Here is a 45775-nt window from a genome sequence, read left to right as displayed (position 1 = left end):
TTTTCCCGACTCGGAGCCGCCGCCGAGCAAAAAAGGGGACAGGTTGGAACATGTCCTGGCAGGGAAATCCGCTTGCCGGGGTTAGGATTCCTACGCCCAGAGTTGATTTCAGTCAAATCCGGGCCGGTTCTGCAAAGATTTTCACGTCTTTTGTATTGCAATCTTTACAAATCCGAGTTATATTTTGCTTATCGTTGGCGGAAACTTTCGCAGAAGCGCACTTCTGCGAAATTCACCGTTGGGCCGGCTTGCGCCCGGAACCTCCCGATTTTCCAAAATTTTCGTTCCAATAATCACTATTTCTTTGCGGAGCAGGATCTTGCGCCCACTTCGGGTTCTTCACGAACTCCCAGAACGCTTCCTGCACGCGCCGCTTGCTCTCAAATGTCGGGTGCACGTAAAGGTCAAGAGTCGTATGGGTGCTGGCGTGACCGAGAAGCACCGAGAGCGTTTTCAGGTCCTTGTTAGAAGTCAGCGCATGGGTAGCGAAGCTGTGCCGCAGGGTGTGGATGTGGGCATCCACTTCAATTCCCGCCGCCTTCAAAAACTTCTTGAAATGGTTCTGCAAAGTCCGCTGGTCGTGCTTCACCAAAAAACTGTCCGGCGGATTTTCCCTCGCCGTCTTTTTCAGCCATTGGAGCAGATTTTCCGGGATGGGGATTTCCCGATGGCCGCTTTCGCTTTTCGGCGGGCAGAGTTTGCGGATGGTTTTCGGGAACTTGGCGATTTCCGTTTCGGCGGCGAGATTTTCGTCTGCGCCTTTTGTGTCCGCGTCATTTGCCGTTTCGCCCTTTTCATTCGGTAGCCGTTCCAGCGTCCCGTGAATTTTGATGGTGTTCCGCACAAAGTCAAAGTCCGAAAATTTCAATGCGCAGGCTTCGCCCAGGCGCATCCCGGTGAAAGCGATCAGCAAAAGGCTCCGGGCTGAGTTCTCCAGTTTTGGATTTTCGTTCTTTTCCAGCGCACGAATCAGCGCGGCAATTTCCTCAGGCGAGAGGGGAACCGCTTCCCCCTTTCGAGGCGTCCCAGCATGGGGAAAATCCAGCGCGCCAAAATCCTCCGGCGAAAGCGCCGATTTCAAAATCTGCTGCAAGGTCGCCAGCACGAAACGCCGCGTGGAATCCGCAAGCTCTCCGAGTGCGCTTTCCGCAAAATTTCGTACGAGAGCCGAATCAAAACCGACCAGCTCCACTTCGCCAAAATACGGCAACAGATGCTTTTGCAAAATATTCGCGTATTTCGCCCGGGAACTCTCGCTCCAAAGCACCGCCTTCTTTTCAAACCACCTTTCCGCCGCTTCCTTGAACTGCATGGAATCTCCTTTATTACATTACGGTGCAAAGTTTGCAAAAAATTCTCGAAAAAGAAACAGATTGCCACGCCGCTACGCGGCTCGCAATGACGTGCCGCTGGCTTGGATTGCCACGTCGCTACGCGGCTCGCAATGACGGAATGCTGGTTCGGGTTGCTCCGTCATTGTGCGCTCGCCAAGGAGAAAATCAGTCACATTTGAAAGCGACCGTCATTGCGAACTCCGCAGGGGTTATACGACACTTGTCAATTTATTGACTTAGTGGAGTTATCCTCTATGTGGATATACGACACTTGGTAACTTTGTTACCTTAGTGGAGTTATACTCGAAGTGTAGAAGCAATCCTTTTTCCGCAGATAGGATTGCCACGTCGCTATCGCGGCTCGCAATGACGTGCCGCTGGTGTGGATTCCCACGGCTTTGCATCCCTGAAACTAGGAATCTCCGATTCCGTAGTTGAAGTATCCCTGCAAGGGACAATTCGCCTAAAGGAAGCGAAGCTTCCAAGGCTCATGGGTAGGCGAGCACCTCGCGACCCGCGGGAAAATTCACCTTATGAAGAGTCATTCCACTTTGAAAAGAAGTTCACCTTGTGAAAGAAAATCCTCCGTCTGAAAAAGAGTTCCCCCTTTATAAAAAGAAATTCCCGCTAAAATAAATGACCTGCCTTCGTCACGACGAGAAGACCGCAAAGCGGCAAGAAACCGATTCTTCCAACTTCCCTCTGCCCACTAATCACTCATCGCTAGTTATGGTTCGACAACCGGTTGCTGAGCCTGTCGAAGCACACCAACCGTGGTTCGACTAGTTCGACTGGTTCGGCAGGCTCACCAACCAGCGGTTACCGAGCTTACCGAGGTGCACCAAGCAGCGGTCCCTGAGCCTGCCGAAGGGCACTCGCCGCTAATCGCTAATCCCTAATCTTGTGATCGTACACTCCAAGCGCATTCAACCGGTGTATTTTCCCTCCATAAAACAAGAAAGACTCCGATTTCTCGAAGTCTTTCTAGCTGCTTCAACTGGACTCGAACCAGTGACAACCTGATTAACAGTCAGGGGCTCTACCAACTGAGCTATGAAGCAATTGGTGTGCAGCAAATATATAAATGCAAAAAAAACTTGTCAAGGGGTATTTGGCGATTTTTTTTGTCTTTCTTTGGCTTTTTGGCGAGCGGTTTTGCCGATAAGGTTGATGTTTTTCCAGCGGATAAGCTTGACTTTGTTGCCGCTGGAGTCATAAAGGGCAATCCCTTTGGTATTGATGGATTGAATAAATTCGTTCAGCTTTTGGTGGAGGGCGTTCACGCTTTGGACGGTTTCTTGGGTTTCCAGCAGATTTTGCAGGGTGGGATTCTCTTGCGCTGCCCGTGTAATGGCTTCGATTTTTTCCAATTCTGTAGAAAGTTTTACAAAGGCCTTTTGAGTAGAAGAAATGGCGTTTTTCGCCAGAACAGTGGCTTGCCCGATGCTGGAATCGGCGGTGTTCGCCGTTTGGTCAAGGGTTTGGGCGGCGGCTTCCGCTTGTGCGAGAATTTCTTGAATTTTGAATCCGGCGGTGGAGGCGGTCTTGTCGAATTGATTCAATAGATTTTCCACATTTTGCATGGTTTCGTTGTATTTTTGAACGACGCCCGGGTCGGATTCGGAGCCTTCGAGAATGGCTAGAATGGCATCCCGGGAAACTTTTGCCTGTTCGTGGATGACAGAAATAAACTGCAGCGATTCGGTGATTCCGGGGACAAATTCCCCGCGAAAAACGTGGTCGGGCGGCAAGATTTCCCCTTCGTGAGTCCTGACCAATTCAATGCGGCGTCCTCCCATTAACGCGAAAGAAGCGTTCCGAAAATAGGAGCCTTCCCGAAGGGTGATAGGATTGTCGAAAATCACGGTGACTCGGGAACGGTCTCCGAGCCATTCCACCGAAGCGACTTTTCCGATTTCGTAGCCATTCTCCGTCATCGGGTCTTCTGGAGAAAGCGCGCCCAGTTCGTCAAAGTCGATGATGGCTGTGGTGGAGCTTCCTTTGTGGGCGTTCCACATTCCCAAAGAAACGCCGACGATAATCAGAACGATGGCGACGAAAGAAATATAGCCGATGGCTTTGTCCGAAATTTTCATAGGCGGTTAGGGAACATTAGCGAATGCAAGTGCGGTTGCGTCCGGATTTTTTGGCGTCGTAAAGCGCTTTGTCCAAACGGATAAAGAGGCTTTCTGGCGTTTCGTTGATGCGGGCTGCGGTAATGCCCAGGCTGATGGTGACTTTGGGAACTGGCGAAAAATCGGTGCTTTCCACTTTTTCCCGGATGCGTTCGGCCAAAATTTTCGCCCCGTTCAGCGGAGTATTTGTCAAAACGCACACAAATTCTTCGCCGCCCCATCGCCCTAGAACGTCGCAGGCGCGAATGGATTCGGCAACCAAATTGGAAAGCTTTACCAAAACGCGGTCGCCTTCGCTATGCCCGTAAGAGTCGTTGACGTTTTTAAAGAAATCGATGTCGTACATCAAAATGGAAAGTTCGTCTTCCCGACGGCGTTTGCCCAATTCGTATAGAAGAATTTTGTCGAGCTTGTGCCGATTGAAAAGGCCCGTCAGCTGGTCGTGTTCCGCCAAGTTGGCAAGCTGGTTGATGGTGTGCCGAAGTTCGTCGGAAGTCGCTTCCAAAAAGGAAACCAGCCTGTCGGCAAGGGAAAGATTGTTCTGCGCATGGCGAATGCTTTCATCGTCGATGGGAACAAAGCGTTTTTTTGACTTCGCGCTTTCTCGAAAACCGACGGCGACCAGCGAGGAATTCAAAACGCCACCGCCTTCGTTGGTCTGTAGAATTTCCCCGAAGCCGTAGCCCCAGCAGAGTTCCGAAACCGAATGCCGGTAAAACTCGAATTCCTTCTCCGCCCTTTCGTTGCCCAAAAAGACGCGCCGGTTGATACAGGGGAAAAGGACGGTCGCTTCGGGGTGAAAACGCAGCATATTGTTCGCCGCCACGAGAGTTTCGGAAAGCAGGTATTCGGGCTTGGAATAGGCGAGATAGATCTTGGTGCCGTTTTGAAAATCCGTCGGAAAGCACAGATTGCCGTCGTCGGTGAGGCGCAAAGGCACTTTGGCGATGGAAGTCGAGCCGCTGGGAACCAGAATTGGAAAAGCGATGGCCTGCTTGGAAAAGTCCGCGTCGGGTTTGAATTGTAGATATTTTTGATACAAGTCAAAAGCCGGCTTGCCGTCAATTTCGCTGACGATTCCCTTTTGGCATTCCGTAATGACGTGCTCCCGTCCGAGGGCACGCCAGCCTAGATTGAAATCGGTCTGGATCTCCAGGGACTTCCCGCAGAACGCGACGAAAGAGATGCCGTTCTCCAGAATGCCGTTTTCGGAAAAGATTTTGGATTCGTCTTGAGTGATGAAGCGGGAGCCGGCTTGCGCCCCGAATATAGGGATGTTCTCGCTCCCGACCTGGGCGATGTCGATGATTTTGTCCGGGGAGTTGTGGGTGCAACTCGATAAGCAGAGGATTCCTTTGACGTCTTCGAGCTTTCGGAGCTTTTGCCGGAAGGAGTCTCCGATTTTGTACGAATCTTGTTTGCTTTTGTCCGCTTCGAAAACGGCAAGCGTCGATTTGGAAAATAGAAGAATCGAAATCACCGTGTTTTGGGGAACTTCTGTTTCGGTGCTGAGCGGCCCAAGGGTCGTCATGCCGGCGATTTTTGCTTCGGGCAGTTCTTTTCGGATGACGTCGAGTTCCTTTTCGATAAATTCCCGTTCGCATTGGGGTTCGAATACGATGAGCAGGCGGTCTTTTGCTGTCTTGTATTCTTCCATTCCGGCGATGAATTTTAAGATCCGTTTTAAAGAGGCTGGTTTGGTGATTTCAAAAGAACGTTGCAGCATTGTTAAAAAACTACATTCAAATTCGATGAAAAATGCGGGCAAGCATGAAAAATGGGACGTTTTTTGTGCAAAAAAAAAGAAATAGTTCTATATTATGATTGTCAATTTTCAAAGGACAAAAAAATGGCAAAATCTGCTAAAAATTCCAAGAAAAAGGTCGTCCTCGCTTATAGCGGCGGACTGGACACTTCCGTAATTATTCCGTGGCTCAAAGACAATTACGATTGCGAAGTGATCGCTTTCGCTGCGGATCTTGGCCAGAATGATTTTCCGAACGAAAAGGCTCTGGAAAAGAAAGCGCTTGCGACGGGAGCTTCCAAGTGCTACGTTCTCGACTTGAAAAAGGAATTCCTTGAAGATTATGTTTGGCCGACGGTTCGCTCTGGCGCTAAGTATGAAGGCACTTACCTTCTCGGAACTTCTTTTGCCCGCCCGCTGATTGCGAAATACCAGGTGAAAATCGCCCAGATGGAAGGCGCTTACGCCGTCGCTCACGGCGCTACCGGAAAGGGAAACGACCAGGTTCGCTTTGAACTGACTTATGCTGCGCTCGATCCGTCCCTCGAAGTGATTGCTCCCTGGAAAGATCCCAAATGGGAATTCAACGATCGCGAAAGCATGATCGACTATCTGGATGCGCACAAGATTCCGCATACCGGCATTTCCAAAACCAAGATCTATTCCGAAGACGGCAACCTTTGGCACCTTTCCCATGAAGGCGGCATTCTGGAAGAACCGGACAAGGAACACCAGTATGATATGCTCAAGCACACGAGCACATACGAAAAAGCGCCGAATACGCCGGGCTATGTCACGATTTCCTTTGACAAGGGAACGCCGGTCGCTCTCGACGGCAAAAAAATGGGAGCGGTCGAGCTTCTGGAAAAGCTGAACGCCATTGCGGGCAAGCATGCCTGCGGACTTATCGACATCGTCGAAGACCGCTTGGTGGGTCTCAAGAGCCGCGGTGTTTATGAAACTCCGGGTGGAACCCTCCTTTACAAGGCGCACGAGTGCCTGGAACAGCTGGTTCTCGACAAGGAAACGATGTTCGAAAAGCAGAAAATGGCGATGACTTACGCCAATCTGGTTTACAACGGACAGTGGTTCACCCCGCTTCGTCAGGCGATGGACGCTTTCATTACCGAAACGCAAAAAGTGGTAACGGGCGATGTCCGCTTGAAGCTTTACAAGGGCAACGTCATCCCGGCTGGCATGAAGAGCCCGTATAGCCTTTATGACATGGAACTCGGCGGATTCTCCAACGTGGAAATGTACGACCAGAAAGACGCTTCCGGATTTATCCGTTGCTTCGGTCTGCCGCTGAAAACCCGCGCGCTTCTGCTCGGCAAGAAGACGAATGTGGAATTTGGCAAAACGAACGTGAAGAAAAAATAACTTCGCCTAAGGTTTCAAAAACGCGGCTCGGTAAAATCGGGCTGCGTTTTTTTATGCCGAAAGTTTTTGATTTCAGGCTTTTTCCTTTTGGAGGAATTTTGGGCTTTTTCCGTGATTTGCCAAATTGGAATATATTTTGTGCTCCAGAAAGAAAAATTTTCTGTATATTAAAATCCAGCAAATTCTAACGGAGGCTTTTTATGGAATCCACCTCTCAAATATCTATTAGACATGTCATTAAAATAACGATGGCCGCTGCTTTGGGCGGTTTCTTGTTTGGCTTTGATTCGTCCGTCATCAACGGGGCGAACGGGGCTTTGAAAGTTCACTTTTCCATGACGGATTCGCAGCTGGGGCTTGCTGTGGCGCTTTCGCTTATCGGGGCGGCAGTCGGCGCTTATTTTGCCGGACGACTGGCAGACGCTTTTGGCCGCGTGAAGTGCATGCTGGCGGCGGCGATACTGTTTACGGTCAGTGCTGTGGGTTCCGGGTTGCCGTTTGGCGTTGCGGATTTTATTGTCTGGCGTGTCATCGGCGGCATTGGCGTTGGTATGGCGAGCATCATCGCTCCGATTTATATCGCGGAAACGGCTCCGGCCCATTTGCGCGGGCGTTTGGGTTCCATGCAGCAGATGGCGATTGTGGTGGGCATTTTTACGTCGCTTCTGTCAAACTATGTGATTTTGCGGATTGCGGGTAGCGCGAATAATTGCATTTTTGGAGGAATCAAAGCGTGGCAATTGATGTTCTGGATTGAAATCATTCCCTCGCTGATGTACGGAGTCGCCGCATTAAAACTCCCGGAATCGCCGCGCTATCTGGTTTCGCAGGGTAAGCTGGAAGAAGCAAAAAGTGTGATTAGCAAAATTCAGGCGGATCAGTTGGACGAACAGGTCGCCGAAATTCAAAAATCTTTTGGCGAAGAAAAACGCCACAGCCTTTCGGATTTGCTGGAAATGCTGCCTTCGGGGAAAAAGCGTATCGCTCCGATTTTATGGGCGGGTTTGGGCATTGCCGTTTTACAGCAGTTTGTCGGCATCAACGTGATTTTCTACTACGGATCCATGCTTTGGCAGAGCGTGGGATTTGGGGAAAGCGACGCCTTTCTTTCGAGCCTCATCAACAGCACCATCAATATGGTGATGACCGTTTTTGCCATTCTTCTGGTGGATAAAATAGGGCGCAAACCGCTGCTCCTTATAGGCAGTATCGGCATGACATTCACGTTAGGTACTCTCGCCCTGTGTTTCTTGAATGCGGGAGCGGACGGCTCTTTGGGCGGAGGCGCCGTGGTCGCACTGATTGCCGCGAATCTCTATGTGGCATTCTTTGCGATGACCTGGGGACCTGTCATGTGGGTGATGCTCGGGGAAATGTTCAACAACCGTATTCGTGCGGTCGCGATTTCGGTCTGTGGGCTTGCGCAATGGTTTGCGAATTTTCTGGTCAGCTGGTCGTTTCCGATTCTTACTGGGAAATCGGGAATTGGCGTCGGGCAGACTTACTTGCTTTATACGGCGTTCGCGCTGATCAGCATTTTCTTTGTCGTGAAATTTGTTCGGGAGACCAAGGGCAAGCAGCTGGAAGAAATGTAAATCGGATGGCGAGAATTTCATGGGCGCTCCGAAAGGGGGCGCCTTTTTGCATTTTGTATGGGGAAAACGGCGAAGAAAAAGAGGACTCCTCGTCATATACGACAGAAAACTCGCCTGAAAAATGAATTTCTTTTCCATTTTAAAAAGTTCCCGCCGGACGACGGGAACTTTTAGGTGGATGTGTTTGTGTAATGAAAGTGTCTGCAATGAAAATAGGATTTCATTGATGCATGAGAATGTCGCCGGATAAAATTCCGTTGTAGAGAATTAAACGCTTCCTTTTTGTAAATTTGCACCCATGCCGGCTTATACGACTTATCGAGAATTTTTGGCGAAAATTTTTCCTTCCTGGAAACGCGTGCGAAAGTTGCCGTTGAACGGGGGAATGTCCTGCCCGAATTTGGATGGAACGCGAGGTTTTGGCGGTTGCTGTTATTGCAATAACAAATCTTTCAGCCCGGTTTGGGACAAGGCGGGACAAAGTGTGCAAGAACAGATGGCGGAATATCTGCCGCGGATTCGCCGCAAATATAAAGATGCGGGAATTCTCGCTTATTTTCAGCCTTACACGAATACCTACGCGCCTGTGGAGCGTCTGCGGGAAATTTATGAACCGGCATTTGCTTCGGACGAGGTCGTCGGGGTTTCGATAGGAACGCGCCCGGATTGCCTCCCACCTGATGTGATGGAACTTTTGGAGTACGAAAATTCCCGAAAGCCGGTCATTTTGGAATTGGGTTTGCAGACAGCGAACGATGAAACGTTAAAGGCGATAGGCCGTGGGCACTCCGTTGCGGAATTTGAAGATGCGGTGAAGCGGGCGCATTCCGCAGGCCTTTGGGTGACTTCGCATGTGATTCTTGGATTGCCGGGCGAAACTTTGAAGGACTTTGAAAAAACGGCGGAAGTGATTCGGGATTTGGAAATTTCGGCAGTGAAAATTCATCCGCTTCATATTGTCCGAGACACGCGTCTGGCAGAATCCTATCGTCGCGGGGAATTTGAACTGCTTTCGTTTGAAGCTTATTGCGAAGCCGTGGCGCGCTTTATTCGGATTGTCGGAAAGGATGTCGCGATAGAACGCTTTAGCGGCGAGGCGCAGAACGAGACTCTTGTCGCTCCGGATTGGACGGGGGACAGAAATAGGATTGTGTCGCAAGTTGAACGACTTTTACTTGCCCAAAATATCGGCTGAAATTGTTTTGTCGAAAGAGAAAAATCAGATGACCGTTGCCGCTTTCCAGCGTCCGCTTTTCCAACGCCATAAGTTTGCGCAGGAACGGTAAAATTCGTCGCTCGCCATTCCCAGCCAAAGGCCGATTAAGCCGAGGTCTAAAACAAAAGCGAGAAAAAGGGCGGTGCCCGCGCCTAAAGTCCACATCATCAGGCTTCCGACTATCGCCGGAAATTTGGAATCACCCGCGGCGCGAAGGGAACCGGTTAAAATCACATTGGCCGATTTAAAGGGCTGCAAAATGACATCGCACCAGAGGCATGCCGAGCCGAGAGCGATGACATCGGGATTGTCCGTATAAAGGCGCATGAGATGTGGACCGCAAAGGGCGACAATCAAGGCGATGACAAATCCTGCGGAGCTGCTGGCGAAGAGGGACTGGAAGGTGCGACGGTTCGATTTTTTATAATCGTGTGCGCCGACGAGATGGGCGACTAAAATCTGGTTGCCGTTGCCTAGCCCGACTCCCAGAATAATAGCGAACATCGCGAAGTTTGCGCTGAAGACTTTGGCGGTCACCGCAAGAGTTCCCAGATGGACTGTCATCGCTGTAATGAAAACTTGGAACAACTGGAAACTGACCGGTTCCGCGGCGGCGGGAAGGCCTATGCGAATCCAGTCGCCGAGAATGGCGCGGGATCTTTTCACTTCGGTCATTTTGGTCTTGTGGCGAATCTTGTAGCGCAAAACGAGCCAGAGAACCAAGCTGGAAAAGGCCCAAGAGAGGGCGGTGGCCAGCGCGACGCCTTTGACGTGCATTTGGGGAATGCCAAAAAGACCTTCCAAAAAAACGATGTTCAAAAGGATATTGAATACGATGGTGATGGCGTTGCCGATTAAATTCCAAATAGTGAGCCCGTGGGTGGCGATGAGTGCCGTAAGCGTAGTTTGCGATGCGCGAAAAAGAAAGCCGAAGCAGACGACCTGTAAAAATTCAACGCCGAATTTTGCCGTGTCGCCGGAGAGTCCCATGGCTTCGACAATCCAATGGGACGAGGGCAAAACGAGCAGCGTCATGGAAAATCCCAAGAGAATGCTGCCTAGAATGACCATGGTGATTGTGGTGCGGGCGTGGCTGTTCGCATTGGCTCCCATAAATTGCGATGCGATACTGGCTCCGGCTTGTGAAAATGCTTGAATCGCCATGAAAATCGTGCCGAGAATCGGCATCAGGGCACCGACTCCGGCGGCAGCGCTTTCGCTTGTGCGGGAAAGGAACCAGCTGTCCATCATCGGCTGGAATACGCCGATTCCGAAAGTGATGATGAGGGGCCAGGATAGACTTAGAATTCCGCGGTCTTTGACAAGATCTGCCATACGAGATTCCTTTTGGATGCAAGATAGAAAAATGCGAGGGGTTTATGCGGATTTGAAAATTTTTGTGTTTACAGGAAAAAACATATTCCTTTTTGTTGAATTACGCAGCTTCAAATATGTCTTTGGAAAATCGTTTTTTGGGGAAAATCGCATTTTTTCGGTTCTAAACCGTTGTTTTGATTTTGGTGCGCAAAAATACTTTCTCTTCTATAAACGTTATAACGAGATTCACCACCATTCCAAAGCCGAACATCATGATGATTGTGTCCATTGTAAACGTGATTTTCCCGGCTTTATACAGCGCAAAGAAAATTCCGTAATACACAAAGTTCACAATCAGCGACGTGATGAAATTGAAATGCGTTTTTCCCAGTCCGTTGAAAATGCTTGAAATAATGGAACACACCGCGTAGGCAATCTAAAACGGCGCAAGTTTGAGCGTAATCGAAAATACCGCATCCGCCCGTCCATCCGGCAGTTTTTCAAGAACGGAATAATACGGCTTCCACAGCGGAACGCTCGCCGCGCACAGAACAATCACCGCAAGCGAAATAACGTAATACGCTTTTTGGTTGAGTTTTGCATAACCGTCCTTGCAATCGTGCTTAATCATTTCGGCAAGCGCCATAACAGGAATCAAAAGAACGCTCCAGATAAAATTGTTCGCCATCCAATAATTTCCCTGCTCCGCCACCATATTCACCATTTTGCAAATCATGACGGCGTAAATAAAATTGTTGATGAACTGCTGAACGCCCGAAAATCCTCCGATTCTGCCCCAGTCTTTCAAAACGGAAATATCCTTCTTTTGAAACCAGGACGGCTTTATACAATTTTGCCGGGATAAAAGAACAAAGCAGACCGCCGCAAGAACTGCGTTTACGGTGATGTTTGAAACGGCAATTCCGTAAATTCCCATCCGCGGAATCAGAATAAAATCCGCAATGACAGACAGAACGCATTTTGCCGCAAGGAACAAATAAAAGTTCACGTCCTTTCCCACGACAACAAACACAACCTGAAAAAATGACGTTGCAATTCCAACGACGAATGCAACCGTCTCAAGGCGGAAATAATTCTTTACCGCGTCAACATTCATTCCGTCAGGATTCATTGCGCGGATAAGCGAACCGCCGTAAACAAAAACGCCGATCGAAAACAACGCATACAGCGCAAAGACAAACAGCAGCGATTTAAAAACCATCTGCGCAAAATCATCTTTTCGTTTAAAGGCTTCGTTCAAAATGGCATACAGCGGAACAATCAAAAACGCGCGAAGCGTTTCGTCAATCAAATCGAACCATTCCATTTGCCCGATGACATCGAACACTTCTGCGCTGCTGTTCACGGAAATAATCAGCGTCTTTACTGTCTGATACATCGCCGGAACAAGCAAAAATGCAAACACGGATAAAAACAAACGCCAGTCAAAGCATTTGAGATTTGAAAAACATTTTATTTGTAAAAAATGAAACTTTATTCTTTTCACTGCAAACTCAACGTCACTTTCACTTCTCCCTTGCCTGCGCCTAAAAGAGAGCAAAGTTCATCGGCGGAATATCCTTCGATTTTTCCAATCCGCGTAAAGTTCCAACTATTCGTGCCGTAATACAGACAAATGCTGTTGCCTTGATATAAAATGACATCGCCCGCTTGCGTTGTAATGCTTTCGTCATTTCGAGGCAGGCTGTGTCCGATATTTCCCACTTTTTCAAAATCGCCGTAATCATCCGCTGTGTAGGTGATGTCGTCCGTTTTCAAAATGGCAACGAGTGCTTCCACCGACGAATTGTGCGCAGGCGTGATTTTTAGTTTGTTGCCGTTTATGGTGACAAACATCTCGCTGATTTCCTCCGAGGTTGAGTTTGGATTGTTCGTTCCAGAGTTTTCTGCACATCCGGCAGATACGCTAAAGATAGTCAGAGACGCAAGAAACAGGATGATTTTCAATTTGTTTTTCATTTTTCACCTCAATTTATTCGATAGATTCCATTTCGGGTTTTACTTTTTTCATTTCTAGCTTGTTTTGAAATGTATTTAATAAACGGATTGATTCAGACCTAACGGTCTTCACGTTTTTTTTGGCGAGCAACGTTAGTTGCGCATAAATCCGTATGATCTTTTTCATTTTTCACCTCAATTTTTTGGATTACCTTTGCGGGAACTCCGGCGACGACTGTATTTTCGGGTACATCTTTCGTCACAACCGCGCCCGCCGCAACAACTGCATTGTCACCGACGGTCACGCCGGGAAGAATCGTCGCGTGCGCGCCAATCCAAACGTTCTTTCCGATTTTCACCGGAGAAGGAATCATATTCCCACGTTTGTCAGGCGTTAAGTCGTGGTTCAATGAGGCAATGACAACCTGCTGTCCAATGAGTGAACCGTCTCCGATTTCAATTCCGCCGTGGTCTTGAAAACAGCACCCCGAATAGATGAAGACATTTTTGCCCACTGTGATGTTCTGCCCGTAGCCCGCGTAGAACGGCGGAAACAGCGCGAACGTTTTGTCCGCCGGCTGCCCGGTCAGAGTGAAAAACAGTTCCCGCAACTCGTCCGCCGTGTGGAAGCCGCCGTTGATTTCAGCCGTAATCCGTCTTGAACGCTCCGCCGCCTCGTGCATGTGGATGTGCATTTCAGAAGCGGATTCGATGTAGGCCCGCTTTTTAATGGCGTTTTTAAATTCTGAAAAGTTCATTCGAAAGCCTTTTGATACAGGTTGATAAAAGGAGAATGATAAAAAGATACATACCCAAAGTTCCCATAACAAATGCTTTATTTTCATGGGGGGGATATGCTTGGAAGGCATATCTTGTTACGCACAACGTAAAAAATTAAGAGGACTTTGAAGTAAAAGGAAGTTGCAGTTGTTCGAAGTTCCGAAAAAAAGAAGAGTATCTTTTTTCTTGCTTCAATTTTTCGGCTACTTGAAAAAGGTCGATGGAATTTAAAATTTCCGTTTTTACCGGGCGTTTGGAATCCCATGAAATTCGCGCATTTAGATATTCCGCAACAAGCGGACTGTTCAGCAAACTTAAGATAAATTCCGCTTCCTCTTTTGTTTCGAACGAAATGAAATTGCACGTGTCGTCAAGCAAAATTGGTTTTCCGTTATGCGGCTCAATCAGCCGGAAATTTAGATTTTTATACAAGCCCGAAATGGCGATTTTATACAGTTTGAAAGAATACTCTCCAACTGAAAAAATGGCGAAGCGGCTTTTGTTCTTGTAGATGACGCTTTTGCGCTTTTCAAAGTCAATAGAATGAGCCAGAAGATATTTCCATACCGCTGGGTATTTTGATTCGATAAATGAAGTAGGCTCACCTATGCACTTCTGTGTGACAAGGATTTTCTTTTTCGGCGTCGTTTGTCCGTTTGCAATATCGGAACTTTTGAGATACGGAAAAACAAGGTCTTCTTCAATCTGCACATTTTCGTGGTAGCCGTTGAAAAGTTTTCCGTTAGCAACAGAAAATTCCATGACTTTCGCACAGTCGTGCTTTATTCCATTGCGCCACACAAATGCGCTTTTTCCGTATATTTCTAGACAATCTCGCTTTGAAACGTCTTCCAAGTACACACCGGAAATCCAGCCGCTTTTGCATTTCGGAATTCCATTTTCAATGGAATCGTACGCTGTCATTTCAGCCGCCGCATTCTTTTCTGAAAAGTCGAGAATGAAAAAACTGGCGTCAACTGCAGCGTTGAAATATTTCTTTGAATCGATGGGGAAAAGTTCCGCGCTTTTATACAGACGATTTTGCTTCCAGATTTTTGCCATGATTTTCTTGGCGACACTCGTTTTGCAGAGAAACGCATAGACCGACTTTTTGTGCGAAAACTCGTCTGTTAATTTTTGGATGATATATTCCGAAATGTCGAAATTGCTTTTTCCTGTAATTGCTTCAATTCCGCGAAAGTTGTCGCAGTTCGATTTTTCCGGCAGATTGTTCGATTGATGCGCCGATAATTCGGAATTGGTTACCCACGGCGGATTTCCGATGAACAAAAGATTTTCTTTGTCGCCGATGAATTCTTTTATCGCTTCGCTGCTGGTAAAAATATCCGCATGAAGAACCATTGTTGTTTTCCTGGCAATCGTCGAAAGTGTGTCCGCATATTCTTTTTGGATTTCAATGCCAAGCGATTTTTTCGGAGAAAGAATTTTATCCGCTTCAAGAAGAATGCTTCCCTTGCCGCACGTCGGTTCAATGATGACATCAGGCGAGATATTTTTTGCTTTGAGAATCTGCACCATTTTTTTTGCAAGGACAGTGGGCGTCTGGAAGTCCCCGAATTCTTTCTTCTTTTCCATTTTAAACCAACCTATGTATTCCTGGAACTGCGTCCGCTTCAGAAATGATGCGACTGTATTGAAGTCGCCATTGCAGCGCGTTTGATATAGTCAGGTAGCCTTGCTTCGGGGGATTTGCGAGAACTTCTTCCGCTAATTTTTCCGCCGTTATGTCATCGACTGGAAGATTTTTATCACTGAACAATGCGACGATGTCGTCCTTGTTTGCATTATTTTCAAGAATATGACGAATGCTCAATGTCAGCTGATAATCCGCTGTTCTGTCTGCTTCCACAAAAATGGTATGAAGAATATTCAGCCTGCTTGTTTTGTTCTGCGTGTCGTCTTCTTTCTGATAAACGAATACCAAAAGCGCGTAGTCGAGGCCAAATAATTTCTGGCGTGCGGATTTGAACGGGCATGAAGACTGCGGCTGCGTGATGCTCGTTGTTTTTATATCCACCAGAAGACCGGGAAAATCTATGCCGCTCGCAGAATTACCGGAATCGAACGTGTAGTTTTGCGCAAGAAAATTCTTGAAACGGTGTTCGAGGTACGTTCCCACAGCCATTCCGTCTGTCGCGCCGAACAGTGACGGATCGTCATGATTTGATACCTGCTTTGAAAAATGCCTTGCCTCTTTCTGTAAACGTTCTATGGTCAAATCTTTCTTCATATCTGCATTATACATATTTTGTTTTTTTTGTCTCCATGGATTTTATAATAAAAAGTTCTATGAAAGATGCAAAAATATGCAGAAATATCCTTTTGATTTTTATGAAGCCAAGCGAAACAATGATAAATGAGATGGAAAAAAATTCCACAAAAAAAGCCCCGCTCAAGCGGAGCTTTCCGAAAAAATGCAGAGACTATTCTCTGTAAAATGCTTTCACTTTTTCAACGACATCCGAAAGATTGACCATTGTCATTTCTTTTTCTGCGCGCGGTTTCCATTCGACTTGTCCGTTTTCAAGTCCCTTCTTGCCGAGGGCGATGCGGAGCGGAATTCCCCACAAGTCGGCGTCCTTGAATTTGACTCCAGCGCGTTCATCCCGATCATCGACAAGGACTTCAAAACCGGCATCTTCCAATTCCTTTTCCAGTTTGTCGGCGACTTCGGAATCTTTGGTGATGTTCACGATTTCCACTTGGAAAGGCGCAATGGATTTCGGCCAGATTGGTCCGAAATCGTCGTGGCTGTTTTCGACGACGCTCGCCATTAGACGCCCGACGCCGATTCCGTAACAACCCATGACGATCGGTTCGGCTTTGCTTTCCGGAGTTAAGAAAGTTGCATTCATGCTAACAGAAAATTTGGTGCCGAGCTTGAAAATGTTGCCGAGTTCGATGCCTCGGGTTTCGGAGAGCGGCTTGCCGCACTTTGGGCATTTGCAACCTTCTTCGGCTTCGGCGATGTCCGCTATTTGATAATTCGCCATGTCCCGCTTGGGATTGCAGTGAATGTAGTGGAAACCTTTTTCGTTGGCCCCGACGACCAGATCGTAGGAATTTTCCAGCGCCGTATCGATAACGACAATGGAATCGTGTGCGCCGATAGGACTGGCAAATCCGGGAACCATGCCGCATTTTTCAATGAGCGCATCTTCGGCGGGGTAAAGTTCCTTGGCTTTGAGCAGGTTGTGCAGCTTGATTTCGGAAACATCCAGATTTCCCGGAACGACGCAGGTGACGAGCTTTCCGTTGAAGTCGAAGAATACGCACTTGGCGGTGGCTTCGGGTTTGACGTTCAGGAACTGGCACAGGTCTTCGATGGTGGAGGCGTGTGGGGTCGCGACTTTTTCGAGTGCGGCGTTGGCGTCGCCTTGGTATGGCGTACGTTCAAATGTGGCGATTTCACGGTTCGCCTGGTATCCGCAGTGTTTGCAGAGAATCAGGTAGTCTTCGCCGTTTGGCGTGTCGAGCATAAATTCGTGAGCGACTTTCCCGCCCATGATTCCCGTGTCGGATTGGACGATAACGGGTTCAATGCCGACTTTGCGGAAAATGTTCTGATAAGCTTTGTATTCCAGTTCGTAGTGGGCGTCTAAATCTTCCTGAGACGTGTGGAAACTGTAAGCGTCTTTCATCAGAAATTCACGAACGCGGATAAGTCCGCCGCGGGCTCTTGCTTCGTCGCGATATTTCGTTTTGAACTGGTAGAGCATAAAGGGGAGCTGCTTGTAGCTCGAAACCACATAGCGCACAAGGTCCGTCATCGCTTCTTCGTGAGTCATGGCGAGTACCATGCTGTGCTCGTTCCGGTCTTTAAAACGGAGCAGCTCTTCGCCGATGGCGGTATAGCGTCCGGATTCATTCCAGAGATCCGCCGTCTGCACGACGGGCAAATCGACTTCGATTCCTCCGATGGCGTTCATTTCTTGGCGGATCAGGTTTTCAATTTTTTTGAGAACCCGAAAGCCCATAGGAAGGTAACTGTAAATGCCCGTGGAAAGGGGCTTGATATAGCCGCCCCGCATCAAAAAGATGTGGCTTGGCATCGTGGCATCGCTCGGCGTTTCGCGGAGGGTGGTGTAAAAGAACTTTGAAAGCTTCATAGTGCACCTAAAGCTAGAAAAATTGCTACTTTAACGGCAGTTTAAATCATGCCAAGGAGGCATAGAAATGAAATTTCGCACGGTTGCGTTGATGGCTTCGGTTGCGGCTTTTGTGGCCTGCAACTCAACGGATAAGGCTTCGGTTCAAATCGGTCCGGATGCACAAGATGATGTGAAAACGGCGTATATGCTTGGCTCCCAGTTTGGAAACCAGCTTTATATGGTGGAAACGAAACAGCTCGAGTTCACGATCGATGAACCCGAATTTTTCTCGGCGGTCGATGAAGGCTATAAGATGGTGACGGATTCCGCATTCAAAATCAAGTATTCGGATTCCATCATGGTGACGATTGCGCAAGGCATGAATTCCCGTGCGCAGTCTATAATGGCGGCAAATGCGCCCCTGCCCAAAAAGGACAGCACCGATACGACGGTTTCCGTGAAGGCTCCGGCCAAACCCGATCCGATGTCCGCGGAACAGGCTAATCGGGCGTCTTATTTGCTCGGCGTCCAGTTCGGCTCCCAGTTCGGTTCCATCAAGCAGCAGGCTGCTGTAGAAATGAATATGGCGGCGTTTAAGCAGGGTTTAAAAGATTCCCGCGCCAAGGCGAGCGACACGACAAAGCAGCTCCAGCTTTCGAACGATACTTTGCAGGCGGTTAGTCAGCGTTTGCGGGAAAAAATTCTGGAACAGCGCAAAGCGATGATTGAAAAACAGAAAGAAGAGGATGCTAAACTTCAAGAAGCGATTGCACCTCTCCGCGGAGACACTCTTGCCGACGGAACTCAGGCCAAAATGAATTTCAAAGTCAAAGCGACGGGCATCAATCTCTCTGCGGAAAATTTGGAAGCATATTCCGGCAGCCCTCTCTTTGTATTCTATTTTTCGACGACTTGTGGGCATTGCCGTCATGCGATGCCGGAAGTCAAGGAAATTGCTAACCAATATCGGGATAAGGGAATTAAAACGATTGCGATGGCGAGCGGTGGCAATAACAAACGTTCGATTCGCGCCTTTATCGAAGAGTTCAAATTGGATGAAGCCAAGTTCGATGTGTTCTTTGACGAGTCCCGTGAATTTGGCGAACTTTACAGCGACGGCTATGTTCCCAAGGCGTATATCGTCAAAGCGGACGGTTCCCTGATGACTTTCAAGAGCTTTGAAGCGCAGAAAGATTCTATTAAGGCGGAACTCCAGAAATTGGCGACCAAGTAAATTTCTACTAGAGAAGAAGGGAAAGCCTGCGTAATGCAGGCTTTTTTTGGATATTGCATAAGAATTGTATTGGTGAACGCTCCGATTAGTTTGAACCGCTCACTGACCAAGGCTCAACAGCCGCTTGTCGAACTAGCCGAACCACTTTGCCAAAATAATTTTTAGAAGCGCGAGTTTTCATTGCTAATGCAACTTGCGTTTTTTAATTTCGCCATCCCTCAGGTGTTCTTGCTAGTTCTTGATTTTGACCTCAATCTCCTTCAAAATTCGTTGAAGGACCTTTTTTTCGCTTTCACTGAATTTTGAAATCGAATTTAGCCGTTCTTCCCAGTAGTAAAACGACTCTAACGAAAATTCCTTTGCGTTGAAAGTTTCTGCGATTTTCAATTTCCATTCAAAAATTTTGCCGATTATCTTTGGAACCCGGACTCCATATACATTGACTTGTCCGCCGGCAGAAAAGTTGTCTCGGAATGATGGGCAGACAATGCCTTTTCGTTGCAATAGCCATTGGCAAGCGAATTCATATTTTCCTTCAACAATGCTAGGTGAGGCTACAAGCATTTCAACCTTAATTTGTTCTTTTTCGTTTTGAGGAAGGTCCTTCCAAAATTTCACATTGATATTAACCAACGTGCTTGCAAATTTTTCCTCTGCCAAATCCTGATTTGAAAACTCTTCGGCCTTTGGGCTAAACCACCATAAGCCGGTGTCTTCATTGTCGCTATTTCGCTGGTTTCGTGATGCGATCATGTAGTCCTTGAATGCTTCAAACGGGTTCGGCATTTGACGTATTTCGTCATACGTTTTACCCAATTTTGTGAACAACGAATTATTGTGATCAACATTCATATCCAGCATATATCGGGGGCTATGGGTGACAGCTACATCTTCTACACATTCTTCAAATGAACGGTACTTTATTTCAAAAGGTTGTTGCTTTGCGCAAAATACATGAATGCGGCTAACATCAGGAATTCGTGTCGATTCCATAATGCTTCCACCCATTATTTTCCAGGATTTATTTCTCGTACTAATCGTCTTGATTTCTATGCCGAGAGCTTCTTTCTCGTTTATTCTTGCTACAATGTCAGGAAATTTATGTCCACCGATATATTCGATTTTCCAATGAGCCAATCCTACATCATTTTTGGATGCGACAAGAGCTCGATGAACTTCCATTTCAAAGGTCTTCCAAAAATCGCCTTTTGCTATATGGGTCGAATTTTTCAGCAATTTTTCTTTGGCGCAAGAAAGTAAATGGTCAAAATTGTTTAGTGTAGCTGCATCACAGATAAGATTTTCGCCAACAACAATAGACATACTATTCTCCAAACAAGTCGTTCCAAATGGATTGAAGGCGATAGCCGATGGCGTATCCTAAAAGAGGAGGAACAGCATTCCCAATAATTTTATATGCTTCTGAAGAACTCACTTTATTTGTTCCGTCATTAAAGATGAATTCATAATCATCCGGGAAAGTCTGTATTCTTGCACACTCACGAACGCTTAAGCGGCGTTCTGCCAAACCTTTTTTCAGTTCTTCATCATGCTTGCCACCATGTTCTACGCTCAGTCGGCGATATTCAATGTTTCCATGATGTTCGCTACGAATTGTAGGGCCGATGCCATCTAGATCAACTTCAGAACTGCCTTGCATTTTTCCATAATATTTTGCCTTGGAAAAAATTTGCTGAGATTTGTCGTAGGATTCTTTAGGTTCTTTTAAATGGACAAACGCCTGCTTGCAAGTCACTATTTTTTTGAAGACCTTCTCCATGCGTCTTTATCGGGTACGGATAATACGGCGATTTTTCAGAATTCTTTTCTATGTCGGCAAGAATTTTGGGATTAGCGTACTTTCTAGAAATGCCAATGAAAACAACACGCTCGCGACTTTGAGGAACGCCATATTCCCATGCCTTCAAAACTTGGGCATCAACAACGCAATACCCTTTGTCGATGTTGCGAAAGTCGGTTTCAATAATCTTCTTGGCATCGCCTAATGAAACGAGATTTGAAAAAATGTATATTTCAAAACAAATAAAGGAAATTTATTGTATGTCGTTTGAAAAAGATTTCATTAACGAACAGACCGATTTTTTTAACTATATGGTAGACAACAATCTTTTCAAAAATCGGCAAACATACCACGACTATATAACAAGATTACGATATATATCCCATTTTTATAAATTAGATGGGACCCTAACGTTTGATAAAATATCGGACATCGCAAACGAATTAAAGCAAACGATTTCTGAGCGGGATCGATATAACACATTAAAAGGCGTTAGCGATATCGTTTCTGGTTTAAAACGTTTCGCCGAATATATAAATTCGGATTACAAGAAAAAAATTGAAGATTCAATTCTGTCAGAAAACAGCCACATTAACAATGATCGTTCTCTTGATATAACAGAAAAAGATGCTATAATAAAATCAAGAATTGGACAAGGCTTATTTCGTCAAAAACTCATTGAATATTGGAAAGGATGTTCCGTCACAGAATGTCAAAATTACTCTCTCTTAATGGCTTCGCATATAATGCCTTGGAGAAAAGCAAACAATCTTCAGAGATTGGATATATATAATGGTTTATTGCTGATTCCGAATATGGATAAATTATTCGATAGAGGTTACATCTCTTTTTCAAAAACAGGAAAAATTATTTTTTCCGAGTTTTTATCAAATGAGGATAAAAGAATTTTTAATTTAACTTCGTCCTTAAGACTCGTTCATTTAGAAGAAGGTCACTTGCCTTATTTGCAATATCATCGAGAATATTGTCTTTTGTAACAAGCACACGACCCACGCCCAATTCTGGGTGTGCGTTGTAAGCTCTATTCTTCTGCACAAAAACTTTGGTCGTGTTTTAAGGACGCGAGAATAAGAGCATTAACTCTAAAACCAAGCGATTGTTACAGGCTTTTTCAAGTCGGTAGCAACCTATGTCGTTCAAAATATACATCATTCTACTTGTTAAAAGGTGTCGCAGGAGCATAAAACACACTCGGGAAGGGGCAATCTTTTGTCTCTCCACACGTGCTGATAAACGACTTCTGGAGATGACGCAGGCTTCCTTTGGAGTTTTAAACGTCCAGACGACTATTTCGGGCTAAGGTTCTAGCAAAGCAGCTCGTCAACTTCACTCCATACGCTATGGTCATACAGCTTGCGGCCTTCAGATACGCAGATATTGGGTATCTTTGAAATTGGTCTGTTCCATACGCAACTTTTGGAGATTCAAGTTTTTAGATGCAAACCAAACCATCAGGGTGTTTCATTAATGATTTGAATTCACGGGTTAAAAAAATCTGCATTTTGTCAAAAGGTGACAGAATAAATAGATTATCTTTGTTTTATAAAAATGAAGGATTGAATATAAAATCGAAGGAAGTTTATGGCTTTACACCTGAAATTCGCTCTTAACTTGGATACCATAGCCGATGAAATGATTGACGAAATTTCCAAGAAATGGAAGAATCCCTTCGATGCGCCGGTTCTGATTTTTTCGGATTATAAGCTGGAGCAATGGTTCCGCTTGAAATGGACCGAAAAGAAAGGCGTTTTGGCAAATTTGAATCGAAAGTCGCTGGATCGCTTTTTGTTTGAAATTCTGGGGGGTGATGAGCCGATTGAAAATTCGGACGGGGAAACAACGATTCGAAAAAAATTGTCTGCGGATATGCTCTGCAATGTGATTGTGGCATACATTCAAAATTTAGCGTTCAGCGGAAATCTTCAGGGCAATGCCGAAAAATTTTATGGAAATAAAAAGAAAGTGGTCGAAGAACTGGATGAAAAAGTTGCCGAATATCTATTTATTAAGCACACGGAATCCGAAAGCACCATTCAATGGAAATTGGACGATTTGCGCCTGTTTGATTTTTCCAGCAAGATGGCGACTCTTTTTTTGGAATATGAAACCAGTCGCCCCAGCAATTTTTTGAGCGGTGCCAACGGTATTTTGGACTGTTGGAAAGAAGGAAATTTGCAGTCTTTCTTTTTGGATAAAAACAAAAAGGAGATGGAAAACGAAAGTTGGGAACGCCAACTTTACTCGAAAATTTTTCACAGGCAAAACGGCAATTCGGAATCCTTGCTGACGGAAGCTTTTAAAAAGGTGGATTCCCAAAACACCTATTTAACGTTGCCTTTCATGTATAAGGCTTGCCAAAAAAATGGCAAGACGGAGTTTCTTTTTCCCCAAGACAAGCCCGTTTTTATTTTGGGGCTTTCGGGCATGGGGCAATTTTATCGGGTGGTTTTGCAGGACTTCGCCAAAAATCATGAAGTTTTTGCTTACATCCAGAATCCTTGCATGGAATTTTGGGAGGATTTGCCGGGAAAGAAAATTGATATCAAGACTTTTTACAATGCCAATGGAAACGCCAGTGATGATTTGGAGAATTTGGGCACGACGGAAAACGAGCTGCTGAGGGCCTGGGGGCGCGCCGGTCGGGACAACATCGGGCTTTGGTGCCTTGCAGACGATTATCAAGGCGGTTTTGGCGAAGAGGTAAAAACGCAGGCGCCTTATAAAGAAACTTTGGAACTTTACGGCGAAGAAAAAGAAGCTCTGAATAGAAAAGAAAAAACGCTGCTTTCCGAAATCCAGCGGATGGTCGCCCATCGGGATAATCAATTTTCCGAAGAGTTTGAACCCAAATGCGATTCTTCGCTGACTTTAACCGCCGCCCCCAACCCGATTCGTGAAGTGGAGGCTATTCATTCTCGAATTTGCCAGTTGCTGCTTGAAGGGGCCAGCATTCGCGACATTTTGGTGGTGTGTCCCCAGCTGTCGGATTATCGTTCCGCAATTCAACAGGTTTTTGATCAATGCGAAAAAGGAAGCGAAGAAGGCGTTCATCTCCCCTTTGTCATTGTGGATTCGGATGCGCAAACTTCCTTTGTGGGAAACGCACTGGCAAACTTATTTGCCGTCAAAAAGAAAAAAGCTCTTAGCCGTTTAGAATTTTTCGCCCTGATGCGAAATCCCGTTGTGCAAGAAGCCCGAGGAATTGACCCCAATGAGATTTCCTATTGGGAAAAATGGATTTCTGGAATGAACGTTTATCGGGACCATACGGAAAAATCCAATGCAAAAGAAGATTGGCTAGATGGCGTCAAACGTCTGCTGCTTTCCCGATTGACGGACAACTGTGTCGGCGAATATATGCCCTATGCAGATATGCAAAGTGCCGATGACGGCACACTCAACCGTTTTGCAGATGCGGTGGAATCCTTGGAAAATTGGATTCAAATGCCGGAATTGCAAGGAGAAGATTTTGAAATTCTCCATTCTTTTCGGGAGTTCTTAAATTCCTGGCTTTCAATGCCTAATCCGCCGAAGCATCTGACCGGAGAAACGATAGTCTTACAGAGCGTTCTCAAGGCTTTTGAAGATTTGAAGTATCTGTTTGCGTTGAATCGGGAAAGTATTTCGTGGAATTTGATTTCGCAGGTTTTACAAAATGCGGCGCAGTCTTCGGAATACAGCTACGGAAGTCCCTTTATCAACGGGGTCACCTTTATGAAATTCGCGCCGAACCGAACAATTCCCGTAAAGCACCTCTTTTTTATGGGAGCCAATGCAAAAGATTTTCCAGGCGCGCAATCTTTTGATTCTTTGGATTTGCGAAAGAACTTGCCTTGGAAGGGGGACGATACTCCCGTTGAAAAAAATCGCTACGCGTTTCTTTGCCAGCTGATGAGTACCGGCGAGAGTTTCCACATCAGCTACCAGAATATGTATTTGCCAAAGGACGAGGAACTTTATCCTTCTTCGGTGGTGAACGATTTGAAAGAGGCGTTGCAAAAGGCTTTGAATAGACTGCCAAACCTTTCGGAAGAGTTGTCTAAAGCAGAAAAATTGCTGCCAGAGATCAAAATAGACATTGATGAAACACGCCCGAGTTCAGAATTGTTTACAGCCCGGGAACACCGCAACAAAATGACCCGAGAAAAATTTAACCAGGAAAACAGGCTGCAAAGTAAAGTCGAAAATATCCATTCTCAAGAAAACTCTGAAAATCATCTGGAAAGAAAGAACCTTCCAGAAATGGTTACAGCTTATTCCATTCGGCAATTTTTAGAATTTCCCTTTGCATTTCAGGTGAACAAGCTTTTAGGATTGGAAAATACAGAAGAAAATCCCGAAAAAATCCCAATGGAGCCCATTGAATTGAACGCCTTGGAGAACAGCTCTTGGCTAAAGGCGCTGGTGTCCCAGAAATTGGGAATTGCCTTGACGGAAAAGGAAATGCTGGATAAGGAAAAACTCATCCTTGCAGGAAAAATTCCAGCGGTACCCTTTGGCGATTTGATTTGGGAAAAATTGAAAAAAAAAGCAGAAGAATTTGCTTCTAAAATCAAAGACGATTATCAGGATGAGGGGTGGAAATTCTTGCCGTGCAAAGTGGAATGTCATATTCTTCAACAAAATAATGGCGAAGAGAAACCTTGGACCCTTGTAGGAAATGTAGCCATTGTGGCATGCAAGGGGAATGAAGTGGAGCTTATCAGCGTAAAAAACAGGAGCTTTAAAGATAAGGATTATTTGGAAAATTACGCAGCGGCACTAGCTCTAGTTCGGGAAGGAAAACAGGTGAAAATCCGTGTTTATTCTGTGAAGGATAAAAATGAAATTGAATTTAAAGAAAAGATTGTTCTCGAAAACGAAGCGAGTCGTTCCGCCAAGGCAACGGAAATTCTTCAAAACATTTACAACGAAATGAATGTTCAATCCTATCGTGGAATTTTCCCTTTTTCTTTACGTCAAAAATCCGTTGAATCCATTGCGAAATTCAAAGAAGAATTATCCAATGCCGATGAATGGAAATATTTTGCCGGAAAGGATTTATTCGACCTTTACGATTCGGGAATTTATTCAGAAGAGGAAAGGACCAATTTTTCCACCGTCTGGATGGAAGCAAAAGAGAAAATGAAAAAACTTCTCCCCGATTTTGATTTTGAAAAAGCGGAAAATAAAAAAGGGAAATAAGCAATGACTGACGAAAAGAAAAACGAAAATTTATTTGCTATAGAAAATTTTGAACCGCAGAAAAATCTTTGCATTGAAGCATCTGCGGGCACAGGCAAGACATATACCATCCGGAAGATCGTCGCCAAACTGGTGGAATCTGGCGTTCCTCTTTCTAAAATTCTGCTGGTGACTTATACGGAAAAAGCCGCCGGTGAACTTCGTGATCGCATCCGCGCAGAAATGCAAGAGGGCTTACAAAATAACAATTCAAAGGAAAAATTTGCCAAAGCACTTTCCGAAGTCGATACGGCATCCATTGGAACGATTCATTCCTTTTGCCAAAAGACCCTCCGAGATTTCGCTTATGAATCCAACGTTCCCTTTGCGTTGAATATGGTAAGCGATGACGCTGTCAGTCTTTTTATTGACAAATTAATGCGAGATGATTGGGCGGAAGAACTGGCGGAATTGCAAAAGGATGATTCGGCAAAAGTCAATTTAAAAAACATTCAAGAAACCTTGGCAAACGCTCTTAAAAATTATGATGGGAAAATGGAAATCATAATTCCACCGAAAAATTTTGATGATTGCCTTGAAAAAAATCCAGAATTGAAAAGAAACTGGGAAATTCTTCAGAAGAATGAGGGTAAAAGTTATCGAGCAAAAGGAAAATCGCAACCGATTCAAGTGAAGGCTCTTGTTGAAAAAATTCAAGAGAAAAATTCATCGAATTTCACAAGCCTTGGAACGGAGTTAAAAGTTCCTACAGATACTCCTGAACTAAATGAAGCTTTGGCATATTTCTATGAACATCGACAGAAAGAAAACCTATTTGAATCCAATCCGATGAACCATTTTGTCGCTACCCACATCCGCGATGCTTATGATAAATTCCAGCGGCAAAAGTTAGAAAACAAGCAGCAATCTTTTAACGATATGATTGAACAAGTTCGCAATGCGGTGGTCACAGAAAACACAGAAACGCCCACCCCGCTTTGTCAAAAATTGCGGGAGAATTACACCTATGCGATTGTGGATGAATTTCAGGATACAAACCAAAATCAGTGGGATATTTTCAAAACGGTTTTTCTGGATAGCAGCGAAAATTACATCATCGTTGTAGGCGACCCGAAGCAATCCATCTATTCTTTTCAGGGAGCGGATTTGGAGGTTTACAAGTCTGCACGAAATGCGATTTGTCAAGAAAATCCCTATCGTCTGGCGACAAATTACCGTTCTACAAATGAAATGGTTGAAGCTTGCAATGCGCTTTTTTCGGGAAATTATTTTACGGACATTGATTTTAAATCATCAAAGTATTCGGAACGGGTATCTCCTCCAAAAATAAACGAAGAAGCTTACAAACCGATTTGCTGGGCGACAAACGCAACCAAAGAAAACTTTGCCCACTTTGCTGTTCAAAAAATCCTTCAGCTGATGGCAATGAAAGATTCTAAAACAGCGTTTCAGTATTTTAATAAAGAAGAAAATAAACATGAAAATCTCCGTTTTTCCCATATCGCTGTATTAGCGCGGACACGAACGGAATTGGAATGGATAGAGTCCGCTATGGGGCGAGCGGGCATTCCTTTTGTGCGTTATAAGGATTCCAATTTGTTCAAAGGCCGCGAAGCTTTTGAATGGATAACGCTTTTAAAAGCGTTGGCGGCTCCGGATTTTTCGGGCAAGAACCAGCAACTTTTAAAAACAGCTCTGGTGACGGATTTTTTCCGTTATAAACTTAAAGAGGTGGATTCTCAGGATTTTGCCAAGCCCAACAATCCGGAAATAGGAAAATTTTTGAAATGGAAAGCTCTTTTAAAAAAGAGACGCTACGCCCAGTTGCAAGAGCAGATTTACAAAGACACTCAAATCGACAAGTATCTTTGCGAATCCTCCAAGTTGCAGGCTTTTGCTAAAATCCAGCAAATCGGTTCTTACATTTTTGACTACCTGTACAAAAATGCTTCTGGCTTGGATGAACTTGTCAAGCACTTGGAAGGACTATCCCTTTCCAAAGAAAATGCAGACGATGAAGATGGCAATCTGGTGTCCAAAGGCAGCGATTTTGACGCCGTGCAGGTGATGACCATTCACGCCTCCAAGGGATTGCAATTCCCTGTGGTGATTTCGGTGGCGGGATTCACAGGGAAAAATAATAATGCCAAAGGTCCTTATTCCTATCGTTCTGAAAGCAAAAAGTTTTTAGGATTTGATACTCTCGCAAAACAGAAACGCCAGTCCGAAGAAACGGAAGAATGGCGCAGGCTTTTTTATGTGGCCTACACTCGAGCGGAATCGCTTTTGGTTTTGCCCTATTATAAAAAATGGGGAAAAGGGCTGGAATTTTTAAATAATTTGCAGAATATCGATGAAAAATTTGTGGACTCCCAGGATTTAGAAGCTACAACTCTGGAAAATTTTCAAGAATTGAAAAAAAAGACTTCTGAAATTTTAAAAGAAATTGTAAAGGGAAAAACTGAGACATCCTCTGAGAAAGATTTTGCGCCCATTGAAAAACTGAACAAAGCGCTTCCGGCAAAATCCATTTATCAACATTCCTATTCCTCTCTTTCGCACAATGAAAAAAATGATAGCGATGAAGTCAGCTCCAATGGGAAAAACTCCCATCCGGATGGTTCCGAGACAAGTGTCGGCACTTTAAATCAAGTATCCGAAGTGGACTTGAATCCAATTCCTATCTTGCCGCCCAGCGCCCGTCGAGTTGAAGAAAATACGGTAAAAGGAGTGAGAAATTATCCCAAAGGTGCCAAGTTGGGAAATGCTATGCACCGGATTTTTGAACTGACGGATTTTGAAAAAATCGGAAGTTTGGAATCTGCCGAAGCAGCGGCCAACGATACTGCCTTCAACAAATTGATTCAAGAAGAATTTAAATCGGAAGGTTTTGCCATTCATAAACACGCCGATTGGGAAAAACAGTCTGCTTATTTTGTATGGAATACGCTGAATGCCCAATTACCAGAAATTCAAGGGAATCGTTATCTTGAAAAGAACTTTTCTCTCCGGGAAATTCCAGCGACGAATCGCAAAGCGGAAATGGAATTTCAAATGAATGCAGACGGTCTGGAAAAGAATTTGCAAAATTATTGCAAAGGATTTATGGATTTGCTTTTCAAACGAGGCGAGTATTATTCTATTCTGGACTGGAAATCGGATGTGTTGGAAAACTACGGCGTAGGAAATGAAGAAATCAGCGGCACTCAAGAAAAAGTGGATAGCGATTATGCTGTTCAGCGGGTTTTATATTCCTATTGCCTCATCCAGTGGCTCAAATCTTTTTATAACGAAAGCGAAGAGGAAATTTTTGAAAGACACTTCGGAGGTGTTTATTACGTATTTTTCCGAGGATGCCAAAAGGACACATCCTTTGGAATTTATGCCCAAACATGGGAAAATTTTGCCGCATTGAAAAAAGCCTTTGAACAGGTCAAAGAATTGATGTATCGCAAATTGAAAAATGCAAAAAATGGCGAGGAGGAAAATTAAAATGTCTGATGAAATGAAACGGAAACCTTCGGAATCGGTGAAAAAATTTTTTAACGAATTAAAAGATCTAGGGCTTGTGCGTCCGCTGCATTTGAAATTGGTGAACACCCTTGCCGAGCTGCAAAATAAAGACAAAAAACCGCTTTCGGAAAATGCGCAAAAGACGTTGCTGGTCTATTTTTCCTTGTTGGCGGAGGGCAATGTTTGCGTTCCTCTGGATTCCAAGGATTTGTGCGACAAGTGGCTTCAAAAAATTTCTGGTGCGCAAGTTCAGCAAAAAAACGAATTGGATGCCGGTGACAGCGTGGAAGCCTTGCCGGAGAATTTTCAGAGGATTTTTGAAAAAGGCTGTTCTGAATTGCAGGATTTTGCGAACACTCCAATTCAAGACCCGGAAGGAAACGACATCCTCAATGCGAAACGTTTTTCTTCAATTCCTCTAGTTGTTGAAAAATACGCTGGAGCAAAAAAAAACTTCCTTTTTACCGATAAATTCTGGAAAGCCAAGGAGACGATTTCCCAAGTATTCGGAAAGGAAAGCTCCGTATTTTACGGAATATCCAAACCATCCGAAGAGGAAATTAAAAATATCATCGAAGAGTCTCGCCATGATGGTTTTGAATTAAAGCAAGCGCAAGCCGAAGCCATTTTATGCGGACAAAAAAACAACCTGATTATTACAGGCGGCCCGGGGACAGGAAAAACGACAGTGGTGCAATTTTTGCTTTGGAATCTTTTCAAAAATTCTCTGGAAAACTTGAATTGGTCCTTGTATTTCGTGGCTCCCAGCGGCAAGGCCGCCAACCGCTTGGGCGAAGTGAAAAATCTGGAAGATATTCCAGTTGCAGAAAAAGAGGCTCATCCCGAAATTGAAGAAAAATTTCAAAATGTGGACGGGCAGACCATGCACCGCTTGCTTTCTTTTTCTCCGGCAAAAAATGCGTTTACTTATAATGCCCAAAATCGTCTTCCTGAAAATTCGATTTTTGTCATTGACGAAGCCAGCATGATTGACGTGACCCTCTTCGCTTCATTTCTCGAAGCTTTGCCCCAAAAGGATTTTCGCTTGTTCGTTTTGGGCGACAAGAACCAGCTTCCCTCCGTAGAAGCCGGTGCCGTTCTGGGCGAGTTGCTGGGACTCCGAAAAGATGCTGTGGTAGAACTGACGGAATCCAATCGGTTCCCGGATGATTCTAAAGTGGGACGTTTTGCCAAAGGAATCCAAGATTCGGGTGTTGAAAAATTAAACACGTCCCTTCAGGAATGCGGTGGCGTGAAAATTTGGAATGCCGATTGGTGGTCTGAAAAAAATGCACTTCAATTTGCTTCCCTCGGGGAGAATGCGAAGTCCACGAAGAAAATGCAAAAAGAGCTGTTTCAATGGCTTCAAAGCTGGGCGGAAAAATTCTGTAGCAACTTGCCGGAGTTAGCCCAAAAAGTCAATCCATCTGTAGAAAATCCGGACGAAGAGGAAAATGAAGTTCGGAAAAAGCTTTGGGACGCCGCGGAAAACGCCCGGATTCTTTCGGCGGAACGCCAAGGAATTCAAGGGGTGGAAAATATCAATCAAATCATTTGCTCCTGCCTGCGTAAAAAAACAAAAGCGGAGTCTTCCGATTTGGAAGGTCAATTTTTTGCAGGACAAATTTTGATGTTCACTAAAAATTTGCCCATGTTCAATCTGTATAACGGCGATTCGGGTGTAGTGGTGAAAGACCGGGATGGCGTGGATTATTTGATGGTTAAAATCGGTTCCGCCTACTCTTGCTACTTGCTTTCCCTGTTTCCAAACGATGCGCTAGAATCCGCGTTCGCCATTACCATTCACAAGTCCCAGGGTTCTGGCTACCGAAATATCTTGATGTTTCTTCCGTCGCGAAAAGGGCATCCGCTGCTGAATCGCCAAATTCTTTACACAGGCATCACCCGAGTAAAAATGAGCGAAAAAAATCCGGGCAGCTTGACGGTCATCGTTTCTAAAGAACGGCTCATCGAAGCACAGCAGACCGTGATTCAACGGGATACGGGCATTTGGAAAGAAAATTGAATTTTGAGGAAATTCGGATGACACTTTTAGAACGTTTTTTGCAATACATTCATTTTACGACGACTTCTGATGAGGCTTCGGCAACTTGCCCTAGTTCGTCTGGACAACTGGATTTGGGGCGTTATTTGGTGCAAGAGCTGCAGCAAATCGGTTTGCTACAAGTGAAAATGGATGCGAACGGTTATGTTTATGGAATGCTCCCTGCGACACCAGGTGATGAAGCGAATCCAGCGATAGGATTCATTGCCCACATGGATACATCTCCCGATTTTTCCGGTGAAAATCCAAAGCCGCAGATTTTAGAAAATTACGATGGGGAAGATGTACTGTTAAAAGGATCGGGTGCTGTTCTAAAAGTTTCGGAATTTCCTGAACTCAAAAATTGGAAAGGGCGCACTTTGATTACGACGGATGGCACGACCCTTCTCGGCGCAGACGATAAAGCGGGTATAGCAGAAATCGTTACGGCAATGGAAATGCTGGTGCGGGCAAATCAAGATTCTGTACAAATTCATCATGGTGAAATTTGGGTTTGCTTTACCCCCGACGAAGAAATCGGGCGGGGAACGGAGCATTTTGATTTGAACTTGTTCCCGGCGACATTCGCTTATACGGTAGATGGTGGCGATGAAAGGGAGATTGCTTCTGAAAATTTTAACGCCGCCACGGCGATTTTTGAAATAAAAGGCAAAAGCGTACATCCGGGGGACGCAAAAGGAATTATGAAAAATGCGGCTTTAATGGCTGCAGAAATTGCGATGGCACTTCCCAAAAATGAAACTCCTGCGATGACGGAAGGGCGAGAAGGCTTTTATCATCTGGTACAAATGGAGGGCGATGTTTCTAGTGCAAAGCTGGTGTATATCGTTCGCGATCATGATCAAAAGCAATTTGCGATTCGCTGCGGCTATTTGCAAAAACTGGCCGAAATTTTCAATTCCAAATACGGCGGCACGGCGGAAAATCCTGCGGTTGTCATACAGCTAAAGCATTCCTATCGCAATATGCGGCCAGTGCTTGAAAAGCATCCTGAAATTTTGGAAAGGGCGCGGAGAGCGATTCGCAATGCGGGTTTGGAGCCTGTCGATAGTCTTATTCGGGGCGGAACGGACGGGGCGCTTCTTTCGTATCAAGGACTTCCTTGCCCCAATTTGGGAACGGGAGGTTATGGTTTTCACGGTCCCTTTGAACACATTAGCGTGGAAGGTATGGAAACCGTTGTGCAAATCATTTTGAACATTGTGAAATGTTGAAGAAAGGTCGCAGGAAAGGAATGAATGGTGTTGAATACGATGATTTCAGCGGGGCTTTATATAAAAGGATTGCTTCTACACTTCGAGTATAACTCCACTAAGGTAACAAAGTTACCAAGTGTCGTATATCCACATAGAGTATAACTCCACTAAGGTAACAAAGTTACCAAGTGTCGTATATCCACATAGAGGATAACTCCACTAAGTCAATAAATTGACAAGTGTCGTATAACCCCTCTGGGGTTCGGGGTGACGGAAAAAAGTTCCCAATGGCGGAGCTATCCGATCCAGTACCTCGTCATTGCGAGCGTAGCGCGGCAATCTTTTTACGGAACAAGTTCCCAAGACTCATAGACTGGCGAAGCATAGCGGTCAGCGAGAAAAATGCCCCGTTTGAAAAGAAGTTCTCTCTTGCGAAAAATTTTGAATCGCGCGTATTTGGTGGAATATTATATATAATTCCCATTTCCGCATTGAATTTTAAAAACGGGCTTCTCACGTTGCTGACAGCTTTAATGCTAATCGCTGATTTTTGAAAGTACCTATGTCGGCGGAAAGAATATGTAGGCTATCGAAATGGCGGCGATGATGCCAACGAGGTCTGCGATAAGAGCGCACGTGACCGCATGACGTGTTTTGCGAACACCGACAGAGCCAAAATAAACCGCGATAATGTAGAAAGTCGTATCGGCAGCACCTTGGAACATACAGCTTAATCGTCCGGCAAAGCTGTCTGGCCCCAAAGTTTTCATCGCATCGATCATCATGCCACGGGAACCGCTGCCGCTGAGGGGTTTCATGAGAGCGGTCGGCAAAGCGGGAACAACATCATTTCCGATCCCGAAAAATCCGAGAAGATGAGAGATGCCGTTCATCAGCAAATCCATGGCTCCGCTTGCCCGGAATACGGCGACTCCGACGAGAATTGCCACCAGGTAGGGAATGACCATGATAGCGGTTTGAAAACCTTCCTTGGCTCCTTCCACAAAAGCTTCGTAAGCGCGGATCTTTTTGTAGATGGCCAGTCCCAGAAAAATGATAATCACGCCGAAAAGAATGATGCCGCTGACAAAGAGACTCGTTGTGCCAAGGGCTTCCGCCGTTAAGCGGCTGAAGTAGGCTAGAGTCGCGATGACAAGTGCCGAAAGGCCGGCAATCCAAGCGAGGGTTACGGGGTCTTTAATCTTGATTTTTTGGAAAAAACTGATGGCGATGATTCCGGCGAGAGTGCTGAAAAAAGTAGAAAGAAGAATCGGCAGAAAAATATCGGATGGATTGGCAGCGCCCAGCTGCGCCCGGTATGTCATGATGCTCACGGGAATCAGGGTTAGCCCGCTAGCATTCAGCACGAGGAACAGAATTTGCGAATCGCTGGCGACCGATTTGTCCGGATTCGGGTTCAGTTCTTGCAGCTGTTTCATGGCTTTGAGTCCCATGGGCGTTGCCGCGTTGTCAAGACCGAGCATGTTGGCGCTGATGTTCATGAGCATCGTGCCAAAGACGGGATGTCCCTTGGGAATTTCGGGAAAGAGCCGTGTAAATAAAGGCTGCACCAGTTTGGCGAGGATTTGGATGGCTCCCGCCTTTTCGCCGATTTTTAAAATCCCGAGCCACAGGCTGAGAACGCCCGTGAGCCCGAGGGCGATTTCGAACGCCGTTTTGGACATGTCAAATGCAGCGAGAATTGTCGAATTGAAAATCCCCGAATTGCCCATGGCGAGCCATTGGACAACGCATGCGATAAACGCTCCGAAAAAGAACAGGAGCCAGATGGCGTTCAAAATCATCGGTTATCTTCTCCGGTTAGCCATTTCTTTTTGGAGAATGTCCATGACCGGACCGAGTTCCGCAGGAGCTTCGAAAATCGGGTTCGCATATTTTGCCGAAATTCCTTCGAGTTCCTGCTTGTGGTAGGCGACTTTGAACTCGGTGAATTTGAGGCCGTGCGCTGTGCTGATGACGACGACTTCTTCGTCCTTGTCGATGGCACCTTGGGCGCGGAGTTTCAGAAGTGCGCCTAGGGCGACGCCGGTATGCGGGCAAGCGTAAAGTCCAATTTTGTCGGCGCGTTCTGCGGCGTTCGCGAGTTCGTCTTCGGAAACGTCGATGACAATGCCGTTGTAATTCTTGATGGCGCGTTCCGCTTTCGGGTAGCTGACGGGGTTGCCGATTTGAATTGCACTCGCGAGTGTCTTTTTCGCGTGGACGGGAACGAGCTTATCGAATCCGCGCTGATACGCTTGGAAGAACGGGTTGGCGTTTTCGGCTTGGGCGAGGACGATGCGGGGCTTTTTATCGATGAGTCCCATGGCGAGGCAATCGTCGAATCCTTTGGCTAGCGCGCTGACGTTGCCCAAATTGCCGCCTGGAATGATGACGGTGTCTGGGACTTTCCAGCCGAGTTCTTGGCAGATTTCGGGAGAAATCGTTTTTTGTCCTTCCACGCGGAGGCTGTTCATCGAGTTCGCCAGATAAATGCGGTTGTCGGCGGTGACCTGTTGCACGATTTTCATGCAGCCGTCAAAGTCGGTGTCGAGGGCCAAGACGATGCTGCCGTTGGAAATCGGCTGAATCAGCTGGGCGACGCTCGTTTTGCCACGCGGAAGGAATACGATGCTGGGAATTCCGGCTTTTGCCGTAAAGGCGGAGAGAGCGGCGGAGGTGTCTCCCGTGCTGGCGCAAGCGACAGCGTCAATCGGTTTTCCGCGCTTGATCATCGAATTGACCTGACTGACAAGAACCGTCATGCCGAGATCTTTAAAACTGCCCGTGTGCGAATTTCCGCAGAGTTTGACCCACAGCTTTTTGAGTCCGATTTCTTTAGCGAGCGCTTGGGCGTCAAACAGAGGACTCCAACCTTCGCGAAGAGTCACAATGTCCTCTTCGGGAATTTCGGGCAGAACCATTTCCCGTTTGCTCCAGACGCCGCTCATGTCGGCGGGTTTGAAACTCATCCGGCGTTCGGCAAAGAGCTTTTTCCATTCGTCCGGGGAACGTTCGGCGAGTGCATCGCGGTCATGATGTACTTCAAGAAGGCTCCCATCGACCTTGCTGCGGTAAATAACTTCGTCTAGCGGGTAGGTGTCGTTCTCGTTGATGCTCTGAAAATAGGCGTGAAAAGGTTTCATAGTGGCCTCGAAAATTTTTGAACAAGTATAGTTATTTAAATGAACGGCGACAAATGGATTTTGCATATTCAGCGGATGCGGGTAAAGAGGGAAGGTTTGGAGATGCTTCCAGAGTGAGAGTATGGCGAGCTTTTTTCCTTTTTGTATATTTGGGGCTGTTATTTCCTTTTTTCGGAGTTTCCGTGAAGAAATTCAAATCGCTATTGTTGTTTGCTGTCTTGCCGATGCTGCTTTTAGCGTCTTGCATTTTTGATTCCGACGGGGATTCTCTAGTGGCCTGGCTTGACGATCAGGGATTTCCTTCCAATTATCTGGTGCAGACCGTTGAAATAGACGACATCTCTTTAGATTCCTATTCGGTCGGTTTCGACAGCACGCCTCGCATCAATTATTATCAGGGCGTTGCCGGCGAAATCAACGGGATGAAGCACGAATGGATTTTGGACTTTGGTTTTCGCGACCGGAGTTTTTTTGCGCGTTTCAGGGCGGACAGTGCCGAAGAGTTTCGGTCGGCGTTTCTGGCGCTTTATCCGGATTCGGGATTTTATGTGCAGGCGGGTTACAAGGATTCTCTTCCTTTGAAGGAGTCCGTGCAAGTCAAGCTTTCCTGGATTTTGGAAACCGGAACGGGTTCGTCCTTTGTGGATAGCGTCGGTAAAGTCAAAGATTCGGTTTGGCGTTCCCAATTGCGGGAATCTTTTGTGGGGGCGGATTCCGCCGATACGACCTTTGAACTGAAGATCTCTTCTTTGAGCTCGGCGGTGCGGATTGATTTGCCCAGTGCATTTTATGAATCGCTGACCCGGGTTTCGGATGCGGCCCGCTTGCAGTTGAAAGTTTCGTTGTCGGGAAACAAACGCCTGTATCGCTTTACTGGACCGGGTTCGGAAGTCGTTCCGTTTTTGCGTATCAAGGCTTTTTCGGAAACTAGCGTTGTCGGGGGAGACACCATTTCTCGGGATACATACAAGAACATTTGGGCTTTCCGAGCGGCGATTGCCAGTTCATCGGCGGAAACCTGCTCGGATTGCGTGGTCTTGCATGGCGGCGTGCTCGAATCCTTGCTGGTCGAAATTCCCAGTGAAAAAATTCTTTCGGCGTTGAGCGATTTTTATGGCGACGAGTTCCCTTACACGGAAGGCGACAGCAACGATGTGCGACAGGCGGTTGTGCTTGCCCAACTGAAAATGCCCCGCAGTTCTTCGAAGGAGGGCTCGGAATTGGGCTTTCCCGTTCAGGTGGTCGCGGCGACTTTTGTCGATTCCAACGGAACGGACAAACAGGCTTCCGAAATTTACAAGCTGAACCAAAAACTTGTCGCCAAAGAAGGTCATCCGAACCTGGTCTTTATGGACGGCGACACTCTGGCGTTGCAGCTGACGCAGGGAATGCGCTCGTTTATCAATCGGGCGGGAAAAGGCGCGAAAATGCAAGTGGTTCTGCGCTTGGGATATTCCATGCTGGCACCTTATGACACTCTCTATTACGACCACATTACGGATGCCGGCGATTCGGTGACCATTTTCATGGATTATTATACCTATTCGCGTTACGATTTTTCGGATTATATTCGGCAGCCTGCTAGCCTTAAAATCTGGTTGGCGACGAAGCGGGGGGACGACGAATGAAACGCAGCATCCCTTTATGGATTTTTCTGTTGGCATTGAGTGTGCATGCGGCTTCGATGCTGGGTTTGGAAGCTCTTGGAAAACCTACCGAAGGCGCTTCGGCGATAACGCTCGGCAGGGGCTATTCGGGCGGCGCAAAAGCTTTGAGCGGCTATGTCGAATGGAACCCGGCGTCCATCGCTTTTGAAGAGAATACTTCTTTCAATGCGTCCATGGTTTTTGAAGAAAATGTCGCGTCTCGGGGCGGAAACTCCTATGCCTCTTCTACGCTGGAAATCCCTTCGCTCTCGTTCTTGTTTGCCATGCACAAATTCGGTGCCGTGTCGCTTTCGCTTTCTCAAAAATACACGTCGAATCTGGACGAAGAGGTGGACGATCCCAAGAACACCAGCCTTGCCAAAATTGAATACAAGGGCAACATTTACGAGATAGTTCCTGCTTATGCGGTTCGGATGCCGTTCTTTCGGAAGATTTCCCTCGGTTTTGCCGCTCATTTTGTGATGGGCTCCGTTTCCCGTAAATTGACTCTTGGCGCAGACAACAGCCAGGTTCCCGCTGAAGACAGCTGGGCGACAAACGATGCGGAACTGACGGAATCGGCGGATGGTTCGTGGAAAATTAAAGACCATCCCGCTTACTATACGGGTGCCGTGTTTTACAAGGGGCATCGCGCTTCCTACTATTTCTCCTATACGACGGGTTACACCTTGAGAAATACTTTGGATTACGATTTGCAGTTTAGTCAGGTGGACACTCTCGTGCCGACAAAACTTCGCCGGGATATTGACGTCCCGCCCACGCTAGCGACAGGTATCGCTTACCGATTCAAAAAACGGCACCATATTATGTTGGACTTTATGCTCCGCGGTTGGGATATGGACATTCGGAACATCGCCGGTGGCTGGAATTTGGAAGATTCCACTTCGACACAGACGGAGTTTTTGGTTGGGGCGGGCTATGAACGCTCGGGATCTTCGGATTATTTCAAGAAATATCTGCAAAGGATGGATTTTCGTTTTGGCGGATGGTTTAGAAATTATTACATTGCTGATGTCAAGGAATTTGGAGGCTCGCTCGGTGTCGGGTTCCCCCTTGGTCGGCGAAGCACAAAAATCGATATCGCTGTCCAGGGAGGATTGCGTCAGTCGGACGACGACACGGTTTGGGACGAAAAGTTCATTGGAATTGCAATCGGTTTAACCGGTGTAGGCAATTGGGGTAATAAACCGAAAACGGTGCATTGATTGCATTAAAGGAGAGTTGATATGGACTCAAAGAAAAAGGCTTCCGCTAAGACCAAAGTGGAAAAACTGAAATCGATTTCGCAGAAAGTGGAATCCAAGGTCGAAGAACTCAAATCGGCTCCGCGCAAGGCCAAGGCTAATGTGGCGTCCAAATTCCAAAAGATGAAAAAGTCGGTGGTGAAGAATGCCGAAGAAAAATCGGCGTCTGTCAAGAAGACGATCTCGGCTAAAGTGGCCCAGGCTACGGAAAAAGTCGAAAAGTCCGTATCTAAAGTGGCCGCCAAGATAGAAGCGGTTGAAAAATCCGTGTCCAAAGCCGCCGCCAAAAAGGAAACCACCGAAAAGTCTGCAAGCAAAGTCGTCAAGGCAGAAGCCTCAAAGGTGGCAAAATCGACGGCAAAGAAAAAGCCGGAGGAAAAAGCGATTCCTGTCAAGGCCGCTACGGAACTCTCTCCGGAATATCTGGTTTTGATGCAGCGGGATCCCAATTTTATGCACGCCTTTTGGGACGTGAAAAAAGAACGTCTCGACAAAGCTCTTCAGGGCAAAGGCACGCTGGTCTTGCGCCTTTACGATGTTTCCAAGGATTTGACTGTCCGCAAAAACAAGAATCGCAAATTTCAGGACATCGAAGTTCCGTCTGACGCCAAAAGCTGGTACGTGCAGAATCGCGAATCCGTTTCGTTCCGCGCGGAATTGGGGACCAAATCGCCCAAGGGAGAATTCAAACCTTTGGTTAAGGCCCCTGCCATGCAAGTTTTCAGCTATGAAACGGTGAAAAATTCCGCCAAGAATTCCGACAGCGTCTTTTTCAAGGCTTCCCTTGGTGGTGCGGGAATCGGCGGCTTCGGCAGCTCAGGACTCTCCAGTCAGACCGTGGCTTCCTGGTTGGAACATCTGGCGAGTTCTTCGGAATCGTTCTTTTCGGGTTCGCTTTCGAGCGGCGGCATTCTTTCGAGCGGAGCTTTGGCGCAGCAGTTGCAACCCTCTCCGGATTCCGTCAATTACGGCAAGGATTTCTTCCTTTGGGTCAAAACCCGTCTGATCGTTTATGGCGGAACCCGTCCGGACGCCCACTTGCAAGTCCGCGGTGAACCGTTCCCGCTGAATCCCGACGGCACATTCTCCTTTGAACAGGATTTGCCGGATTCCACGCAGATAATTCCTGTGTTTGCGACGGACAAGGATGGCGATTTCCCGACGACGATTGTTCCTGTTGTTGTGAAAAGAACCGAATAAGCCGGAGCGATTTTGATAACCGACTGCAATGGCAAGCTTTTCCTGTTGCTGCATGCGCACTTGCCGTTTGTACGCAATCCGAGTTATGACCGTTTTCTAGAAGAAAACTGGCTTTTTGAAGCTTTGACCGAGACCTATCTTCCTTTGGTGCAAACGTTGTCTCGTCTTGCGGAAAAAGGCATTCCCGGAACGATAAATTTGAGCGTTTCGCCGACGCTCCTTGCCATGCTTTCGGATCCTCTTTTGTTGAATCGCTATTCCGTGCATTTGCAAAAATTGCAGGAGCTGGCGAAAAAAGAACTCCATCGGCTTGCTGATGATTACGAAAAACTTCAGGTCGCCCAGTTTTACGCCTCTCGCATGATGGAACTTGCTGAATTGTGGGAAGAGCGTTTGCATCGGGATATTCTTGCGGAATTTTTAAGGCTGGAAAAACGGGGGAAGCTTTCGCTTTTGACTTGCGTGGGAACGCATCCATTTTTGCCTGCATACCAGGCGGAACCGGAAAGCATCCGGATGCAGTTGAAATTGACGGTAGAAGCTTTCCAGCGCGCCTTTGGTCGGCGCCCTCGGGGAGTCTGGTTGCCTGAGTGCGGTTATTTCGACGGCTTGGATGGCTATCTCGCCAAAGAAGGCTTTGAATTTTTCTTTATGGAAACCCACGGCATTCTTCTTGCCGATCCGCCGCCCCGATTCGGCGTTTTTGCCCCGGTGAGGACCCCGGCGGGGCTTTTGGCTTTGGGTCGGGAACAGTCGAGTTCCGTGGAAGTGTGGAGTCGCCAGCGCGGCTATCCGGGGCACCCGGACTATCGCGAATTTTACAGGGATATTGCGCAGGAATTGGATTCTCAATATCTCGGTGCTTATTTCATGGCAAAAGATACGCCCATCGATACGGGATTCAAATATTATCGGATAACCGGAGGCGAACAGAAGTCGGTGTATCGCCCGTGGCAGGCGATGAATCTCGCTCGTGAGCACGCTCGGCTTTTTGTCGCCAATCGGGAAGCGCAGATGGCGGAACTCGCTCCGCAGATGCCGTCGCATTCGCCTTGCGTCCTTTGCCCCTACGATGCGGAACTTTTTGGACACTGGTGGTTTGAAGGTCCCCAGTTTATCGAATCGGTTTTTGAATGGGCAGCTTCGTCTCGGATTTTACAGCTCGCTTCGGTCGATGGAATGCGAAATGATCCGGACGATGCCGTGCCGCATAACCCGATTTTTTCTTCGTGGGGAGAGAATGGATTTGCTTCGGTGTGGGTGAATCCGCAAGTGGAATTTATTTATCCCAAGTTTTTCAAAATGTTCTCGCTTTTTCAGAGCGCAAAGAAAACGAACCCGAAATCGCCGTTGCAAAAACGGATTCTGGCACAAATGGAAAGGGAGCTTGTACTTTTCCAGGCGTCGGACTGGGCGTTCATGATTCACAACAATTCCGCTGGCGGCTATGCAAAAAATCGCCTTGCCGAACACGAGCGGGGCTTTATGAAATTGCTGTCCCTTTTTCAGGGCGTATTTCAAGATGAATCTTTGTTGAACGAAATCGAATTGCGGGATAATATCTTCCCGTGGCTGAATCGCTGACGGGACCTGTTGAAAGTTGGGAGTCGGAACTGAAAACTGAGTTTCCCTCGCGAAAAAAGATTCCATTTTGAAAAAAATGGAATCGCGAATGTCTAGCAGGGGATTGTATATAATTCCCTTAATTTTCTTCTAGCGGGTACTTGAGCCGAGTCGTGTGATGCACAATTTTGGAGGAAGTTTTCGGGTAATCCAAAATAGATTGCAGCCCTCGAGATTCTTTGCGGGCGAGTGCGCTTTTAACGATGAGGATGCTGCTTTCCACCGCATTGCGAAATTCCAGGAGCGCTATGGTTTTGGGCGAATCCTTTTTCATTTCTTCTTCCACTTCGCGGTTGTATTTGCGCAGCTCTTCCAGCCCCGATTTAAGCTCTGCTACGGAGCGGACAATGCCGCATTTTTTCCACATGAGCTTTTTGGCTTCCAGTTTGCGCTTATTCCAGATGTCGCCGCCTTTGACAAGGACTTTTTCAGAGGGGACTTTGGGCGCTCGGAAAGATTTTTTGAGAATGCCCGATTTTTCGATGCTCTCCACAGCCCGGAGCGCAAAGACGACGCTTTCCAAAAGGGAATTCGAGGCGAGCCTGTTCGCCCCATGAACGCCGGTCGCCGCCACTTCGCCCGAAGCGTAGAAGCCTTCGAGTTTGGTTCGGGACCAGGTATCGACGAGGACGCCGCCACACATATAATGCGCCGCCGGGACGACGGGAATCCATTGCTTTGTCATGTCGATTCCCACGGAAAGGCATTTGGCATAGATGTGCGGAAAGTGCGTCTTGATGTCTTTGGGGTTGTGGGCGGTCACGTCCAAAAACATGCAGGGTTCGCCGGTTCGGTTCATTTCCCGGTGGATGGCGCGAGCGACGATGTCGCGGGGAGCGAGCGAGCGCAGCGGATGAACGCCGTCCATAAATTCTTTGCCGTCCTTGTTTTTTAGAATGCCGCCAAAACCGCGGACCGCTTCCGAAATCAGGAAGGATTTTTTGAGGCTCGGCGCATAGAGGGAAGTCGGGTGGAATTGCATAAATTCCACATCTTGAATGGCGGCTCCCGCGCGTGCTGCAATGGCGATGCCGTCTCCGCAGGCATCAGGCGGGTCGATGGTGTGCTGCCAAAGCCGTCCCGCTCCTCCGGTTGCCATCAGAGTGACCTTGGCAAAAATCGCTTCGGTCTCTCCCGTTTTTTGATGGATGATTTTTGCTCCGCAAACCCTTTTCTTTTCTTTGTCCAAAACCAGATCGGCGACAAGGGCGTTTTCCAAAAAGGTGATATTGGGAAATTCGTGGAGTTTGGCGATGAGCGCCCGCATGATTTCTTTGCCCGTCAAGTCGGCGGCGTGCAGGATGCGGCGGCAGCTGTGTCCGCCCTCTAAGTGCAAATCGAAGCGGATGTTGGAATCGTTGGGCTCTGCCGGGGTGAATTGCACTCCCCATTTGACCAGCTGCTCGATGGTTTTGGGACCGTTTTCCACCAGAATTTTAACCGCTTTCTTTTTGCAAAGGCCCGCACCCGCTTCACAGGTGTCCTCTTCGTGTATTTTAAAAGAATCGTTTGGAGCTGTCACGGAGCAGATGCCGCCCTGGGCATAATTGGATGAACCGTCCGGTTTGGGTCCCTTGGTCAGAATTAAAACGGAATGGCCATGTTCTGCAGCTTTAAGGGCCGCGCTTAAACCGGAAATGCCGGCTCCGAGGATCAATATATCGTACACTGTAGCCTCTCGGTAGAGATTTTTTAGGCGGCTCTATAATAGCAAAAAAAGTGCTAATCGGCTATATTTTCGGATACGCTCCTGTTTTTTCCTTTTGCATTCTCGGCGTTTCAGAAAGAATACAAAGGCAAATCTGACAGATATATCTTGGCGAAGTCGTTCGCTTTTCTTTTTCGATTTACTACATTTGCGGCAAATCAAATGGAAATGGAGTTTCCTTTATGCTGACATGGATTAACGAAAACGCGAAATGGGTCATAGCCATTTTTGCTGTAGGTATTGCTCTTGGTCTTCTTGCTATGGACCGGACTCCGGAACTGTCCCGCCAGTATCCGATTGGTCGGGTTGACGGCGTGGAAATTCCTTATGCGGAATTCAATAATCGGGTGAACCGCATCACCGAAATCAATTATCGCGGTCAGAATATAAGCGATGAACAGCGCGTGCAGCTTCGCAATTCCGTCTTCCAGACTTTCGTTCAGCAGGAACTCCTCAAGGTGCAGTTCAACGAGAACGCCCTTTCCGCTTCCGTTGTCGAAATGAAAAATGAACTGCGGAATAATCCGGATGCCGTTCGCCGTATGGTTGGTGAAGAAGCGCAACAGCGGATTTATGCCATTCAAGCCGGCTCGGCAAATGAACAGGAAGCCGCCCAGAATGTTCAGGCTTTTATCCAGACTTTGCCGCAATTCCTTTTGGACACGGCTTTTGACAAGGCCGCTTATGATGCCTGGCTGGAAACGCCGGCCGCTTACGAGTGGCTGAATATGCAGAGCTACGAACAGGAACTTTCGACGATGACGATTCCGCTGCACCAGCTCCAGATTTTTGTGACGGCGAATGCCCATCCGACGAGCTTGGAGTCCCAGTGGAATGTGAATAATCGCCTCGCTTCGCAGGAACTCGAAGTGGCTTATGCGTCCACCGCGGATTTCAAGGTCGATCCGGCGTCCGTGGACAGCTTGAAAGTTTCCGCCTACTTTAACGCCCATTCGGACAGCTTCTTTGTGGAAAACGACCAGGTCCGCTTGGCTTATGCCTATTTGCCGATTGCTCCGACCGAAAAGGACGAAGAAGAAATTCGCAAGTATGCGATGACCGTTTATTACCAGTTGAAAGATTCCAGCTCGGCGACCAGCTTTGAAGACATGGCAAAAATTTCCAGCGAAGATATAGGAACGGCGGCGAACGGAGGCCTTCTCGGGGATTACACCGCTCGCGGCACTTGGGTCAAGGAATTTGAAGACGTCGCATTTGCTTTGGATTCCGGGGCGATTTCGGAACCGGTTCGCACGAAGTTCGGCTATCACATCATCCAGAGTCTGGGCAAGAAAAAGGAAGCGGATGGTACGGAAAAAGTCAAGGCGGCCCACATTCTCTTCTCGGTGACAGCTTCCCCGGAAACGATCGACAGTTTGGAACAGATTCTTCTTTCCATTAAAAGTGCCGTCGAAGAACGGGATTCTTCGTTTGAAGAGGCGGCCAAGGCTCGGCAGGTTCCCGTTCGTGAAACCGCTTGGCTTGGACGCGGTGACAACATTTCGGAAATCGGTTTTGTCGGCGGACTTGCCCCGTTTGCCTTTGTAAATAAGGAACGTCCGGATCTTGCCGAAGGAAAAGTTTCCGGCGCATTGAAAAACAGCCAGTTTGCTCTGGTGGCAACTCGTCTCCAAACTTTGACTGCCGGTTCCCGCAACGTGGCTCCGTATTACGAACAAATTAAGAATCGGCTTGCCCTGGGCGAAGCGAAAGATGCCGCCAAAAGCCACTTGAACTCTGTCAAGGAAAAAATCAAGGCGGTAACTTTGGAAACGGATTCGGCAACGGGAACAGCAAAAGCGGATTCCAGCATTGAAAAAGTGACGATGGAAAAAACGACAGCGTCCTTTGACGGCTTTGTGCCGGGAATCGGCTATTCCAACCCGACCTTGTTCCGGGTGCTTTCCAAACAGAAAGTGGGCGAATGGGGTGAACCTGTCGTCACCAATGATGGTGCGGCCATGGTGAAAATTCTTTCCCGCACTTTGCCGGACACAGTGGCTTTCAAAGCGGCGTTGACCGAAGATCTGGCGAATACTTGGCGTTTTGGCTATGCGATGCTCTTTAATACCTACGTGCAGAATCTGGAAAAAGCGGCCAATATCGAAAACAATCTGGATCTTTATTACCGCGAATAATAAAATTTCGGGAAAATTTGTACTCCTCTCAAGCTCCTTTTTCAAGGAGCTTTTTTGTGGGGAATTATATGCGGATGCATTTAAAAAGAATTTCCTGAGAGCCTCTGTGAAATTGGGCTGAAGTGCTTAATGAGGCGTAGAGGGGGGATCGCAGTGTGTTTTTATACATGGCGTAAACAAAAGTTTACGAAAGGTGGATGACTAATGAGTCTTTGTTTATTATTTTGGGATTTATATATAAAATTCCACCTCGATTTGCTTGGTTGGTGTGCTTCGACAGGCTCAGCAACCGGTTGTCGAACCATGGTTAGCGACTAGTAATCAGAAGGTAGTGGGGAGTTGGAAATATAGGAGAAACGGCTAGCCAAAATGCAAAACACCTCGCAACCTGCGAGAAAAATCACTTTATGAAAAAACGTTTCTCTTTAAAAGGGAGTTCAGCTTGTGAAAAAGACTATATCCC

At 46.7% G+C, this 45775-nt stretch carries 31 protein-coding genes and 1 tRNA gene; 14 read left to right on the top strand and 18 right to left on the bottom strand.

What is annotated here, in order from left to right:
• Positions 1-232: 232 nt before the first annotated feature.
• From B5D40_RS08005 to B5D40_RS07990, 4 genes are all read right to left on the bottom strand, one after another.
• Positions 233-1312 carry a tyrosine-type recombinase/integrase gene (locus tag B5D40_RS08005; protein WP_078776504.1) on the bottom strand — a complete coding sequence of 360 codons (1080 nt, stop codon included), beginning with the start codon at positions 1310-1312 and terminating at the stop codon, positions 233-235.
• 1010 nt (positions 1313-2322) lie between these two features.
• Positions 2323-2395: transfer RNA gene (locus B5D40_RS08000), tRNA-Asn, on the bottom strand.
• A gap of 39 nt (positions 2396-2434) precedes the next feature.
• Entirely contained in the window at positions 2435-3430 is a 996-nt protein-coding gene (locus B5D40_RS07995; RefSeq protein WP_078776503.1) for an MlaD family protein, read from the bottom strand.
• Positions 3431-3446: 16 nt separating this feature from the next.
• Positions 3447-5195 (bottom strand): sensor domain-containing diguanylate cyclase, encoded by a 1749-nt coding sequence (locus tag B5D40_RS07990; RefSeq protein ID WP_078776502.1) that lies wholly within the window; start codon positions 5193-5195, stop codon positions 3447-3449.
• A gap of 123 nt (positions 5196-5318) precedes the next feature.
• Here B5D40_RS07990 and B5D40_RS07985 point away from each other — a divergent pair, with 123 nt between their 5' ends.
• The 3 genes from B5D40_RS07985 (at position 5319) to B5D40_RS07975 (ending at position 9383) form a co-directional block, all read left to right on the top strand.
• Positions 5319-6593 carry an argininosuccinate synthase gene (locus B5D40_RS07985; RefSeq protein WP_073303749.1) on the top strand — a complete coding sequence of 425 codons (1275 nt, stop codon included), beginning with the start codon at positions 5319-5321 and terminating at the stop codon, positions 6591-6593.
• A gap of 200 nt (positions 6594-6793) precedes the next feature.
• Positions 6794-8188: a sugar porter family MFS transporter gene (locus B5D40_RS07980; protein WP_078776501.1), complete on the top strand. Its 1395-nt coding sequence runs from the start codon at positions 6794-6796 to the stop codon at positions 8186-8188.
• A 298-nt stretch (positions 8189-8486) separates the two neighbouring features.
• Positions 8487-9383: a tRNA modification radical SAM protein MnmL/YtqA gene (locus B5D40_RS07975; protein WP_078776500.1), complete on the top strand. Its 897-nt coding sequence runs from the start codon at positions 8487-8489 to the stop codon at positions 9381-9383.
• Positions 9384-9407: 24 nt separating this feature from the next.
• On the opposite strand, the gene B5D40_RS07970 is transcribed toward B5D40_RS07975, so the two are convergent.
• The 8 genes from B5D40_RS07970 to B5D40_RS07935 form a co-directional block, all read right to left on the bottom strand.
• Positions 9408-10739 (bottom strand): MATE family efflux transporter, encoded by a 1332-nt coding sequence (locus B5D40_RS07970; RefSeq protein ID WP_078776499.1) that lies wholly within the window; start codon positions 10737-10739, stop codon positions 9408-9410.
• Between the two features lie 163 nt (positions 10740-10902).
• Positions 10903-11145 (bottom strand): hypothetical protein, encoded by a 243-nt coding sequence (locus B5D40_RS15285; RefSeq protein ID WP_143394423.1) that lies wholly within the window; start codon positions 11143-11145, stop codon positions 10903-10905.
• Between the two features lie 12 nt (positions 11146-11157).
• On the bottom strand, positions 11158-12120 hold the full coding sequence (locus B5D40_RS07960) for a polysaccharide biosynthesis C-terminal domain-containing protein (protein WP_143394422.1): 963 nt from the start codon (positions 12118-12120) through the stop codon (positions 11158-11160).
• A gap of 104 nt (positions 12121-12224) precedes the next feature.
• Entirely contained in the window at positions 12225-12701 is a 477-nt protein-coding gene (locus B5D40_RS07955) for a cyclophilin-like fold protein (protein ID WP_095849536.1), read from the bottom strand.
• 98 nt (positions 12702-12799) lie between these two features.
• Positions 12800-13525 carry a DapH/DapD/GlmU-related protein gene (locus B5D40_RS16380; RefSeq protein WP_304529084.1) on the bottom strand — a complete coding sequence of 242 codons (726 nt, stop codon included), beginning with the start codon at positions 13523-13525 and terminating at the stop codon, positions 12800-12802.
• A gap of 49 nt (positions 13526-13574) precedes the next feature.
• Positions 13575-15056, bottom strand: coding sequence for an N-6 DNA methylase (locus tag B5D40_RS07945; protein WP_078776495.1), 1482 nt, complete (start codon positions 15054-15056; stop codon positions 13575-13577).
• A 1-nt stretch (position 15057) separates the two neighbouring features.
• Positions 15058-15711 (bottom strand): type II restriction-modification system restriction endonuclease, encoded by a 654-nt coding sequence (locus tag B5D40_RS07940; RefSeq protein ID WP_078776506.1) that lies wholly within the window; start codon positions 15709-15711, stop codon positions 15058-15060.
• 193 nt (positions 15712-15904) lie between these two features.
• Positions 15905-17590, bottom strand: coding sequence for a proline--tRNA ligase (locus tag B5D40_RS07935; RefSeq protein ID WP_078776494.1), 1686 nt, complete (start codon positions 17588-17590; stop codon positions 15905-15907).
• 67 nt (positions 17591-17657) lie between these two features.
• Here B5D40_RS07935 and B5D40_RS07930 point away from each other — a divergent pair, with 67 nt between their 5' ends.
• Entirely contained in the window at positions 17658-18806 is a 1149-nt protein-coding gene (locus tag B5D40_RS07930; RefSeq protein ID WP_078776493.1) for an FKBP-type peptidyl-prolyl cis-trans isomerase N-terminal domain-containing protein, read from the top strand.
• A 231-nt stretch (positions 18807-19037) separates the two neighbouring features.
• Here B5D40_RS07930 and B5D40_RS07925 read toward each other — a convergent pair whose 3' ends face one another.
• Genes B5D40_RS07925 through B5D40_RS16495 form a run of 3 tightly spaced genes read right to left on the bottom strand, consistent with a single transcriptional unit; the run spans position 19038 to position 20734 of the window.
• On the bottom strand, positions 19038-20129 hold the full coding sequence (locus tag B5D40_RS07925) for a hypothetical protein (protein WP_078776492.1): 1092 nt from the start codon (positions 20127-20129) through the stop codon (positions 19038-19040).
• Position 20130: 1 nt separating this feature from the next.
• The gene (locus tag B5D40_RS15920; protein ID WP_198951027.1) at positions 20131-20586 is read right to left on the bottom strand and encodes a DNA cytosine methyltransferase; all 456 of its coding nucleotides are present in this window, start codon (positions 20584-20586) and stop codon (positions 20131-20133) included.
• A complete protein-coding gene (locus B5D40_RS16495) occupies positions 20522-20734 on the bottom strand; it encodes a DNA cytosine methyltransferase (protein ID WP_369832867.1) in 213 nt (70 codons plus the stop codon). Before B5D40_RS16495 ends, B5D40_RS15920 begins: the two co-directional genes overlap by 65 nt.
• Positions 20735-20867: 133 nt before the next feature.
• On the opposite strand from B5D40_RS16495, the gene B5D40_RS07915 reads away from it, so the two are divergent.
• The 5 genes from B5D40_RS07915 (at position 20868) to pepT (ending at position 32604) form a co-directional block, all read left to right on the top strand.
• A complete protein-coding gene (locus B5D40_RS07915) occupies positions 20868-21605 on the top strand; it encodes an HNH endonuclease (RefSeq protein ID WP_158222131.1) in 738 nt (245 codons plus the stop codon).
• Between the two features lie 604 nt (positions 21606-22209).
• The gene (locus B5D40_RS07910) at positions 22210-25812 is read left to right on the top strand and encodes an exodeoxyribonuclease V subunit gamma (protein ID WP_078776490.1); all 3603 of its coding nucleotides are present in this window, start codon (positions 22210-22212) and stop codon (positions 25810-25812) included.
• Between the two features lie 3 nt (positions 25813-25815).
• Positions 25816-29304, top strand: a complete 3489-nt coding sequence (locus tag B5D40_RS07905; protein ID WP_078776489.1) for a UvrD-helicase domain-containing protein — start codon at positions 25816-25818, stop codon at positions 29302-29304.
• 1 nt (position 29305) lies between these two features.
• On the top strand, positions 29306-31351 hold the full coding sequence (locus tag B5D40_RS07900) for an ATP-dependent DNA helicase (protein ID WP_158222130.1): 2046 nt from the start codon (positions 29306-29308) through the stop codon (positions 31349-31351).
• A 17-nt stretch (positions 31352-31368) separates the two neighbouring features.
• Complete coding sequence (pepT, locus tag B5D40_RS07895; RefSeq protein ID WP_078776487.1) at positions 31369-32604, top strand: peptidase T; 1236 nt, start codon at positions 31369-31371, stop codon at positions 32602-32604.
• A gap of 542 nt (positions 32605-33146) precedes the next feature.
• Here pepT and B5D40_RS07885 read toward each other — a convergent pair.
• The gene (locus B5D40_RS07885) at positions 33147-34391 is read right to left on the bottom strand and encodes a nucleoside recognition domain-containing protein (protein ID WP_078776485.1); all 1245 of its coding nucleotides are present in this window, start codon (positions 34389-34391) and stop codon (positions 33147-33149) included.
• Between the two features lie 3 nt (positions 34392-34394).
• Entirely contained in the window at positions 34395-35732 is a 1338-nt protein-coding gene (gene thrC, locus B5D40_RS07880) for a threonine synthase (RefSeq protein ID WP_078776484.1), read from the bottom strand.
• A gap of 182 nt (positions 35733-35914) precedes the next feature.
• Between thrC and B5D40_RS07875 the strand changes: the two genes are divergently transcribed.
• Genes B5D40_RS07875 through B5D40_RS07860 form a run of 4 tightly spaced genes read left to right on the top strand, consistent with a single transcriptional unit; the run spans position 35915 to position 41427 of the window.
• Entirely contained in the window at positions 35915-37360 is a 1446-nt protein-coding gene (locus B5D40_RS07875; protein ID WP_143394421.1) for a hypothetical protein, read from the top strand.
• A complete protein-coding gene (locus B5D40_RS07870; RefSeq protein WP_078776482.1) occupies positions 37357-38604 on the top strand; it encodes a hypothetical protein in 1248 nt (415 codons plus the stop codon). The genes B5D40_RS07875 and B5D40_RS07870 overlap by 4 nt, the downstream gene beginning before the upstream one ends.
• 21 nt (positions 38605-38625) lie before the next feature.
• Positions 38626-39843 carry a DUF4912 domain-containing protein gene (locus B5D40_RS07865; RefSeq protein ID WP_078776481.1) on the top strand — a complete coding sequence of 406 codons (1218 nt, stop codon included), beginning with the start codon at positions 38626-38628 and terminating at the stop codon, positions 39841-39843.
• Positions 39844-39855: 12 nt separating this feature from the next.
• On the top strand, positions 39856-41427 hold the full coding sequence (locus tag B5D40_RS07860; RefSeq protein ID WP_233134271.1) for a glycoside hydrolase family 57 protein: 1572 nt from the start codon (positions 39856-39858) through the stop codon (positions 41425-41427).
• A gap of 118 nt (positions 41428-41545) precedes the next feature.
• Here the strand turns inward: B5D40_RS07860 and nadB are convergent, their stop codons facing one another.
• Entirely contained in the window at positions 41546-43135 is a 1590-nt protein-coding gene (nadB, locus tag B5D40_RS07855) for an L-aspartate oxidase (protein WP_078776480.1), read from the bottom strand.
• A 221-nt stretch (positions 43136-43356) separates the two neighbouring features.
• On the opposite strand from nadB, the gene B5D40_RS07850 reads away from it, so the two are divergent.
• Entirely contained in the window at positions 43357-45312 is a 1956-nt protein-coding gene (locus B5D40_RS07850) for a peptidylprolyl isomerase (RefSeq protein ID WP_078776479.1), read from the top strand.
• The last annotated feature ends 463 nt before the right edge of the window (positions 45313-45775 follow it).

The sequence above is a fragment of the Fibrobacter intestinalis genome, assembly GCF_900167415.1.
Taxonomy (GTDB): domain Bacteria; phylum Fibrobacterota; class Fibrobacteria; order Fibrobacterales; family Fibrobacteraceae; genus Hallerella; species Hallerella intestinalis.
Note: the sequence above shows the minus strand (reverse complement) of the source record. Positions and strands in the feature narration are given on the sequence as shown.

Excerpts from the sequence above, each read along its gene's own strand:
- B5D40_RS08005 (WP_078776504.1), bottom strand. The coding sequence starts at position 1,312 with ATGCAGTTCAAGGAAGCGGCGGAAAGGTGGTTTGAAAAGAAGGCGGTG.
- B5D40_RS07995 (WP_078776503.1), bottom strand. The coding sequence starts at position 3,430 with ATGAAAATTTCGGACAAAGCCATCGGCTATATTTCTTTCGTCGCCATC.
- B5D40_RS07990 (WP_078776502.1), bottom strand. The coding sequence starts at position 5,195 with ATGCTGCAACGTTCTTTTGAAATCACCAAACCAGCCTCTTTAAAACGG.
- B5D40_RS07985 (WP_073303749.1), top strand. The coding sequence starts at position 5,319 with ATGGCAAAATCTGCTAAAAATTCCAAGAAAAAGGTCGTCCTCGCTTAT.
- B5D40_RS07980 (WP_078776501.1), top strand. The coding sequence starts at position 6,794 with ATGGAATCCACCTCTCAAATATCTATTAGACATGTCATTAAAATAACG.
- B5D40_RS07975 (WP_078776500.1), top strand. The coding sequence starts at position 8,487 with ATGCCGGCTTATACGACTTATCGAGAATTTTTGGCGAAAATTTTTCCT.
- B5D40_RS07970 (WP_078776499.1), bottom strand. The coding sequence starts at position 10,739 with ATGGCAGATCTTGTCAAAGACCGCGGAATTCTAAGTCTATCCTGGCCC.
- B5D40_RS07960 (WP_143394422.1), bottom strand. The coding sequence starts at position 12,120 with ATGTATCAGACAGTAAAGACGCTGATTATTTCCGTGAACAGCAGCGCA.
- B5D40_RS07955 (WP_095849536.1), bottom strand. The coding sequence starts at position 12,701 with ATGAAAAACAAATTGAAAATCATCCTGTTTCTTGCGTCTCTGACTATC.
- B5D40_RS16380 (WP_304529084.1), bottom strand. The coding sequence starts at position 13,525 with ATGAAAATAAAGCATTTGTTATGGGAACTTTGGGTATGTATCTTTTTA.
- B5D40_RS07945 (WP_078776495.1), bottom strand. The coding sequence starts at position 15,056 with ATGGAAAAGAAGAAAGAATTCGGGGACTTCCAGACGCCCACTGTCCTT.
- B5D40_RS07940 (WP_078776506.1), bottom strand. The coding sequence starts at position 15,711 with ATGAAGAAAGATTTGACCATAGAACGTTTACAGAAAGAGGCAAGGCAT.
- B5D40_RS07935 (WP_078776494.1), bottom strand. The coding sequence starts at position 17,590 with ATGAAGCTTTCAAAGTTCTTTTACACCACCCTCCGCGAAACGCCGAGC.
- B5D40_RS07930 (WP_078776493.1), top strand. The coding sequence starts at position 17,658 with ATGAAATTTCGCACGGTTGCGTTGATGGCTTCGGTTGCGGCTTTTGTG.
- B5D40_RS07925 (WP_078776492.1), bottom strand. The coding sequence starts at position 20,129 with ATGTCTATTGTTGTTGGCGAAAATCTTATCTGTGATGCAGCTACACTA.
- B5D40_RS15920 (WP_198951027.1), bottom strand. The coding sequence starts at position 20,586 with ATGGAGAAGGTCTTCAAAAAAATAGTGACTTGCAAGCAGGCGTTTGTC.
- B5D40_RS07915 (WP_158222131.1), top strand. The coding sequence starts at position 20,868 with ATGTCGTTTGAAAAAGATTTCATTAACGAACAGACCGATTTTTTTAAC.
- B5D40_RS07910 (WP_078776490.1), top strand. The coding sequence starts at position 22,210 with ATGGCTTTACACCTGAAATTCGCTCTTAACTTGGATACCATAGCCGAT.
- B5D40_RS07905 (WP_078776489.1), top strand. The coding sequence starts at position 25,816 with ATGACTGACGAAAAGAAAAACGAAAATTTATTTGCTATAGAAAATTTT.
- B5D40_RS07900 (WP_158222130.1), top strand. The coding sequence starts at position 29,306 with ATGTCTGATGAAATGAAACGGAAACCTTCGGAATCGGTGAAAAAATTT.
- pepT (WP_078776487.1), top strand. The coding sequence starts at position 31,369 with ATGACACTTTTAGAACGTTTTTTGCAATACATTCATTTTACGACGACT.
- B5D40_RS07885 (WP_078776485.1), bottom strand. The coding sequence starts at position 34,391 with ATGATTTTGAACGCCATCTGGCTCCTGTTCTTTTTCGGAGCGTTTATC.
- thrC (WP_078776484.1), bottom strand. The coding sequence starts at position 35,732 with ATGAAACCTTTTCACGCCTATTTTCAGAGCATCAACGAGAACGACACC.
- B5D40_RS07870 (WP_078776482.1), top strand. The coding sequence starts at position 37,357 with ATGAAACGCAGCATCCCTTTATGGATTTTTCTGTTGGCATTGAGTGTG.
- B5D40_RS07865 (WP_078776481.1), top strand. The coding sequence starts at position 38,626 with ATGGACTCAAAGAAAAAGGCTTCCGCTAAGACCAAAGTGGAAAAACTG.
- B5D40_RS07850 (WP_078776479.1), top strand. The coding sequence starts at position 43,357 with ATGCTGACATGGATTAACGAAAACGCGAAATGGGTCATAGCCATTTTT.